At 41.7% G+C, this 57,671-nt stretch carries 51 protein-coding genes and 1 riboswitch (1 of these 52 running past the window's edge); of the genes, 9 read left to right on the top strand and 42 right to left on the bottom strand.

All coding sequences use genetic code 11. The annotated features are described in order from the left end of the window. From glgB to ADH49_RS02880, 3 genes are all read right to left on the bottom strand, one after another. On the bottom strand, positions 1–1,425 hold the 5' portion of the coding sequence (gene glgB / locus ADH49_RS02890) for a 1,4-alpha-glucan branching protein GlgB (protein ID WP_048689271.1). Its footprint begins 477 nt before the window's first position; 1,425 of the gene's 1,902 nt are visible here — the first part of the coding sequence; its start codon is at positions 1,423–1,425; its stop codon lies off the left edge, out of view. A 386-nt stretch (positions 1,426–1,811) separates the two neighbouring features. After that, on the bottom strand, positions 1,812–3,545 hold the full coding sequence (ptsP, locus tag ADH49_RS02885) for a phosphoenolpyruvate--protein phosphotransferase (protein WP_048689268.1): 1,734 nt from the start codon (positions 3,543–3,545) through the stop codon (positions 1,812–1,814). 2 nt (positions 3,546–3,547) lie between these two features. Beyond that, the gene (locus tag ADH49_RS02880) at positions 3,548–3,811 is read right to left on the bottom strand and encodes a phosphocarrier protein HPr (RefSeq protein WP_006596636.1); all 264 of its coding nucleotides are present in this window, start codon (positions 3,809–3,811) and stop codon (positions 3,548–3,550) included. Positions 3,812–4,241: 430 nt separating this feature from the next. Here ADH49_RS02880 and nrdH point away from each other — a divergent pair, with 430 nt between their 5' ends. The 3 genes from nrdH (at position 4,242) to nrdF (ending at position 7,835) form a co-directional block, all read left to right on the top strand. Then, positions 4,242–4,460, top strand: coding sequence for a glutaredoxin-like protein NrdH (gene nrdH / locus ADH49_RS02875; protein ID WP_006596951.1), 219 nt, complete (start codon positions 4,242–4,244; stop codon positions 4,458–4,460). A gap of 132 nt (positions 4,461–4,592) precedes the next feature. Continuing rightward, positions 4,593–6,752: a class 1b ribonucleoside-diphosphate reductase subunit alpha gene (nrdE, locus tag ADH49_RS02870; protein ID WP_048689264.1), complete on the top strand. Its 2,160-nt coding sequence runs from the start codon at positions 4,593–4,595 to the stop codon at positions 6,750–6,752. Between the two features lie 123 nt (positions 6,753–6,875). Then, positions 6,876–7,835, top strand: a complete 960-nt coding sequence (nrdF, locus tag ADH49_RS02865) for a class 1b ribonucleoside-diphosphate reductase subunit beta (protein ID WP_048689261.1) — start codon at positions 6,876–6,878, stop codon at positions 7,833–7,835. Positions 7,836–7,985: 150 nt separating this feature from the next. Here nrdF and ADH49_RS02860 read toward each other — a convergent pair whose 3' ends face one another. The 12 genes from ADH49_RS02860 to ADH49_RS02805 all read right to left on the bottom strand — a co-directional run bounded on the left by ADH49_RS02860 (position 7,986) and on the right by ADH49_RS02805 (position 22,492). Then, positions 7,986–8,642, bottom strand: coding sequence for a CPBP family intramembrane glutamic endopeptidase (locus ADH49_RS02860; protein ID WP_048689257.1), 657 nt, complete (start codon positions 8,640–8,642; stop codon positions 7,986–7,988). A 280-nt stretch (positions 8,643–8,922) separates the two neighbouring features. After that, on the bottom strand, positions 8,923–11,541 hold the full coding sequence (gene alaS / locus ADH49_RS02855) for an alanine--tRNA ligase (RefSeq protein WP_048689255.1): 2,619 nt from the start codon (positions 11,539–11,541) through the stop codon (positions 8,923–8,925). A gap of 15 nt (positions 11,542–11,556) precedes the next feature. After that, positions 11,557–12,042 carry an LURP-one-related/scramblase family protein gene (locus ADH49_RS02850; protein WP_048689253.1) on the bottom strand — a complete coding sequence of 162 codons (486 nt, stop codon included), beginning with the start codon at positions 12,040–12,042 and terminating at the stop codon, positions 11,557–11,559. Positions 12,043–12,333: 291 nt separating this feature from the next. Next, positions 12,334–13,275 carry a peptidylprolyl isomerase PrsA gene (gene prsA, locus ADH49_RS02845; RefSeq protein ID WP_048689251.1) on the bottom strand — a complete coding sequence of 314 codons (942 nt, stop codon included), beginning with the start codon at positions 13,273–13,275 and terminating at the stop codon, positions 12,334–12,336. 77 nt (positions 13,276–13,352) lie between these two features. Further along, entirely contained in the window at positions 13,353–14,066 is a 714-nt protein-coding gene (locus tag ADH49_RS02840) for an O-methyltransferase (RefSeq protein ID WP_048689248.1), read from the bottom strand. Position 14,067: 1 nt separating this feature from the next. After that, positions 14,068–15,870, bottom strand: a complete 1,803-nt coding sequence (gene pepF, locus ADH49_RS02835; protein ID WP_048689245.1) for an oligoendopeptidase F — start codon at positions 15,868–15,870, stop codon at positions 14,068–14,070. 70 nt (positions 15,871–15,940) lie between these two features. Beyond that, a complete protein-coding gene (locus ADH49_RS02830) occupies positions 15,941–16,891 on the bottom strand; it encodes a competence protein CoiA (protein ID WP_048689243.1) in 951 nt (316 codons plus the stop codon). A 154-nt stretch (positions 16,892–17,045) separates the two neighbouring features. Continuing rightward, positions 17,046–17,600 carry a hypothetical protein gene (locus tag ADH49_RS02825; RefSeq protein WP_048689240.1) on the bottom strand — a complete coding sequence of 185 codons (555 nt, stop codon included), beginning with the start codon at positions 17,598–17,600 and terminating at the stop codon, positions 17,046–17,048. A 139-nt stretch (positions 17,601–17,739) separates the two neighbouring features. After that, entirely contained in the window at positions 17,740–19,029 is a 1,290-nt protein-coding gene (locus ADH49_RS02820) for a D-alanyl-D-alanine carboxypeptidase family protein (RefSeq protein WP_048689236.1), read from the bottom strand. 83 nt (positions 19,030–19,112) lie between these two features. Further along, the gene (locus ADH49_RS02815; protein WP_048689234.1) at positions 19,113–20,276 is read right to left on the bottom strand and encodes an MFS transporter; all 1,164 of its coding nucleotides are present in this window, start codon (positions 20,274–20,276) and stop codon (positions 19,113–19,115) included. Positions 20,277–20,348: 72 nt separating this feature from the next. Beyond that, positions 20,349–21,683, bottom strand: coding sequence for a DUF1958 domain-containing protein (locus ADH49_RS02810; RefSeq protein ID WP_048689232.1), 1,335 nt, complete (start codon positions 21,681–21,683; stop codon positions 20,349–20,351). Positions 21,684–21,790: 107 nt separating this feature from the next. Further along, entirely contained in the window at positions 21,791–22,492 is a 702-nt protein-coding gene (locus tag ADH49_RS02805) for a glucosamine-6-phosphate deaminase (RefSeq protein WP_048689227.1), read from the bottom strand. 203 nt (positions 22,493–22,695) lie between these two features. Here ADH49_RS02805 and queA point away from each other — a divergent pair, with 203 nt between their 5' ends. Both queA and ADH49_RS02795 read left to right on the top strand, forming a co-directional pair. Continuing rightward, complete coding sequence (gene queA / locus ADH49_RS02800) at positions 22,696–23,724, top strand: tRNA preQ1(34) S-adenosylmethionine ribosyltransferase-isomerase QueA (RefSeq protein WP_048689224.1); 1,029 nt, start codon at positions 22,696–22,698, stop codon at positions 23,722–23,724. 11 nt (positions 23,725–23,735) lie between these two features. Then, positions 23,736–24,206, top strand: a complete 471-nt coding sequence (locus ADH49_RS02795) for an arginine repressor (protein ID WP_048689219.1) — start codon at positions 23,736–23,738, stop codon at positions 24,204–24,206. A gap of 47 nt (positions 24,207–24,253) precedes the next feature. Here ADH49_RS02795 and ADH49_RS02790 read toward each other — a convergent pair whose 3' ends face one another. From ADH49_RS02790 to ADH49_RS02725, 14 genes are all read right to left on the bottom strand, one after another. After that, on the bottom strand, positions 24,254–25,594 hold the full coding sequence (locus tag ADH49_RS02790) for a dipeptidase (RefSeq protein WP_048689214.1): 1,341 nt from the start codon (positions 25,592–25,594) through the stop codon (positions 24,254–24,256). Positions 25,595–25,613: 19 nt separating this feature from the next. After that, positions 25,614–27,128, bottom strand: coding sequence for a YfcC family protein (locus ADH49_RS02785; RefSeq protein ID WP_048689211.1), 1,515 nt, complete (start codon positions 27,126–27,128; stop codon positions 25,614–25,616). Positions 27,129–27,331: 203 nt separating this feature from the next. Then, a complete protein-coding gene (arcC, locus tag ADH49_RS02780; RefSeq protein ID WP_048689208.1) occupies positions 27,332–28,276 on the bottom strand; it encodes a carbamate kinase in 945 nt (314 codons plus the stop codon). An 85-nt stretch (positions 28,277–28,361) separates the two neighbouring features. After that, positions 28,362–29,378, bottom strand: a complete 1,017-nt coding sequence (gene argF / locus ADH49_RS02775) for an ornithine carbamoyltransferase (RefSeq protein WP_048689206.1) — start codon at positions 29,376–29,378, stop codon at positions 28,362–28,364. Positions 29,379–29,473: 95 nt separating this feature from the next. Beyond that, the gene (gene arcA, locus ADH49_RS02770) at positions 29,474–30,703 is read right to left on the bottom strand and encodes an arginine deiminase (RefSeq protein WP_006596658.1); all 1,230 of its coding nucleotides are present in this window, start codon (positions 30,701–30,703) and stop codon (positions 29,474–29,476) included. 265 nt (positions 30,704–30,968) lie between these two features. Then, entirely contained in the window at positions 30,969–31,655 is a 687-nt protein-coding gene (locus ADH49_RS02765) for a Crp/Fnr family transcriptional regulator (protein ID WP_048689203.1), read from the bottom strand. A gap of 143 nt (positions 31,656–31,798) precedes the next feature. Then, positions 31,799–32,851: a serine hydrolase gene (locus tag ADH49_RS02760; protein WP_048689201.1), complete on the bottom strand. Its 1,053-nt coding sequence runs from the start codon at positions 32,849–32,851 to the stop codon at positions 31,799–31,801. 141 nt (positions 32,852–32,992) lie between these two features. After that, positions 32,993–34,465, bottom strand: a complete 1,473-nt coding sequence (locus ADH49_RS02755; protein ID WP_048689198.1) for a helicase HerA-like domain-containing protein — start codon at positions 34,463–34,465, stop codon at positions 32,993–32,995. A 254-nt stretch (positions 34,466–34,719) separates the two neighbouring features. Then, the gene (gene sodA, locus ADH49_RS02750; protein WP_048689195.1) at positions 34,720–35,325 is read right to left on the bottom strand and encodes a superoxide dismutase SodA; all 606 of its coding nucleotides are present in this window, start codon (positions 35,323–35,325) and stop codon (positions 34,720–34,722) included. Between the two features lie 71 nt (positions 35,326–35,396). After that, positions 35,397–36,434, bottom strand: coding sequence for a DNA polymerase III subunit delta (gene holA, locus ADH49_RS02745; RefSeq protein WP_048689192.1), 1,038 nt, complete (start codon positions 36,432–36,434; stop codon positions 35,397–35,399). Next, entirely contained in the window at positions 36,412–37,077 is a 666-nt protein-coding gene (locus ADH49_RS02740; RefSeq protein ID WP_048689189.1) for a DUF805 domain-containing protein, read from the bottom strand. The genes holA and ADH49_RS02740 overlap by 23 nt, the downstream gene beginning before the upstream one ends. Before the next feature lie 62 nt (positions 37,078–37,139). Beyond that, a complete protein-coding gene (locus ADH49_RS02735; protein WP_048689185.1) occupies positions 37,140–39,380 on the bottom strand; it encodes a DNA internalization-related competence protein ComEC/Rec2 in 2,241 nt (746 codons plus the stop codon). Next, positions 39,364–40,041, bottom strand: coding sequence for a helix-hairpin-helix domain-containing protein (locus ADH49_RS02730; protein WP_048689181.1), 678 nt, complete (start codon positions 40,039–40,041; stop codon positions 39,364–39,366). The genes ADH49_RS02735 and ADH49_RS02730 overlap by 17 nt, the downstream gene beginning before the upstream one ends. Before the next feature lie 102 nt (positions 40,042–40,143). Then, positions 40,144–40,887, bottom strand: a complete 744-nt coding sequence (locus tag ADH49_RS02725) for a lysophospholipid acyltransferase family protein (RefSeq protein ID WP_048689177.1) — start codon at positions 40,885–40,887, stop codon at positions 40,144–40,146. Between the two features lie 137 nt (positions 40,888–41,024). On the opposite strand from ADH49_RS02725, the gene ADH49_RS02720 reads away from it, so the two are divergent. The 3 genes from ADH49_RS02720 to ADH49_RS02710 all read left to right on the top strand — a co-directional run bounded on the left by ADH49_RS02720 (position 41,025) and on the right by ADH49_RS02710 (position 44,470). Beyond that, on the top strand, positions 41,025–43,364 hold the full coding sequence (locus ADH49_RS02720; protein ID WP_048689174.1) for a cation-translocating P-type ATPase: 2,340 nt from the start codon (positions 41,025–41,027) through the stop codon (positions 43,362–43,364). Positions 43,365–43,461: 97 nt separating this feature from the next. Continuing rightward, positions 43,462–44,208 (top strand): tRNA1(Val) (adenine(37)-N6)-methyltransferase, encoded by a 747-nt coding sequence (locus ADH49_RS02715; RefSeq protein ID WP_048689404.1) that lies wholly within the window; start codon positions 43,462–43,464, stop codon positions 44,206–44,208. Further along, positions 44,198–44,470, top strand: coding sequence for a GIY-YIG nuclease family protein (locus ADH49_RS02710; RefSeq protein ID WP_048689170.1), 273 nt, complete (start codon positions 44,198–44,200; stop codon positions 44,468–44,470). Before ADH49_RS02715 ends, ADH49_RS02710 begins: the two co-directional genes overlap by 11 nt. Before the next feature lie 74 nt (positions 44,471–44,544). Here the strand turns inward: ADH49_RS02710 and ADH49_RS02705 are convergent, their stop codons facing one another. The 13 genes from ADH49_RS02705 to ADH49_RS02645 all read right to left on the bottom strand — a co-directional run bounded on the left by ADH49_RS02705 (position 44,545) and on the right by ADH49_RS02645 (position 56,694). Continuing rightward, positions 44,545–45,183, bottom strand: coding sequence for a GNAT family N-acetyltransferase (locus ADH49_RS02705; RefSeq protein ID WP_048689166.1), 639 nt, complete (start codon positions 45,181–45,183; stop codon positions 44,545–44,547). Between the two features lie 249 nt (positions 45,184–45,432). Continuing rightward, entirely contained in the window at positions 45,433–46,413 is a 981-nt protein-coding gene (lacD, locus tag ADH49_RS02700; protein ID WP_048689162.1) for a tagatose-bisphosphate aldolase, read from the bottom strand. A 1-nt stretch (position 46,414) separates the two neighbouring features. After that, entirely contained in the window at positions 46,415–47,344 is a 930-nt protein-coding gene (locus ADH49_RS02695) for a tagatose-6-phosphate kinase (protein WP_048689159.1), read from the bottom strand. Between the two features lie 11 nt (positions 47,345–47,355). Then, complete coding sequence (lacB, locus tag ADH49_RS02690; RefSeq protein ID WP_023022658.1) at positions 47,356–47,871, bottom strand: galactose-6-phosphate isomerase subunit LacB; 516 nt, start codon at positions 47,869–47,871, stop codon at positions 47,356–47,358. Positions 47,872–47,887: 16 nt separating this feature from the next. Continuing rightward, a complete protein-coding gene (gene lacA, locus ADH49_RS02685) occupies positions 47,888–48,313 on the bottom strand; it encodes a galactose-6-phosphate isomerase subunit LacA (RefSeq protein WP_023026584.1) in 426 nt (141 codons plus the stop codon). A gap of 69 nt (positions 48,314–48,382) precedes the next feature. Continuing rightward, entirely contained in the window at positions 48,383–49,267 is an 885-nt protein-coding gene (locus ADH49_RS02680; protein WP_048689151.1) for an aldose 1-epimerase family protein, read from the bottom strand. A 103-nt stretch (positions 49,268–49,370) separates the two neighbouring features. After that, on the bottom strand, positions 49,371–50,846 hold the full coding sequence (locus ADH49_RS02675) for a PTS galactitol transporter subunit IIC (protein ID WP_048689148.1): 1,476 nt from the start codon (positions 50,844–50,846) through the stop codon (positions 49,371–49,373). A gap of 96 nt (positions 50,847–50,942) precedes the next feature. Continuing rightward, complete coding sequence (locus ADH49_RS02670) at positions 50,943–51,248, bottom strand: PTS sugar transporter subunit IIB (protein ID WP_006148587.1); 306 nt, start codon at positions 51,246–51,248, stop codon at positions 50,943–50,945. A gap of 39 nt (positions 51,249–51,287) precedes the next feature. Further along, positions 51,288–51,764, bottom strand: a complete 477-nt coding sequence (locus ADH49_RS02665) for a PTS sugar transporter subunit IIA (RefSeq protein WP_048689142.1) — start codon at positions 51,762–51,764, stop codon at positions 51,288–51,290. 209 nt (positions 51,765–51,973) lie between these two features. After that, a complete protein-coding gene (locus ADH49_RS02660; RefSeq protein WP_048689140.1) occupies positions 51,974–52,720 on the bottom strand; it encodes a DeoR/GlpR family DNA-binding transcription regulator in 747 nt (248 codons plus the stop codon). A gap of 325 nt (positions 52,721–53,045) precedes the next feature. Then, positions 53,046–54,620: a DEAD/DEAH box helicase gene (locus ADH49_RS02655; protein WP_048689137.1), complete on the bottom strand. Its 1,575-nt coding sequence runs from the start codon at positions 54,618–54,620 to the stop codon at positions 53,046–53,048. 703 nt (positions 54,621–55,323) lie between these two features. Further along, positions 55,324–56,232, bottom strand: a complete 909-nt coding sequence (locus ADH49_RS02650) for a magnesium transporter CorA family protein (protein ID WP_048689133.1) — start codon at positions 56,230–56,232, stop codon at positions 55,324–55,326. 81 nt (positions 56,233–56,313) lie between these two features. Continuing rightward, the gene (locus tag ADH49_RS02645) at positions 56,314–56,694 is read right to left on the bottom strand and encodes a PH domain-containing protein (RefSeq protein WP_006596927.1); all 381 of its coding nucleotides are present in this window, start codon (positions 56,692–56,694) and stop codon (positions 56,314–56,316) included. Positions 56,695–56,795: 101 nt separating this feature from the next. Next, positions 56,796–56,919: riboswitch (TPP riboswitch) on the top strand. An 81-nt stretch (positions 56,920–57,000) separates the two neighbouring features. On the opposite strand from ADH49_RS02645, the gene thiT reads away from it, so the two are divergent. Beyond that, on the top strand, positions 57,001–57,576 hold the full coding sequence (gene thiT, locus ADH49_RS02640; RefSeq protein ID WP_048689130.1) for an energy-coupled thiamine transporter ThiT: 576 nt from the start codon (positions 57,001–57,003) through the stop codon (positions 57,574–57,576). The last annotated feature ends 95 nt before the right edge of the window (positions 57,577–57,671 follow it).

Here is a 57,671-nt window from a genome sequence, read left to right as displayed (position 1 = left end):
CCATTCTAAAAATTGGCCAAACTCTGAACCCATGAAGAGCAATTTCTTACCTGGGTGACAAATCTGATAGGTCAAAAGGTTTCGCAAGCCAGCAAACTGGTTGTAGCGATCTCCCCACATCTTATGCATGAGACTCTTCTTCCCGTGGACCACTTCATCGTGAGAAAATGGCAACAAGAAGTTTTCAGAGAAAGCATACATAAAGCTAAAGGTCACCAAGTTGAAATCAAATTTCCGATAAATAGGATCTTCCTCATAGAAGCGAAGGATATCATTCATCCAGCCCATATTCCACTTGTAGTCAAATCCTAAACCGCCATACTCTTCTGGACCAGTGATCTTGGTGCCAGATGAACTTTCCTCCGCTGCCATGATGACATCCGGATGTTCTGATTTAATCACAGCATTCATCCGCTTAAGGAAATGAATCCCCTCATAGTTGAGATTTCCACCATCAATATTTGGTGTCCATGGACCACTATCGTAGTCTAAGTAAAGCATGTTGCTGACCGCATCGACCCGGATTCCATCCAAATGGTAAAACTCAATCCAGAACTTCACACTAGAGATAAGGAAGGATTGGACCTGGTTTTTCCCTAGGTCAAAGTTCATTGCTCCCCAACCATAGTTGTGGGCACGATGATGGTCCTGGTATTCAAAGGTTGGTGTCCCATCATAATAAGCTAAGGCATCATCATTGATGGTAAAGTGACCCGGCACCCAGTCCACAATCACCCCGATGTTATTCAAGTGACAGGCCTCAACGAAATCCTGAAACTCTTCCGGTGTTCCGTAGGAATGCTCTAAGGCAAAGTAACCCATCAATTGGTAGCCCCAACTTAATCCAAGCGGGTGAGCCATCACTGGCATGAACTCCACATGGGTATAGTTCATTTTTACCAAGTAAGGAATCAAGTCTTCCTTCAACTGAGCAAACGAATAAGGGCTTCCATCTTCGTTGCGTTTCCAAGAACCGGCATGAACTTCATAGATATTTACTGGACGAGATCTAAAGCCAAGTTTTCTCCGTCTAGCCATCCAGAGTCCATCTTTCCATTTCCTCTCTGGAATATCTGTAATGACCGCTCCTGTTCCTGGACGTTTTTCCATGCGGACTGCTAAAGGATCCACCTTCATCAAGCGGTGGCCATTTTGTCTTGTAACATGGAACTTATAGATATCGCCAACTTGAGGTGCAGTTGTAAAAACTTCCCAAACACCAGCTTCGTTTCTTACCATAGGAATTTCATTTTCTTCCCATTGGGTGAAATCACCTACCAGGTGTACTGCCTGAGCATTTGGAGCCCATACACGGAAACTATACCCTTCCACACCATCTACTTGCTCTTTATGAGCCCCTAGATAATGTTGAAGATGAAAGTTCTCTCCGGTTCCAAATGTATACAATGCTTGTTTCGTATCCATTCACTCACCTCTCTCGCTTTTATGTAAGCGCTTCCTATTGATATTATTCTACTATAAATAGTTGAAATATTCAAGATTTTTTCTTGAATAATACGATGAAAAATTATGAAAAGAATTTGAAACTTTCATTGTTTCCCTGAAATTTCCTAAAGTAGATTCATAATTGTTCAGTTTTCAAACTATCTTTCCAATATTATACTATAAAAATAATTGTAATTAAACCTATTTCCGAAAATTTTTGGAAAATTTAAATTTTTTGTTTTGATATAGCAACACCTACTCCATTTTTGTTCAGCTACTTCATTTAAAGAAACAAATACAGGTTTAAAATAAAAAAGCTACCACCTCTTCCGAGGTGATAACTTTTATCAGATTTTTAAGATCAATTAGTCTACGTTCACGTATTCTTTAGAAAGTTCAAGCACTTCTTCCATAGTTGAACATTCAGTAAGAGCACGATTGGCGTATTCTTGCATCTTAGCTGTGTCAAGTTTCTTCATCAAGCTACGTGTACGAAGGACAGATGTAGCTGACATAGAAAACTCATCCAAGCCCATTCCGACAAGAAGAGGAACAGCTGTTTGGTCACCAGCCATCTCACCACACATTCCAGCCCATTTACCTTCAGCGTGAGCTGCTTTGATCACATTGTTGATCAAACGAAGGATTGATGGGTTATATGGTTGGTAAAGGTATGAAACTTGTTCGTTCATACGGTCAGCAGCCATGGTGTATTGGATCAAGTCGTTTGTACCAATTGAGAAGAAGTCAACTTCTTTGGCAAATTGATCAGCCAACATCGCTGCTGCTGGGATTTCGATCATGATCCCTACTTCGATGTCGTCAGCAACGGCAACACCTTCCGCAACCAATTTCGCTTTTTCTTCTTCCAGAATACCTTTAGCTGTACGGAACTCTGTCAACAAAGCAACCATTGGGAACATGATCCGCAATTTACCGTGAACAGATGCACGAAGCAAAGCACGCAATTGTGTACGGAACATTTGGTTACCTGTTTCAGAGATAGAGATACGCAACGCACGGTAACCCAAAAATGGGTTCATTTCTTTAGGAAGATCGAAGTAAGGAAGTTCTTTATCCCCACCGATATCCATTGTACGAACGACAACAGGTTTACCGTTCATTCCTTCAAGAACCGCTTTGTATGCTTCATATTGATCATCTTCAGTTGGGAAATCTTGAGAATCCATGTACAAGAATTCAGTACGATAGAGACCAACAGCTTCTGCACCATTTTCGTTCACACCTTCAACGTCTTTAGGTGTACCGATGTTAGCAGCCAACTCGAAGTGTTTGCCATCTGCAGTAACAGTTTTGGCATCTTTCAAAAGAGCCCATTCAGCTTTTTGTTTGGCATAAGCTTCACCAGCTGCTTTAAATTCTGCAATTTGTTCTTCACTTGGGTTGATGACTACTTCACCAGTGATTCCAGATACGGCCAACACATCACCATCTTTTACAAGATCTGTAATGTTGTTTGTACCAAGAACCGCTGCAATTTCAAGTGTACGCGCCATGATCGCTGAGTGACTTGTACGTCCACCAATGTTTGTAACAAAGGCTTTAACGAACTGTTTGTTCAATTGAGCAGTATCGGATGGAGTCAAGTCATGCGCAACCACGATTGCTTCTTCATTGATGGTTGCAGGGTTTGGCAATTTCTTACCAAGCAAGTTTGCAAGAACACGTTTGGTCACGTCGCGAATATCTGCTGCACGTTCTTGCATGTATGGGTTATCTTCCATTCCTTCAAAGATGGTGATAAACATGTCTGTGACTTCTTTTAAACCAGCCTCAGCATTCACCTTCTTCGTGCGAATTGTTTCCTTGATCTGACCAACCATTTCAGGGTCAGAAAGGACCATCATGTGAGCATCAAATACTTGTGCCGCTTCCTCACCAAGGCTCGCTACTGCATTCTCCCGAATAAGAGAAAGCTCGTTCTGTGAAGCTTCAAGAGCTGCATCCAAACGAGCTTCTTCTGCATTTGTATCTTCAACTGAGATTGTTTCAAATGACAAGTCGGGTTGAACAAGTAGATATGCCTTAGCAACGGCAACACCATCAGATGCTGCAATTCCTTTAAGCATTTCTGTCATGTTTATGCCAATCCTTCTTTTTCCATTGTTTCAGCGATTGCTGCAAGAGCATCATCAGCGTCAGCACCTTCAGCTGAGATTACAACGTCAGCTCCTTGACCAACACCAAGGCTCATAACACCCATGATTGATTTCAAGTTAACTGATTTACCTTTGTATTCAAGAGTAATATCTGAAGCAAATTTGCTAGCAGTTTGAACCAACAAAGTTGCTGGACGTGCGTGGATACCTGTTTCTGCCACGATGTGGAAATCTTTAGAAGCCATAGTTTGACTCTCCTTTTAAAATTAGTTTTTGAGTTATCTGTGATAACCCTTACAATTTGCTATTATATCATCTTCTTCATTATTTTTCAAGATTTTTATCACACACTTACTGAAAATACTTACAGGAAGCACTCATTTTTTCTCTTCTTTTAAACTACTTTTTTACTTTCTTCTATTAAATAAATAGAATTGCTTTCATGGACACAGTATATAGAATTTTAGGAAAATGGTTCGAATTCCTTTGACTTAAAAAACCTATATTTTATCACGTTTTCCTCAATTTTCACTAATTCTTACAATACTACATATTGTGGTATCCTTCGATATAGTTAATTTATGTGCACAATATTTAGTTAAAACTCTTGACAAGGAAAAACCTTTTGTTTATACTAGAAACAGATTTATGAATTTAGAGGAGTTAGATCACATTATGGTGACAATTTATTCAAAAAATAATTGCGTTCAATGTAAAATGACCAAACGTTTTTTAGATACCAATCACGTTGAATACCGTGAAATTAATCTAGATGAGCAACCTGAGTTTGTAGACCATGTGAAGAACCTTGGTTTCAACGCTGCACCAGTTATCCAAACGGCAGATGAAGTCTTTTCTGGCTTCCAACCAGCTAAGCTCAAGAAATTATCTTAAAACTATCAAACAGGATCTGATTGGTCTAGGGAATGGAATACTGTAGTTCTCTACTACAGTGTTCCCCTGGCCCTTTTACTTGTACAGGGGAGCTTGCCTCCCCTTTATTTTTGAATTAGAAAAAGGAATATTATGGGATTAAAATCACTTGAAGACGTAACCTACTTCCGTCTTAATAATGAAATCAACCGTCCAGTTAACGGTCAAATCATGCTTCATAAAGATAAAGAAGCCTTGGATGCTTTCTTCAAAGAAAATGTTGTGCCAAATACCATGGCCTTTGATTCAATAACGGATAAAATCAACTACCTTATTGAATACAACTATATCGAAACAGCCTTCATTCAGAAGTACCGTCCTGAATTTTTGGAAGAATTGGCCCAATTTATCAAAGATCAAAACTTCCAATTCAAGTCCTTCATGGCTGCCTATAAATTCTATAACCAGTATGCTCTGAAAACAAATGATGGAGAGTACTATCTCGAAAGCATGGAAGACCGCGTCTTCTTCAATGCTCTCTATTTTGCGGATGGAAATGAAGAAATTGCTAAAGACATCGCAAATGAAATCATCCACCAACGCTACCAACCAGCTACTCCTTCTTTCTTAAATGCCGGACGTGCCCGCCGTGGGGAATTGGTTTCTTGTTTCTTGATTCAGGTAACCGATGATATGAATGCGATCGGTCGTTCCATCAACTCTGCCCTTCAACTGTCTCGTATCGGTGGTGGGGTTGGAATCTCCCTCAGCAACCTTCGTGAAGCTGGAGCACCAATCAAGGGCTATGAAGGAGCCGCTTCTGGGGTAGTACCAGTCATGAAACTCTTCGAAGATAGCTTCTCTTACTCTAACCAATTGGGACAACGCCAAGGTGCTGGGGTGGTTTACCTTAACGTCTTCCACCCAGATATTATCGCCTTCCTTTCTACTAAGAAAGAAAATGCCGATGAAAAAGTTCGGGTTAAGACCCTTTCACTTGGTGTCGTCGTGCCAGACAAGTTCTACGAGTTGGCTCGTAAGAATGAAGAAATGTATCTCTTCAGCCCATACTCTGTAGAGCGTGAATACGGAGTGCCATTCAACTACATCGACATCACTGAAAAATACGATGAGTTGGTCGCTAATCCAAATATCCGCAAGACAAAAATTAAGGCCCGTGATTTGGAAACTGAAATTTCTAAATTGCAACAAGAATCTGGTTACCCATATGTTGTCAACATTGATATTGCTAACCGTGCAAACCCAGTTGATGGCAAGATCATCATGAGTAACTTGTGTTCAGAGATCCTCCAGGTTCAAGAGCCAAGCTTGATCAACGATGCTCAAGAATTCATTAAAATGGGGACTGACGTCTCATGTAACCTTGGTTCAACCAATGTGGTTAACATGATGACCTCACCTGACTTTGGTCGTTCCATCCGAGCTATGGTTCGTGCCTTGACCTTCGTCACAGATAGCTCTCACATTGTAGCTGTTCCAACAATTGACCACGGAAATAGCCAAGCGCATACCTTTGGTCTTGGAGCCATGGGACTTCACAGCTACCTTGCCCAACAATTGATCGAATACGGATCACCTGAGTCTGTTGAGTTTACGAGCATCTACTTCATGCTCATGAACTACTGGACCCTCGTAGAATCCAACAATATCGCGCGTGAACGTGGTGTTACCTTCCACAACTTTGAAAAATCAGACTATGCCAACGGTAGCTACTTTGATAAGTACACAACCGGAGAATTTGTACCAAAATCTGATCGCGTCAAAGAACTCTTTAAAGATATCTTCATTCCTAGTGCAGAAGACTGGGCTGAACTCCGTGATAAAGTAAAGGCAGATGGTCTTTACCACCAAAACCGCTTGGCTGTCGCACCAAATGGTTCTATCAGCTACATCAATGACGTATCTGCTTCTATCCACCCAATCACACAACGGATTGAAGAACGCCAAGAGAAGAAAATCGGGAAGATCTACTATCCTGCAGCAGGATTGTCGACGGAAACCATTCCTTACTACACTTCTGCCTACGACATGGATATGCGTAAAGTCATCGATGTCTATGCTGCGGCTACTGAGCATGTAGACCAAGGACTCTCACTGACTCTCTTCATGCGCAGTGACATTCCAAAAGGGCTTTACGAATGGAAAACTGAAAACAAACAAACCACTCGTGACTTGTCTATCCTTCGCAACTACGCCTTTAACAAGGGAATCAAGTCTATCTACTACGTCCGTACCTTTACCGATGATGGTGGAGAAGTTGGCGCGAACCAATGTGAAAGCTGTGTCATCTAAGACACTCTGATCCATTGCTACCAAAAAGTCGGTTCGCCGACTTTTTGTGCAGTATTCTAACAATTGTGTTAGAATAATAATGATTGTATGATCGAATGAATTAGAAAAAGAAAGAGATTTCAAATGGAAACTTACTACAAAGCCATTAACTGGAATGCCATCGAGGATGTCATCGATAAATCGACTTGGGAAAAGCTAACCGAACAATTCTGGTTGGATACACGTATCCCTTTGTCAAACGACTTGGATGACTGGAGAAAGTTGTCGAATAAAGAAAAAGACCTAGTTGGTAAAGTCTTTGGTGGATTGACACTCTTGGATACCATGCAATCCGAAACGGGTGTGCAAGCCCTTCGTGCGGATATTCGTACTCCTCATGAAGAAGCTGTCTTTAACAACATCCAATTCATGGAATCTGTTCATGCTAAGTCTTACTCTTCTATCTTTTCTACCTTGAATACCAAGTCAGAAATCGAAGAGATTTTTGAATGGACCAATACCAATCCCTTCCTTCAAAAGAAGGCAGAAATCATCAACGAGATCTACCTCAATGGGACTCCCCTTGAAAAGAAAGTAGCCAGCGTCTTCCTTGAAACCTTCCTCTTCTACTCTGGTTTCTTCACACCGCTCTACTATCTTGGAAACAACAAGTTGGCCAACGTGGCAGAAATCATCAAGTTGATCATTCGTGACGAATCTGTTCACGGAACCTATATCGGCTACAAGTTCCAACTTGGATTTAACGAATTACCAGAAGACGAGCAAGAAAAACTCAGAGAATGGATGTATGACCTGCTCTACACCCTCTATGAAAACGAAGAAGGCTATACAGAGAGCCTCTATGACGGTGTGGGTTGGACAGAGGAAGTCAAGACCTTCCTTCGCTACAATGCTAACAAAGCCCTCATGAATTTGGGACAAGATCCCCTTTTCCCTGACTCAGCGGATGATGTCAACCCAATCGTCATGAACGGGATCTCAACCGGTACATCCAACCACGACTTCTTCTCTCAAGTCGGAAATGGTTATCTTCTCGGTGAAGTAGAAGCCATGCAGGATGACGATTACAACTATGGCCTATAAGACAAAAACCTTTCCAGATGGAAAGGTTTTTTTGTTTTTTTATGCTAAAAATTAGCCTTGCTGCAGAAGAAACTATCTCAAATAAACAAATCAGTCCTTTCCAGATTTGGAAAGGGCTGATTTGGTAGGTATGTTAGTCCCCATTCTTCTTTATTGAAGCAAGAAGATAAGGAGAGAAGCGATCAGGTTATTTGCTATATGCAGGGCAATGGCATAACGAATATCTTCCTTAGTCAGATACGCTAAAGCGAAAATTGAACCCATTATAAAGTAAATTAGAAATTGCCCTAGACTAGACGGAAGATGGAGAAAAGAAAATAAACTAGAAGAAAGAGCAATATAGAGCAAGGTCTGTCCTAGGGTTTCTTGCTTTGAAAATAGATACTTGGCCATTAAGCCTCTAGTTATGAATTCTTCAATAATGGGAGCAATAAAAATAATATAGAAAAAAACGAAGGCAGGAAATAACTCCAAGAAAAACTCAATACTTCTTTGATTATTAGACGATTCACCCGAGACCAAGGCTTGAAGAGCAATAAAGGCAACTAATAATCCAATGGGTAACCATATCGTGGACGTCAGTTTGGTCTTTTTAACCTCAAGTTTCCAACCCTTTTGGTACCATTTCCACAAACCAAAAATATAGAGAGCAGATACCAAAGCGAATATCAAGAGAATGAGAGGCTCGGAACCTCCCTCAACGAGAACATTCAAGCAACTAGCAAGAATCCTCGAAAATAAAATAAAATGAGAGAAGACCACCAAGGCATACAAACCAACATTTTTCCAGATACTGTTCCCCTTCATACAACACTCCTTTTTCCTTTCGATTCCTATTCCAAGTCTATTTTTTAATTCAATTATCTACCTTTGATTATTTATTATGCTGTCAAACTTAGGATTTTTATGAGGGCCTCGGACTGCGCCTTCAAATCGACAATGGAGCAATATCTAAGACACTTTCTTTTTCCTATATATTTATTGTAATGTATTTATCAAAAATTACAAGTACTTCTTAAAAAGTTTTTACAAAGATTTAACAGTTTACCATACAAAAAGACCTACCCGAAGGTAGATCTCTTGTTGCTTACAATTTAATTGCTACGGCATCCAACAATTCTTGGATTTTCGCTTGGTTGCTTCCTCCTGCCATGGCCATGTCTGGTTTACCACCACCACGTCCATCGACGATTGGAGCCAATTCTTTAACCAAGTTACCTGCGTGGATATCTTTGTTCTTGCTGGCTACGAGAAGGTTGACCTTGTTACCAATTGCTGCGACAAGAACCAGGACATCAGAGTAGTCTTTTTGTTTCCAGTTATCTGCAAAGGTACGAAGGGCACCTGCATCTGAAACTGAAACTTGGCTGGCAATATAACGGTGTCCATTTGCTTCTTGAACATCCTTGAAGACATCGCCTGCTACCGCTGCTGCTGCTTTTTCCTTCAATTCAGCATTTTCTTTTTGCAATTGACGAAGTTGCTCTTGAAGTCCTTCAACCTTGTGAGGTACTTCCTTGAGTTGAGGGGCTTTCAAGGTTGCTGCGACTGCTTTTAGAGCATCTTCTTGTTCACGGTAAGCTTCGAAGGCTTCTTTACCAGTCACTGCCAAGATACGGCGAGTTCCTGATCCAATCCCTTCTTCTTTGACAATCTTGAAGAGACCGATTTCAGAAGTATTGCTTACATGGGTACCGCCACAGAGTTCCACTGAGTAGTCACCGATGGTGACAACACGGACTTCTTTACCGTATTTCTCACCAAAGAGGGCCATAGCTCCCATTTCTTTAGCTGTATCAATGTCAGTCTCAACTGTTTCCACTGCGATGGCTTCCCAAATCTTCTCATTGACTTGTTGCTCAATAGCCCGCAATTCTTCAGGAGTTACTGCCTGGAAGTGGGTGAAGTCAAAGCGAAGGAATTCTACTTCGTTAAGAGATCCTGCTTGAGTAGCATGGTGGCCAAGGATATTGTGAAGAGCTGCATGGAGCAAGTGAGTCGCTGTGTGGTTCTTCATGACACGGTGACGACGGTTCGTATCTATCGCCAAGGTATATTCTTGGTTCAAAGCAAGTGGAGCAAGAACTTCAACAGTATGAAGAGCTTGTCCGTTTGGTGCTTTTTGAACGTCTGTTACAGTTGCTACGACATTTCCTTTAGCATCCAAAATTTGACCATGGTCAGCTACTTGTCCACCCATTTCAGCGTAGAATGGAGTTTCTGCAAAGATAAGAGATGCAGTTCCTTCTGAAACATCTTCTACTTCTGCGTTATCTGCTACGATAGCCACCAATTTTGAAGGCAATTGACTTGCATTGTAGTTGAAGACACTCTCAACAGTAATGTTTTGAAGGGTTTCGTTTTGCATCCCCATGGAGCCGCCTTTAACAGCTGAAGCACGCGCACGTTCTTGCTGCTCTTTCATGGCTGCTTCAAAACCTTCACGGTCGACTGTCATACCAGCTTCTTCAGCGATTTCTTCTGTCAACTCCATTGGGAATCCATAAGTATCGTAGAGTTTGAAGACATCTTGACCTGCGATAACTGTTTGGCCTTTTTCTTTCAAGTCTGCGACAATACCTTGGGCAAAGTTCTGACCTGAGTGAAGAGTACGGGCAAATGACTCTTCTTCGCTCTTGACGATTTTTTCAATAAAGTCACGTTTTTCAAGCACTTCTGGGTAGTAGCTTTCCATGATTTTGCCAACAGTTGGAACCAGTTTGTAAAGGAAAGGCTCATTGATACCTAATTTTTGACCATGCATAGAAGCACGACGGAGAAGACGACGAAGGACATAACCACGACCTTCATTTCCAGGAAGGGCACCATCACCGATAGCAAATGAAAGCGAACGGATATGGTCTGCAATAACCTTGAAGCTCATATTATCGCCATCTTGGTCATAAACCTTACCAGATAATTTCTCAACTTCACGGATGATTGGCATGAAGAGGTCTGTTTCAAAGTTGGTCTTAGCCCCTTGGATCACCGCCACCAAACGCTCCAAACCAGCGCCCGTATCAATGTTCTTGTGCGGCAATTCCTTGTATTCACTACGAGGAACCGCTGGGTCCGCATTAAATTGTGACAAAACGATATTCCAGATTTCGATGTAGCGATCGTTTTCGATATCTTCCGCAAGAAGGCGAATTCCAATATTTTCTGGGTCAAAGGCTTCTCCACGGTCGAAGAAGATTTCTGTATCAGGTCCAGAAGGTCCCGCACCGATTTCCCAGAAGTTATCCTCAATAGGAATCAAGTGACTTGGATCCACGCCCACTTCAATCCAGCGATTGTATGAATCTATGTCATCTGGATAGTAAGTCATGTAAAGTTTGTCTTTAGGGAAGTCAAACCATTCAGGACTTGTCAAAAGTTCATAAGCCCAGGTAATGGCTTCATCACGGAAGTAATCCCCAATTGAGAAGTTCCCCAACATTTCAAACATAGTATGGTGACGCGCCGTCTTCCCTACGTTTTCGATATCGTTGGTACGGATGGCTTTTTGCGCATTGGTAATCCGTGGATTTTCAGGAATGATAGTCCCATCAAAGTATTTCTTAAGGGTTGCAACCCCTGAGTTAATCCACAATAGGGTTGGATCGTTTACTGGAACCAAGCTAACGGATGGTTCTACTGAGTGACCTTTGGTCGCCCAGAAATCAAGCCACATTTGGCGGACTTGTGCACTAGATAATTGTTTCATGATGTCTCCTTTTTACTAACTTGATTGACTTTCTAGCATTTCTACATAGTCAATTGCGACGCAGAGAGAAATAACTAGGTCTGCATAAGAGTCTTCATAGACGGTTACGGTATAAGTTGAGGTTAAATGGAAAAGTTCTTTCGTTATCTCGGCAATCACTTGATCGCGGTTATCTAGCAATTTAAAATTCAAATCCCAGACGTTTCCTTCGATGCGAAGACCAAGATTATCAAATTCATACTTATCCTTCCAAAAAGTCAACTTCTTACGGATATAAAAACTATCTCCGTTACTCAGTTGAATTTTAAAACGTGGTAGGAAAGTTAAGACTTCTTTACTAATCTCACTGACCTGTTCACCAGCAACATCATAGATAGTAAAGGTCTTAGGAATCTTAAAAAATGAACCTTCTACATGGTATTCTACCATTCCCAGATCATTTTTGATGTCAAAGCGTTCCCCTCCAAGTCGAAACTTTTGTTTGACCAGATACGATTTCATCAGTTTCCTCCTGCAAATCTATAGGAAGGCCTTTCTCTTATTAGAAAGGATCTCCGGTAGAAGATGCTGAAAAAAAGACAAGCTCACTAACGAAGGGCGAAAAACCGCGGTACCACCTTCATTCAATGAACTTGTCATTCTTCATTCGATTATGTAATTGTTCTATTGAGTAGCAAAATCATTCCTCTTCCATGGCTCGCACCCCCGCCACTTCTCTGCATCCGATTCTAAATGATTTATTCTCAACTATCTCATTATACAGATAAATACAATGGTCGTCAACTAATATCCTTATTTAGAAGATGAGCTGCCTTCTGTTGTTGCACCGATATTTTGCATGTATTGGTTGAAGGTTGCCTTGAAGGCATCATCTTTCACCTTGATATTGGCATTTGTCATTGCTTTAGCAATGATGCTACGGATAAAGTTGGCATCATTTTTACGATCTGCCGTTAGAATTTCTTTCAAGCGTTTTTCGTATTTCTTCCAATCTGATCCTTTTTCTTCCTTCTTGGTTACTTTCACAATATAGTAACTACCAGCGTTGTTTTGACTAGCAGGAACAATGACAACATCAGAAATACCATTTACATCAAGCTTAGATGCTGCTTCCTTAACACGGGTTGGAACAGTTGTTGTTCCAGAGTCAAATTTGATTTCTCCACCCTTATCTTTGGTGCTAGCATCTGTAGAGTTTTCTTTGGCGATTTGTGCAAAGTCTGCGCCTTCAGCTTTTACACTTGCAAGAACTTCATTTGCTTTTTCTTCTGAATCCAATTTAATCACATTTGCAGTGATTTCTGGTGTATAGCTTTCAAATGCTTTTTTGTAAGCTTCGTCTGTCAACTCTTTTGAAATAGCTTGGTCAACCGCATACTCTAACAAAAGATTGCTACGGATTTGTTGTTTGTTGGTTTCTTCTGTTAAACCTTGTTGAGTGAGGTAGCTCTTGAAGGCTTCACCCAATTGTTTTTTCTGCTCATCAACTTTTTTCTCAACATCTTTGTCTGAGACTTTTGAGCCGTATTCTTTTTCAAAGACTTTGTTAATCGTCATTTGGAAAAGGTATTGTTGTGCACCTTGGTTGTTTTTGATTTCATCATAGAAGTCACCAACAGTAATGGTATCTCCCTTCATTGTGACGATATCTTTGTCACTGCCACTTTTTGCACAAGCTGCTAGCGCTACAACTGATAAAAGGGTCACCGCTCCAGCTACAAATTTTTTCTTCATGTTTTTTTCTCCATTCTAAAATTCACTGCTACTATTTTACCACAAATTCAACAGGATAACTTAAATAAGTCTAAAAGCTACTCTTCTGTCGGCAAAGAAATCTCTTCCAGATTTTTACGAATCATGAGAATGCCATCACCGAGGGGAATCAGACTGGCTGTCAAACCAGGATGATCCAAAGTGGCATCAAAGAGACGTTGTAAGCCTCGATAAATGGTCCGTTGTCCTCTCCGTACATCCATAATATCACGCGCCACATCTCCTCCTTGGAAGATATCGTCCAAAATCACGACTCCCCCAACTTCCAATCGTTTGAGAACTTCTGGAAGAAAGACGATGTACTTGGACTTAGCCGAATCCATAAAAATCAAGTCAAAGCGTTGTTCAATATGCTCCAGCAGGTCCACCGCATCTCCCTCTAAGAGGGTGATTTGCTTGCGTTGATCAAAACGAGCAAAGTTTTCTTTAGCAAAACCAATCATTTCCTCGTTGCGATCAATGGTCATAATCTTTGCATCAGGCACTTGCTCCGCCATCAAGAGAGCTGAAAAGCCAATCGCTGTCCCAATTTCTAAAATCGACTTGGGCTGCATGGTCTGCAAAAAGAGACGAAAGAAAGCGACCGTTTCATGAGGGATAATGGGAATATTTTCCCGACGAGCAAATTCTTCTAGCTCCTTTAAAGCATCGGTTACCGGTGCTTGGCGCTCCCGCATGAAGGAGACTATTTCCTCCTTCACAACTGGTCTGCGCATATTGTGGTTAGCATTTTTACTGTAAGACTCAACCATCTTAGGCCAATCCTAATTTTTCAACGAGGGCCTCAAATTCATTGAGACGACGTTCAAAGACTTCAAAGGCGGCATGAAGGTAGTCTTCTTTTTCCATATCAACACCTGCCTTGCGGATCACATTGAGTGGGTAGTCCGAATTTCCGGCCTTCAAATACTCTAGGTATTTGTCCTTATCTTCCTGTGTTCCATGAACGATCTTCTCAGCCAAGGCAGAGGCTGCTGCAAAACCAGTCGAATATTGGAAAACATAGTAGTTATAGTAGAAATGAGGAATGCGAGCCCATTCGTATTGGATTTCTGGATTGTCTTCTTTTGAAAGACCATAATATTTCTCATTCAAGTCCGCATACAGCTCATTCAAGAATTCGCTGGTCAAGACTTGTCCTTCTTGGTCGGCCTTGTGAATCGCATGTTCAAACTCAGCAAACTGGGTTTGACGGAAGACTGTACCACGGAAGCCATCCAAGAAGTGGTTGAGAATAGCAAAACGGGTCTCATCATCTTCTACTTCTGACAACAGTTGCTCAGTCAAGATATTTTCATTGGTTGTAGATGCAATCTCCGCAAGGAAGATCGAATAGTCCCCATAGACATAAGGTTGGGTTTCACGGGTGTAGCTGGAGTGCATACTATGGCCAGTCTCATGCACCAAGGTGAAGAGATTGTCCAATGTATCTTGCCAGTTCAACAACATAAAGGCATTGGTATCATAAGAACCACCTGAATAGGCACCTGAGCGTTTTCCTTGGTTGACATGGACGTCGATCCAACGTTCAGTAAAGGCGCGCTTCACGCGAGATAGGTAGTCACCACCAAGCACCGCCAAAGCCTGCTCAGACTTAGCAAGTGCTTCTTCATAGGTGAACTTGTAATCAGTAGAAGACAGTGGCGTGTAGACATCATACATCTTCAAATCTTCAATTCCTAAGATTTTTGAGCGGAGTTTCACGTAGCGTTGCAACAAAGGCAAATGCTTGTTAACCGCTTCTACCAGACTATCGTAGACGCTCTCTGGGATAAAGTTAGCAGAAAGAGCTGCCTCACGCGCGCTAGAAAATTTGCGAACCTTAGCATTGTAATTGTGGACCTTGACGTTAGTCTGAAGGGTCTTAGCATAGGTATGTTGGTACTGTTCATAGACACCATACAAGGCTTGGTAAGCTTCCTTACGGACTTGGCGGTCCTTAGACTCTACCAAAGAAATATAGTTTCCATGGGTCAACTGAACTTCTTGGCCTTGGTCATCCTTCACCATCGGGAAGACGATATCTGCATTGTCCAAAATCTCAAAGGTTTCACCTGCCGCAGCAAAGATTTCACCTGCTCCTGCTAACAATTCTTCTTCTTTTTGAGAAAGGACATGCTCTTTGGTTTTGAGCAATTTGTCAAAGTAATGAGCATAAGCTTCTAAAGCAGGGACTTCTTTCAAGAAGTTGGCGTATTGCTCCTCAGTGATCTCCATAAATTCTGGTTCGTAGAAGGCAAAGGTCTCCCCTAAAAGGCTGTAAAGGGACATCGCTTTTGATTGGAATTCTTGGTATTTGGCTACGCGTGTGTCCTGGTCATTCTTCATATGAGCGTAGACATAAACCTTCTCCAAACGACGGTTCAAGTCCAAATAAACTTCTGTGGTTTCTAATAGGTTAGCTGGAGAAGACAATAAAGAACCTGCAAAATGAGCAGCATCTTTAATGGCTGCAGCTAAAGCAGTTGCTTCTTCTTCCCATGCTTGGTCTGTCGCAAAAATGGTCGACAAATCCCATTGGTATTTTTCATCAATTTCATTTCGTTGTTTTACCATTACAAAAATCCTCCAATGTTTCTATTTTATCACATATATTACCATTTGGGGGTATTTGATTGACAGAAATTTAAGCTTTCCAGTTCTGATAAAAACGAGGCGAATAAAGAGTCTGCGTCGCTTTCATTCCGGTTTGGAGATAATAGGTCATAAAGTTCTGATAATAGCCTTGCCAATCTCCCTTAATCTGGATAAAATTCCTAGACTTCAGTGGCCGACAAAGGGGATAAAAGGCTTCCAAGTCCAACTCCAGGAGATGCTTTCCTTTCAGATAGAGCTGTTCCTGAAGAGCCATCCACTTAGGATGCCGGTAATACAACTGCTGACGAAGATAGTCTTTAAACTGTCGGTCTAGAGGGACCCTCATTCGTTGCAAGGCTTGTTTGGCATAAGGCGTCCGCAAAACTTCTAACAGATTCCCTCCATAAAAAGGAAAATGTTGAGTCCGATAATGAAGACGCCCTCGTAAGTCTTGATGGATCAGATAGTGGAGACGAACTTCCTGCTTCTCTAGGTCCAACTCCCAGAGATGAAAGCCCCTATTTTGGCTAAAATAGACAAAACCTTCTTGCAGAGCCGACAGGCTTTTCTTGAGCCATAAGTTTTTCCCCAACAACCAATAAACCTGATACCCATGCTTGCGATAGCTATCGCTTCGTTCTTTTAAACGCTCCATAGACAAGGAACTGCATTGCACTTCTAAGGCAAGCTTTTGATCTGGAAGGAGAACATCCGCAATCTGTTGGATTGCCTGCAGAGGACTTTCCACTTCAGCTAGAGTGTTTTGCTTGGCCCATTGATAAAGCCCCAATTTTAACTCTAGATGTTCGGAACTCTCCGTTTCATGATGGAAGGGGCAAGCCTCTAGGTTGATGTGAGCAAAATGTGGACGCATCACGGGCCCTTTCTTTAAGCGGACTTCCTTTCCACACAGGAGACAGAAAAAGGGACCTTCCTTTTTCATCGGGACCTTCTCCAAACAATTCCAACGACGATTCTTAGTATCTGCTGCAAGAAACATATCATCACCTCCACTTATATAATTCGTAATGGAGGACAAATATACGGAGGGGTAAGAAAAAAAGGAGCCCAGCTCCTTGTTTAGATATGATCTTACTGAAATGAATAGCGAATGTTCATTCATCTTAGACAAGACATTACATAATGTCCCCCGCTCACTGATCTGACTCATTCGTTTTCTCGCCTGATGCCGGATCTTGAGTTTCCGATGATGGGGAGGTTCCATTTTCAGATGCTTCAGCTTGTTTTCGAGCCGTTTCGAATTTTTCGACAATGCTTGCACGAGTATCTTCCGGAACATCGGTGTCTTCAGACCCTATCGTATCCATGGATTCATTAAAACGGGCCTTGCTCGTTTCCATTTTCTCCTTCAAGTCTTTCAGATAAGTCTCATAGGTCTCTTTTGCAGAGCCCGTGAGTGATGCTCCTGCTTCCTCCGAATGAGCAACTGTTCGGTCCATCATCAAAGCATAGAAAGCTTTAAAATCCCCAACGGTTCTGGCATTTTCAAGTTCCTCATCTGTATACAAAACAAAAGGAGATTCTGAGGATCCTTTCAAACTGGTCACTTTCTTGCTCTGAGAGGCCCTAGAAGACTGGGCTGTTCCCTGAACTGACTTTTCACTGGACGAGGTCCCTTCTTGATTTGAGCAGGCTACTAGCCCAAGCACCCCCATTAAAGCAACCATTGTTAATAGTCTTTTTTTCATTCAATCTCTCCTTTTTATCATTCCATTACCATTCTAGCATCAAGCCCGGTTGCAGTCAATTCATACCTGTCCCCTGATTCTTTAAAAAAAGACCAGAGATCAGTCTATCTCCGGTCTATCGATTTATTTGGAAATCTTCTTATTTTCTCTTATATCTCACGTTAAAGAAAATTCTTAAGAAAATAAAAGGAAGGAAGCAACAGAGCCACATTGGATCCCAGCCTTTTTGACGCATGCTAGAGGACTTCTGATGAGGCGCTTCTACTGCGCTTACAGCCTGCGTTTGCTGAATGGACGGAGAAACAGTTTGCAAGCCATTGGCAATTTGTAGCTGGCCATTTTGAACACTGATCTCTGGATTCGTCCCTCTTTTCACTGTAGCATAGAAGGGTTTGTCTAAGTGATAGGTTTGCCCCTGAATCGTGTGAACCCCCGCCGGCAGCACCTCTTTGTACTCATAATCCTGATATAGTCTTTCAATCAGGGCATTTCCAATGACGTGACGCAGGCTCTCTGCAATTTCCACATCATAGTTGCCGACTCCCATAATGACTTGAACAAATCGCTGATTTCCGCGATTAACCGTCAAGGTGTAATTATAATCTGCTGTCGGACTAGAGCCGGTTTTTAGGCCATCCGCACCCTTTAGAGAATATCTTCCACCTTCCAAGGAATAATTATAATTTTCATGGGTTTCTTCATAATCTGTACCTTGGAAGAGGGTTATCTTGGCATTTTTAGTATAGTTGAGTATTTCAGGGAACTCGTTAACTATGTGATAGGCCAAAATAGACATGTCTCTTGCTGTTGTTTGGTTAATGGCATTTTGATCATAGCGGGTCGGATTATAGTAGCCATCTAGGACTGCAGTTGGGGCACCATTAGGATTGTTCCACTTGGTATTGGTCATTCCAATTTCCTGGGCCCGCTGGTTCATCAAATCCAAGAATTTATCTGGATCTCCTCCAGACACCTTATTGGCAATCATGATGGTCGCCGCACTGGATGAAGGAACAAAAATCATATTTAGGAGGGTCGATACCTTGTATTGAGCCCCCGCCACAATGGGACTATTGCTCAACTTCTGATTTTGAGAAATGATCACATCCGTATCCGTCGCGGTAATCATGGTATCATAATCCAGCTGCCCTTCTTTAATAGCTCTCAGAAGCACGTAGACGGACATCAATTTAGCCATACTGCCGGAGTCACGAGGAGCATCAATATTATCTCCATAAACAATCGCTCCTGTGTGAGCATCGACGACAATATCTGCCTTGGGACGGAAAAATTCATCCACCGAAGTCCCTGATTTTTCTGTGATCGACATGATATCTTCTTGTTGATAAAGATCATCCGCCTTTGCTATCATTGGGAAACACAGGCAAGCAAGGGAAAGTGTCGCAAATAAGGCACGTTTAAACTTCATTCTCTCTCATTTCTTTCATAAACATCATCGTTCTCCATTATAGCATAAGTCCTTCTATTCACAAACTCTATTTCCTAAACTTTTTACTCCTTCGTGTTCCCAAAGAGACCTGGAGATTTTCCTTTTGGCATCTTTAAAAAGAGACTTAGTAGAAGGACGAGGACCAGGACAGCCACCAAGAAGTAACTCATCATTGAAAATCCACCGTGATCTACAAAGAAAGCTGCTAGCGGTTGCAAGAGAATGGTACCAAGATAGCGCACTCCCTGCACGAGAGCCATGGCTAAGACTAGATCTTTCTTATCCACTTGTTGGGAGATAAAACGCAAGGAGACCATGATCAAGACCATCCCCGTCGTATGCTTGGCCAAGAGGGTAACCAGCACTTTTAAGAAGACCGGAGTCGGAAGAGCATAGATGAAATACTGGAGCAAGAGAATCCCCACAGGAAGCAAAATTAGGAGACGCAGGGGCCAATGATCCATAAAACGGTCCGAGAAAAAGATGAGGGGAGCTTCGACTACGACAGATATGGCCACAACCGTAGACGCTATCTGAACAGGGAGCCCACTATCCATTAAGAGAGCTGGAATATAGGTATGGCCAATATTTCCCACGCCCGACACAAGCCCCATCAGTAATAGGAAAAAGAGATAGGGTCCATTATGGAGCAGAGGCCGGATCGAGACAGCTTCTTTTTGTACCCGATTGGTCTTATCAATACGGATAGCCCCTAAAGTAAAGAAACTAAGAAGGATCGTGACCAATACACAATAGTATACAGACTGAGGGCTAAGATGAGCATAGAGCCAACCAGCTAGGTGGGCTCCAGCCGCATACCCTAGCGTCCCCCAAACGCGGATTTTTCCAAAAGCATAGGGACTCTGGGTAGCTAAAATTTCCATCATGGGAGCCGTCCCATTTAGACACAGTAATACCAAGCCATAAAAGATGGTCAACCAAAAGAAGTTAGGGGCCCAGATAAATCCACCCACTCCTGCCATGAGGACTCCTAAGCTCAAGGTCGTGATTTTAACAATACCAAATCGTTCATTGATATAACCAAATAAGGGCTGGGTAAGCATGGATAGGAAAAAGGCTGTCGACACCAAATTAGATACCTGACTGGCTGAATACTGCTGGCCTATCAGATAGACAGAGATTAAAGTCGTAAATAGGGCAGTCGACATGAAGTAAAAACTATATAAAAATAAATAAGCAGGATAGGAATTTCGAAATGCTTTCATAAGTTTCCTTTCAACATGAGAAATAAAAGGCAATGACAAAACCCAACTGGATTTCAGTTGAGTTTTGATCGATTATTTTTTGTAGCGATCCTGAGCCTTGCGCGCACGTTGGTTGCGATGGGCTCTTTCTACATACAGAATCATAGCAAGAATACCAATTGGAATCAAAATGACCAGACTTTCAATCGGAAAACGGAAGGATTTCTTTGTAGATGGAGCCGCAGTACTTTGGGTATCTGATTGATTCACTGCTCCTTCTTTTACTGGAAGTCCATCAGAAATCTTTTCTGATAGGGTCATCAAGCCTGAATCCGCCTCTACCTGTCCATCTTTGACAACGAGTTTTGGATTCTCTTCTCCCTTTTTGACCGTGGCATAGAAAGGTTGATCCAGTGTGTAGGTCTTTCCATCGATCGTCTGAACACCCTTGTCCAACAACTTCTTATAACGATAATCTGCAAAAGCCTTTTCGATCAAGGCATTGCCAAATGGATGTCGATAGTATTCACCATCCTGGTCGGACCAATCACCAACTCCCATGACTACGGAAATAATTCGTTGGTCCCCCCGTTTAGCGGTTGCGATATAGTTAAAGGCACCACGTGGACTCGAACCTGTCTTCAGACCATCTACTCCTTCAAGAGCATATCTTGCTCCTGGCAAGGAATAGTTATAGGTATCAAAAGTCTCCTCATAAGGCGTTCCTTGTTTCACGGTCACCTTAGCCTGATTGGTATAGCTAAGAATCTCTGGATATTTTTTCACGAAATGATAGACGAGAATCGCCAAATCTCTTGCGGTTGTCTGGTTGGCCGCATCATTTGGATAGTTATAACTGGTATACAAACCTTGGAAGGTTGAAATGGCCGCTCCACTCGGATTGTTCCAAATGGTATTGGTCATCCCCAACTCCTTGGACTTTTCGTTCATCCGCTGAATAAAGGCATCCGCATCGTGATTAGAAAGGAGATTGGCCAACATAATCGTAGCCACATTGGAGGATGGAACAGCCGTCATGGTAATCAATTCAGAGACTGTATAGTCCACTCCTGCAACGATGTTATTGTTGGAAATCTCATAGATTTTTGACATGGATTGATCCGCAGCCGTTGCAGTGACAACCGTATCTTTGGTAATCTTCCCCTCTTTCATGGTTTCGAAGAGCAGATACAGAGTCATAAGCTTACTCATACTTGCTGGATCCCGCACTTCATCAATATTGTCTCTCCACAAAACATCCCCGGTATTCGCATCGATGACGAGAGAGGACCTTGGTCGATTATAGGCCTGCACATGATCATTGGGATACATTTTTTGCGCCATATCCACCAGCTCATCCGCTACGATTGACAGAGGCCGAAACAGAGATAGGACGACGATTCCTAAAACGAGCAACTTCTTTTTCAAAATATATTTTCCTCAAATATAGAATTTTATCTTATTGTACCATACTTCACTCTATAAAAAAACCTATCTTTCAGGATATTTCAGATAGGTCTCTCTTTTTCAACTGGTTACAGTAAGCTCAAGGCTGCTTGGTCAGCAATAATCACGACATCTGGATGACCTTGAAGGGCACTCGCTGGTAAACTCTCTGTTTTTGGACCATTAACCATTCCTGCAATCGCTTCTGCTTTTGATTCTCCATAGGCAAAGAGAATGATAGACTTGGCAGCAAGAATGTTCGCAATCCCCATGGAGATGGCTTGCGTTGGCACATCTTCAATTTTTTCAAAGAAGCGAGAGTTGGCTTCAATCGTTGATTGATCCAAATGGACCAAATGCGTTTGGCTGTCAAATGGCGTGCCTGGTTCGTTAAAACCAATGTGGCCGTTGCGACCGATCCCTAGAATTTGCAGATCTACTGGATGTTGGGCCAAAATTTCATTGTAATGAGCTGTTTCTTCTTCTGCAGTATCTTCGTTTCCTTTTGGAAGATAGCTAACTTTAAACGGTTTCTCATTGAATAAATTTTCCTGCATAAAGTAACGATAGGATTGAGGATCTTCTCCCGTCAAGCCTACATACTCATCCAAGTTGACACTGACCATGTCTGAGAAATCCAAATCACTCTCCCGAATCAATTTATAAAACTCAAGTGGACTGCTTCCAGTCGCAAGCCCCAGAGTTTTGGCACCCTGCTCTAACTTTTCTTTTAGCAGGTCAAAAGCAACCTGTCCCCCTTCGATTTGATTGGCTACTTCAATAACTTTCATGATAAATCCTCCGCTTATTTCTTATATTCATTATATGGTATAGACCAATTTTTGTCAAGCGCTTTCTTGATGTTAGAAAAGGATTTTTTACCTTCACCCCTTTAAAATTCGGCTAGTGATTTCCTTTGTTTCACTCTTATTTCATGATATAATGGGGAAGGTTAAATGTAAGAAATAGAAGAATTTAGATACAAGGAGAGAACATGAATACGAATGACTTTGATTTCCACCTCCCCGAGGAGTTAATTGCGCAAACCCCACTAGAGAAGCGCGATGCCTCAAAACTACTAATCCTCAATCGACAAACAGGTCAGATGGAAGACCAGCATTTTGACGCCATTATCAATGAATTAGAACCAGGGGATGCTTTGGTTATGAACAATACCCGTGTCCTTCCAGCTCGTCTCCATGGGGTCAAACCGGATACAGGAGGGCATGTGGAGCTTCTCCTCTTAAAAAATATTGAGGGCGATCAATGGGAGGTTCTTGCCAAACCTGCCAAACGTCTTAAAGAGGGTGGGGTCGTCAGCTTTGGTGATGGACGTCTTCAAGCGACTCTGATCAAGAAGCTGGAACACGGAGGATGTATCGTAGAGTTTTCTTACCAAGGAATTTTCCTTGAAGTCTTGGAAAGTTTAGGAGAAATGCCCCTACCACCTTACATCCATGAAAAATTGGAAGATCAGGAACGTTACCAGACAGTCTATGCCAAAGAAAATGGGTCTGCCGCAGCTCCTACTGCTGGCCTCCATTTCACACCTGAGCTCTTACAAAAGATTGAAGACAAAGGGGTTCACTTGGTTTATCTAACCCTTCATGTCGGACTAGGTACCTTCCGTCCTGTATCCGTCGATGATCTCGACCAACATGAGATGCATTCCGAATTTTATCAACTCTCAGAAGAAGCCGCCCAAACTCTTCGACAAGTCAAAGCGAGTGGACACCGCATCGTTGCCGTTGGAACTACTTCTATCCGAACTTTAGAAACAATTGGGAACAAGTTTAATGGAGAGTTACAAGCCGACTCTGGTTGGACCAATATCTTTATCAAACCAGGCTATCAGTGGCAGGTTGTCGACGCCTTTTCAACCAACTTCCACTTACCAAAATCAACCTTAGTCATGCTCGTTTCTGCCTTCGCAGGTCGAGAACTCACTCTGGATGCTTATCAGCACGCTATCGACCAAGGCTACCGTTTCTTTAGCTTTGGAGATGCTATGTTTATCAAATAAGGAGAGCCCTTATGAATAAGATTGAAAGTCGCCACCGCCTGATCCGGTCTATTATTTCAGAAAAGAAAATTCGAACCCAACAAGAATTGCAGGACAGCCTGGAAGCCAACGGCATCATCGTGACCCAGTCCACCCTCTCGAGAGATGTCAAATCCTTGAATCTGGTAAAAATTAACGAAGGGGATAGCTCTTACTATGCCATCAATAGCATTGCCCCATCTCGTTGGGAAAACCGACTGCGTTTTTATATGGAAGATGCCCTTGTCATGCTTCGTCCCGTCCAAAACCAAGTAGTCGTCAAAACTCTACCTGGTCTGGCCCAGTCCTTCGGGGCCATCTTAGATGCCCTTGAATTGCCGCAAATTGTTGCAACCGTCTGCGGAGATGACGTCTGCCTTATCATTTGTGAAGACAATCAGGGGGCCTTGGACTGCTTTGAAAAATTGAAAGAATTCACCCCTCCCTTCTTCTTTAGCAAATAAAAGAAAGCTTAGATGGTCAGACCATCTAAGCTTTTTTCTAATCTATATTAAGCTTCCTTGGCTGCTAATCGTCGAATGGTCTCTGCATATATTTCCATTGCACGATATAAATCATCCAGTTTAGCTCGTTCATTCGCCTGGTGCTCTGTTTGGAGAGCGTCAGGGAAGAGGGCCCCATAAGCCACACAATTTTCCATGGTTCGCGCAAAGGTCGCTCCCCCTGAGGACATAGCTGGGGTCTGATCCCCCGTTTCTTCTTGGTAGACCGCCATCAGAGTACTCACCAATGGACTGTCTAATGGAACGTATAGTGGAGCTACATAATCAAACTCTTCATACTGAAGTTGATAGCTAGCTGCCACCTCACTTAAACGTTTTACCAAGGCCTCCTTATCCGCTAAGACTGGGATCCGAATATCAATCCCGATTTCAGATTGCTGTTCATCAATGGAGAGAGTTGCAATATTGAAGGAAAGAGCACCACTTGGTTCATCATTGATTTCACCAAAGAGAGCTGCTCCTGTCGCTTCTTCCCCAACGGCATCTGCGATAAAGAGAAGGGCTGGATGAGGCTGGATCAAGGAAAGACTTTCAGCTAAGCCTACAATGGCATTGACACCCTCAGCCGCATCCTTGGAGTGTTTAGACAGACCTAGAACGGTTACTGCTCCTGCTTCTTCTGTATACTTCACACCACTTTGCTCGATAACTGGTAAGAGTTCCTCTAAGCGTTGCCCCTTATAAGTTGCCTTATCTGGCACCACATTGAGGGCACGACCAGCTTGTAAGGGACGATCCTCCCAGCCTGGTCCATGGAGCTTCACTTGAAGCAAGCCTTTTTCAGCATAGGTTAATGGGAAGGACGAATCTGGAGCAAAGCCAAGATCTGCTTTTTCTTCTATCTGATTGTAGCGGTTCATACAGCGCCAGAGAGTTTCTTCGTCCGTACCAAATATAAAGCGGATCCGTTTGGTAAATACGACTCCTTGGTCGAGCAGGCTCTTAACTGCGTAAAGCGCCGCAAGCGATGGTCCCTTATCATCTTGTACTCCACGTCCAATCAACCATCCATCTTTCAGAGTCGCCTCAAAAGGTGGCGTTTGCCAATCTTCTAAATCACCGGCTGGAACAACATCCAAGTGACAAAGAACGGCCAGGAGTTCTTCCCCCTGACCGATCTCTGCATATCCATAGTATCCTTCAGGATCTAGATAAGTTTGAAAGCCCATTTCTTGAGCAATTTCTAACGTTTTCTCAAGGACATCTTGGATAGCTTGTCCAAACGGTGTTCCATTTTCACCTTCGTTTAAAACCGAAGGATAAGAAATCAGAGTCTTTAATGAAGCTAGAAAGTCATCTTTGACTTGATTTGTAATCTCAATTTTCATGGAATCACCTCTTTACTTCTTATAGGAATGGAACGAAAGTTCCGAGAAGAAGGAGGGCAATGGTGATTACAATAACGGCAACAACAAGTTTTGCCATGAATTTCCACCAAGTTGCAATGTTGATACGTCCAAGAGCAAGAGCTCCCATTACGATACCAGAAGTTGGTGCGATCAAGTTCAAGACACCAGATGCAGATTGGTAGGCAGTGATAATCAAGCTAGGACGTACATTGACGAATTCTCCCAATGGAGCCATGATACCCATTGTCGCACTGGCAAGACCAGAAGATGATGGGATCAAGAATGACATTGGCAAGTAGAAGATATAAGTCAAGACGATGAAGACTTGAGAAGATAGACCACTGAGTCCTTGTTTACCCCAGTTAAGGATCGTATCTGTGATCATACCGTTGTTCATGATAACTTGGATACCACGTGCAATCGCTACGATCAAGGCTACGCTGAGCAAGTCAGCTGCACCAGTCATAAATGAAGAAATGATTTGTTCTTCTTTCAATCCGTAGACAATACCAATCAAGATACCCATAAAGGCGAAGAGCATTGCTCCTTCAGGGAAGTACCAAGTACCTAGGGCTGCAGTTGAACCACCAACAATCTTACCAACTACTGGAAGACTAGTTAACCAAGTGTTAAAGTCACCAAAGAAGGAAATACCTAAGTCACCCCATGGAATGAAACTCAAGACCATCAAAATAAAGGTCAATACAAAGAGTACAAAGACTTGTTTTTGTTTCTTTGAAAGAGTTGAATTAACATTTTCTTCATCTTCACCAACATTGAAGAATTTCATATCTTCTTCACGAGTTGCATAAGTGAGGGATTTAGTTGGGTCTTTTTGGATCTTATCTGCATACTTGTATACAAACCAAGTGCTAAGACCAGTCAAGACAACCCAGAAGATCAAACGAAGGATGATCCCTTCCCCAAGACCAACACCTGCAGTTGAAGATGCGATACCTGTCGCGAATGGGTTCAAGGTAGACGCCAAACATCCAATCTGTGAACCGAGCAAGATAATGGCTACCCCAGTCAAGCTATCAAATCCAACGGCCATCATAACTGGCACAAGGAGAGGATAGAAGGCCATGGTTTCTTCACCCATACCATAAGTTGTACCACCAAGGGCAAACAAAGGCATAAGCACCAAAATCAACATTTTTTCGCGACCCTTGTATTTCTTCACGATAGAAGCAATACCAGTGTCTAGCATACCAGTTTCATTGACTACACCAAGGAAACCACCAACCATCAAGATGAAGAAGGCTACGTCAATCGCTGCACTAGTTCCTTTAATCAAAGATCCTTCTTCAGGAGTCGTTCCTAGCATAGCACGAATCGGTGCCATCAATACATCCCAGATACCTTGAGGGTTTTGAGGTTGTGATTTATACACACCATCGACAAAAGCCCCTGCTGGGATAATCCAAGTCATCACTGCCATAAACGCAATGATGATTAACAATACGGTATAAGATGAAGGCATCTTAAACCCTTTTTTCGCTTTTTCACTCATTTGTTTATCCTCCTAACGCAACAAAATTTGAGTGAGTCTTTCAAAAGGTTAAACTTTTAGAAAGCGCTTACCTATATGTTAATTTTATCATATTTAAGATTAAAAAACTAGTTTTTCCTAATCTTTTTTAGAAAAAAATAGGGGAGGAACTTTGTACAAACTCCTGTAAATATGGGTTCACTCCCCTCACTCATGTACATGAATTAGTCTTTAACGATAATTGTTCCACTTTCAGACTCAATCAAAGCGCCAAGGTTTTCAAGTGAAGTGATAACTGCTTTTCCTTCTGGACGACCGTTTACAAAGGCGATGGCAGCTTCTACTTTAGGAAGCATACTTCCTGGTGCAAATTGATCTTGTTTGATGTACTCTTCCAATTGAGCAACATTAACATGTTCCAATTTTTCTTGGTCTGGTTTGTTGTAGTTCACAAAAACATAGTCTACACCGGTCAAAACGATGAAGAGGTCTGCTTCTACTAACTCAGCCAAACGTTGTGATGCAAAGTCTTTGTCGATAACAGCTTCAACACCAGTCAAGCTACCATTTGCTTCTTTCACAACTGGGATACCGCCACCACCAGCAGCAACAACGACTTGTCCGTCGTTCAACAAGGTACGGATGGTATTGATTTCTTTGATATCCACTGGTTTTGGTGAAGCAACAACTTTACGCCAGCCACGACCAGCATCTTCCTTAAAGGTTGCTCCAGATTTTTCAGCTTCTGCTTTTGCTTCTTCTTCTGAGTAGAATGGACCGATTGGTTTGCTGAGGTTGACAAAGGCTGGGTCGTTCTTATCCACAACGACTTGTGTCACAACTGAAGCCACATCCTTTTCAATTCCTTCTTCAAGAAGAGCATTTTGAAGAGCGTTTTGAAGCCAGAAACCAATGCTTCCTTCAGTCATTGCAACCAATGAATCCAATGGGAAAGCTGGGTTCTTTTCAGAATCAGCTGCCAAGTGTTGGAGCAAAAGGTTTCCTACTTGAGGACCATTTCCGTGAGTGATGATCAAGTCATCCCCATTTTTGATTAATTTGACTAAGTGTTTTGCTGTTTCTACAAGTGCTTCTTGTTGAGCTTTTGCAGAAGGATCAGATGAAAGGATGGCGTTTCCTCCCAAAGCAACGACGATTTTTCTTGACATAGGTTTTCCCTTTCTATAAAAAATAGGGGCAGGACTAAAGCTAGCAGTCCAGCCCCTATAGCTGTTGGTATACGGTTATAAAGTCTTAAACTTTTGGAATGTACAAGTTACCAAGAGTAGCTGCCATCACCGCTTTGATGGTGTGCATACGGTTTTCAGCTTGGTCAAAGTGACGAGCATATTTGCTACGGAACACTTCGTCAGTAACTTCCATTTCTTCTACGCCGAATTTTTCAGCAACATCTTTACCATAAACAGTGTTTGTGTCGTGGAAAGCTGGCAAGCAGTGCAAGAAGATCAAGTCTTCGTTATCAGCTTTCTTAACCAATTCCATGTTTACTTGGTAAGGTTTCAAAAGGGCAACGCGTTCTGCAAATTTGTCTTCTTCACCCATAGATACCCAAACGTCAGTGTAAAGTACATCTGCACCTTTCACAGCTTCGTCAGCATCTTCAGTGATCAAGATATGAGCGCCACTTTCTTTTGCGAATCCTTCTGCCAATTCAACAATTTCTTGTTCTGGGAAGAGTTCTTTTGGTGAGAAGATGTGTACGTTCACACCAAGGATAGCACCTGTTACAAGAAGGCTGTTTGCAACGTTGTTACGTCCGTCACCACAGTACACAAGTGTCAAACCTTCAAGGCGTCCAAAGTTTTCTTGAACAGTCAAGTAGTCTGCAAGCATTTGAGTTGGGTGCCATTCGTCAGTCAAACCATTCCATACTGGAACACCTGAGAATTCAGCCAATTCTTCAACCATACGTTGGCTGAAACCACGGAATTCAATACCGTCAAACATACGTCCAAGAACTTTAGCAGTATCTTCTGTAGATTCTTTTTTACCGAGTTGGATGTCATTTGCACCAAGGTATTCTGGGTGAGCACCAAGGTCGATGGCTGCAGTAGTGAAGGCTGCACGAGTACGAGTTGAAGTTTTTTCAAACAAAAGCGCAATGTTTTTACCAGCTAGGTAGCGGTGTTCAATGTTGCGTTTTTTAAGATCTTTCAAGTGAGCTGAAAGTCCGATAAGGTATTCTAACTCTGCACGTGTAAAGTCTTTTTCTGCTAAAAAGCTACGTCCTTGGAATACTGAAGTTGTCATTAATTATCTCCTTTTATTATGCTTGATTGGATCCTGTCAACCAGTTTAGAGGGCTCAGTTTAGACACTGAGCCCGTCTAACCTGTAGAAGGATGATTAGATTTCTTCACGTTCGAATGGCATTGACATACAACGAGGTCCACCACGACCGCGAACCAATTCACTTCCGCGGATCTTGATCAAACGAAGTCCGTATTCTTCTAATTTCTTGTTGGTTACAGTGTTACGGTCGTATACAACTACCACACCAGGTGCGATTGTAAGAGTATTTGATCCGTCGTTCCATTGTTCACGCGCAGCAGCAACGATGTTGCCATCTCCACATGGAATCAAAGTAACTTTTTCAACACCAAGGTTTTCAGCAAGCAATTCAGCCAAATCACCTTTTTCTTCAACGATCTTCAATTGTTCGTTTTCATAAGTTACAGAGAAGACGCGAAGGTTACCTTGGATTTCTGGGTGGATTGTGAATTTATCGTAGTCCACCATTGTGAATACTGTATCCAAGTGCATGAATTTACGGTTGTTAGCAAATTCGAAGGCCAATACTTTCTTGAAGCCAACGTTCTTCTTGAAGATGTTTACCAACAATTTTTCGATTGATGCAGCATCTGTACGTTGTGAGATACCAACTGCCAATACATCTTTAGAAAGTACCAACTCATCTCCACCTTCGATACGAGTATCTTCTTCACGGTTGTAGACAAGTTCAACTTTTCCACCGTAAACTGGGTGGTATTTGAAGATGTATTTACCATACAAAGTTTCACGGTTACGTGTATCTGCGTACATGTGGTTCAATGATACTGCATTACCAATTGTAGCAAATGGGTCACGTGTGAAGTACAAGTTTGGCATTGGGTCGATTGCAAATGGGTAGTCAGATTCAACAAGGTCTGTCAATCCTTTTGCTTCTTCAGGAATTTCTGGAAGTTCAGCTTTTTGAACCCCTGCCATTGTTTTTTCAACCAATTCTTGGTTGTCTTCAATGCTGTGAAGCAATTCACGGATCGCAATTTTTGTTTGGCGTCCACGAATGTTTGCTTCTTCAAGGTATTCTTCGATAAACTGATCGCGAATTTCTGGAGAAGTCAATGACTCAGCAGCCAACTGTTCAAGATAAAGTACTTCGATTCCTTCGTTACGAAGTGCTTCAGCAAATGCATCGTGTTCTTTTTGAGCATCTTCCAAGAATGGAATATCATCAAAAAGAAGACGTTCAAGATAGTCAGGCATCAAGTTTTCCAACTCTTTACCTGGACGGTGCAAACAAACTTTTTTCAGTTTTCCAATTTCTGAGAAAACATGAATTGGGTGTGTAGACATCTATAGTCCTCCTTTTTTCTTGCGGTTTAGCTTAGCTAATCCCGTTTACATGTTTCATTTTATCACCAATTGGTACCGCTTTCACAACCAATCTTCCATTACGAATGCCAAGAATCTGACGTTTTTTTAAATATTACCATCATTTTATGAAATATGAACCGCTTTCTTTGGATATTTTATTATATATATTCTTTTTGCGGGTAAATATTTTTTATTTAAATTGAAGAACTTTTATCGTTTTTGACAGAAAATAAAAGAAGCCTTACTAAGCTTCTTCAAAACTATCTAAAAAGAATGGAAGATCAAGAAAAGTTAATTTCTTATGCTTGTACTCGATTCTCTCCTCTTCTAGGAGCTTCTTTAATACTTGATTGACCGTTTCTCTCGTCGTTGCAGCTAATCTGGCCAACTCTTTCATGCTCATCGGAAAAGGAATGGTTGGACCAAACTTTTGATAATCCATACAGAGTAGAGCTAAGGATTGGATCACACGATCACTGGCACTGGCTGCGACCACATTGCGAAGTCGCAACTCCTGGAATTCCAAAATTTTTGAAAGTTTTCTCGTTATAAAGAGAACTTGTTCCATACTGGACTGAACAATTTCCTCATAAAGCTGAACAGGAATACTGAAGTATTTAACGGTTGTCATGGAAGTGGCTGTATAGTGATAAGTTGAATCTGTAAACATACCACCGTATGGGAAGACGGCTCCTTCTTTAATGTAATCCATATACGAGAAGGTATCTGAAGAGTCAAACTCCTCAATACGAACATAGCCTTTTACCACTAAAAAAATTCGATCGCGCTTATCACCGGCAAAAAATAGGATCTGTCCCTTTGGGATTTCTCTATAATGGATTTCGACAGCTAATTTATCAAATTTTTCAACTGGAATCGCAGAGAAAGCTGAATGGGAGCGAATCAACTGATAATCTTCTTTTGTAATCATTTCTATTCTTTCTTTGGGTTCTTTAGTTATTATATCATATTTATTCACTGACCTCAAAGAATGTCACCAAGATTTTAACCATGAAACTTATTTTTGCTAAGAAAAAACCTTCCCAAAACGTTTTTGGGAAAGGTTCTAAATCGTTAGTTGACATTTACACGGTGCCATTCATTAATCACATAGCAGAGTTGACCAAGTAAATGAAGACCGTATCCACTGATCTCCGTACTTTCTGGAGTAGTTCCCCCTAGACCAGCTGTAAAAATCGAGATGAGGTAGGGTGTTTGTTCGTAAACGATGGCTTCGACATTGAGGGCTTCCGCTACATAACCAGGTTTTTGCTGAATGACTAAATCTGGTAAATACCGTTTGTAGTATTCATTCGGGAAGGACTCTCCGATCAATTCTAGCAAGGTCCCATACTTTTCTTTGTGATTCCAAAGATAGTCCAAGACTTGAATATAGTAATCAGATGTCGTTTTGTTTTCAGGACTAATGGTTTTTATTTCTGCCCGGGATTTTCCATATTTTTCATACTTCTCATAGACATTGTCCATACCACCAAAGCGGTCGGCCAAGGCATATGCCGGCGTATTTTCTGAATAGACAAGAGAATAACGCTGCATATCTGGAATCGTCATAGCGCCACCAAAGGCAGCTACATAATTATCGTGCTCTCCAAGGTACTCGTAGTAAGTATTGGTAATATCAAATTCATCCGTTAAGTTTAACTTCCCTGCATCGACTTCATCCATGACTAACATATTGAGGGGCAGTTTATAGGTACTTCCAGCTGTCATCGGCTGCAACTCATTCATTGAAAACTGTTGGCCTGTCGCAGGATTTTTATAGGTAAAGGTAATTTGGGAAGGATCAATACCATATTCAGCCATGTAGTCTTGTACTACTTCTACCAAGCCTTTATTGGCATAATCATAGACAAGACCTAAATTCTCCATGGTTTCACGGTCTTGATCCATGACAGCTTGTTTCTCCTCAGGAGTTTTGACACGAGGAGGTTGGAGTGCTTGCTTCTCTTGCTTGGAGTCCACTGCTTGAGCCGTCGTTCCATCTTGAGCAAGCGACGAGGCAGGAGCCTGATAAAGATGGAGGTAAGTTAACGCTCCAACTCCTCCTATACATAATAAAATCCCCAACACAATCATGATCGATCGAACATTAAATATTTTTTTCATATGAAGTTAATTATAAAAGATTCTCTTTAAAATAACAAGGTATTTCCAGTTCAGAAAACGATTTCTTATAGAAGAAATTTTTTAGCGATTTCTAGGTCAATCCTTCTTCATATCCTAAGAATCCATCCCCTTTTGACTGTCTTATTTCCGCTTAAAGGATCCCATGATTAGTTTTGCCACTTCACGCGCAATGGTACGGAACAAGGAACTGATAAAGGAATCTTTGGCCTTTTCTAAACTAGATTTCCGCGGACGGCCCGGACTCCGTTTTTGACTAGTCTTTTCCTCTGCTACTCTGGTCTTTTCTTCCTCTTCCCGCTCCTTTTCCTTCTCTTCTCTAGCAGATTTTTCAGTCAACTTTTCATAAGCTGATTCATTGTCTACTCGAACAGCATATTTTTGATGGAAAGGAGAGCTGGTAATCAAGGCCAACTGTTCACTCTCGTTTAACAAATCAAAGCTCGATTGTGGAGACAAAATATAAGAACGTTCCACCACACTTGGTTGCCCCTTTTCATTTAGGAAGGAGACGAGAGCTTCCCCTGTTCCCAACTCCGTCAAGACAGTTTCCGTATCAAATTCTGGGTTTGGTCGAAAGCTTTGAGCAGCAACTTTAATAGCTTTCATTTCTTTTGGCGTATAGGCACGCAAGGCATGTTGAACACGATTCCCAAGCTGGGCCAATACAGACTCAGGGAGATCTTGAGGATTCTGTGTAATAAAGTAGATCCCCACTCCTTTAGACCGGATAAGGCGAACGACTTGCTCAACTTTTTCAAGGAAGAGCTTGCTCGCATCATTAAACAAGAGGTGGGCTTCATCAAAGAAGAAGACAAATTTTGGTTTTTCTAGATCTCCAACTTCTGGTAAGGTCTCGAACAGACGAGACAACATCCAGATAAGGAAGGTTGAATAGAGCTTAGGGGAGTTGAAAAGACGAGTCGCTGATAGAATGTTGATGTAGCCTCGTCCACTGCTGTCCAATTGCATAAAATCTTGAAGATCCAAGGCAGGCTCTCCGAAGAATTGATCTGCCCCCTCTTGCTCTAGCACTAACAAGCTTCGTTGAATAGCTCCTACTGATTGTTTACTGATATTGCCGTATTGAGCGGAATAATCTGAGGCATGGTCATAGACTTCCTTCAAAAGACTCTGCAAATCCTTCAAATCAATTAAAGGCCAATTTTTTTCTTTGGCTAATTTAAAGACGATGGCCAAAATCCCTGTTTGCGTTTCGTTGAGGTCCAACAAGCGCGCTAGCAAAAGAGAGCCCATTCCTTCAATCGTAGCACGGACTGGATGACCTGCTTGACCAAAGACATCCCATAAGCGAACTGGAAAAGCTTGAGGTTCAAAAGGATCTGTAATACCAAGTAGTTTATAGCGCTCTTCCATCTTTGGCGTCCATTGTCCGGCTTTAGCAAGACCTGAAAGATCTCCCTTGATATCTGCTAGAAACACTGGAATCCCTTGCTGACTTAATTTTTCAGTAATGACTTTTAGGGTCACGGTTTTCCCTGTACCAGTAGCCCCTGCAATTAACCCGTGGCGGTTGAGCATTTTTAGATAAAGTGGTGTATCCACTGCTCCTTTTGTAATCGTAATACTTGTCATTTTTATTCTCCCTTTTGTTGAGGTACAGTTTTTTTCAGAAAAAGTGACACGGCTTCTTTCTTATGTAGGAAGCCTTTTTCCTCACTTTCACATACTCTTCTAGTGTATCATTTTCAGGTATAAACGCAAGAAATATCCCTCCCAAAACAGGAGAATCATTTTACTCTACTTTGAACAATTCGAAAAATAAAAAGCCTGGATCGAGGGGCTCCTTTAAGGGACCTCTTGATTCAAACTTTTTTTATTATGAAAGCTTATTTAGCTGCTGCGTAAAGCTCGTCTACTTTGTTCCAGTTAATCACTGAGAAGAAAGCTTTGATGTAGTCAGGACGAACGTTGCGGTATTTCACGTAGTAAGCATGTTCCCAAACATCCAAGCCCAAGATTGGTTTCTTCCCTTCTGAGATTGGTGTGTCTTGGTTTGCTGTTGAAGTCACTTCAAGCTTCCCTTCTTTGTTCACAACCAACCATGCCCATCCAGAACCGAAACGAGTGGTTGCTGCTGCAGTGAAAGCTGCTTGGAATTCTTCGAATGAACCGAAGGCTTCATCGATTGCTGCTGCAAGTTCTGCTGAAGGAGCTGTCTTTTCAGGAGTCATCAATTCCCAGAAAAGAGCGTGGTTCAAGTGTCCACCACCGTTATTGATAAGCGCTTGGCGGATATCAGCTGGGATCGATTCTACATCTGCCAACAAAGCTTCAAGGTCTTCACCAATTTCAGGGTGTTTTTCAAGAGCTGCATTTGCATTGTTTACGTAAGTTTGATGGTGTTTATCATGGTGCAAGTGCATTGTTTCAGCATCAATGTATGGTTCCAATGCATCGTATGCGTACGGAAGATCTGGTAAAATAATTGCCATGGAAAATACCTCTATTTCTTTATGTATATAAAAATGATAACGCAATCATCAAATTTATTCAACTATTCTGCTTACACAGATGGGTTAGCTAGCTTTAGTACAGCCAAATCAAATAGATAATCTTTCTCATAGGTTCCCGATTTCATTTGGAAGTCGGTATCAATCAAAAGACAAATCGCCTGCTCCAAATAAGCTAGAGAAATCCCTCTACTATCTCTTAGAGCAAATTTGACTTGATAGGGATTTACTTTTCGGCCGGTCAGCTCTGATAGGTCTGAAACGATTTGGGATTCTGTCCGTCCCTCTTGCTTCAACAGCTTGACCTGTGTATAGATGCGGAACTGACTCAATAAAATGGCCAAGAGCTTGATTTCATCCTCTCCTTGCAAACGAAGATCCTTGACCAAGCTACGGGCGGGATCAATTTGTTTCTTTAGGATCATCTGGATCAGATCAAACAGATTATCCTGGAGCGTTTTTGGAATAGCCTCTTCAATATCTGAGATGGTAATGCTTGAGGATCCCTTATAGTTTTTAAGAAACTCCAAGTTTTTCTGAATCTCACTAAAATCAAAGCCAGATTTGATCAAAAGTTGGTCGAAGGCTTGTGAATCAATCGCTAGCCCTAGAGACTTGATCTCTTCCGTGAAATGGGCACGCAACTCCTGTTCCTTTAATTCAGTTGCTTCCAGCAACTGGGCATCCCTTTTTAAGAGCTTGACAATTCTTCGTTTGCTATCCAGTTTTCCTTCCGCAATGACAATCAAGCGAGTCGTTTCTAAAGGTGCTGATAAGTATCCTTCAAAGGACTGCAATTCATCATCCGTCAGGTATCTTTTTTTTGCGGTCGTCACATCGACAAAATGATCCAAAATCACTATTTTTTCGTCCGCAAAAAATGGAAGGCTGACCAAGTCAAGCTCGACCTCTGAATATGCTGTTTCCTTCATGTCAAAATAGGAATAGTTCAAATCAGACGAATCATAGCCAACTTTCTTTAAAAGTTGCTCTTTCATCCACTCAAACTGACCGATGTCATCCCCTGATAAAACAAGGATAGGAGGAAGATTCTCGGCACTGATTTTTTTAATTGTTTGTAAAGCCTGCATGTTCTGAAGGTACCTCATTCCACTCTCTAAACTGATGCTGGGTCTGTTCCGATTCCATTTTCTTTTCAAGCGGAGCTTTCTCTAATGGAGTTGGTGGAGCCGAAACAATCTGGGGAATAGCTGAAAAACTGTTGGGATCCATCAAATGGGATGGCATACTTGGCGAAGAGACCTCGGGACTCGTCGAAGCAAATACTGGAGAAGCATTCTGGTCCGATTGTGCAAGTCTAGCACTTGGAAGGACCAGGAGACAAGCCAAACAGAGCAAACCCGCAAGAGCTAACACTAGAAAAATGGAAATAGGAGATAAAAGGTAGAGCAAGATAGGGCCTAGAAATAGGAAAATCAAAGCCCAATGAAGACCCGCATCTCTCAACCGGCGAACGACTACTGCTTGCTGGGGAACAAAAATAAGATAGAGATAAAGGAGAAAAAAGATGCTGAACCAAGCTGAAACGTCCATCCCGGTCAAGGGAATCACGTCTTCCTCTGATTTCGAATTTGAAAAGAGTAAGACCAATTGGTAAATCCAAAATGGACTTGTAAATAGTAAATGCCAGGCTTGGCTAATCCAAAATTCTTTTCTATCTGATCTTCTTGAAAAATCAGCATATTGCGTCCAAAACAACTGTAATGATTTCATACTGGTAACCTCATTTCCTTGACTTTATCATAGCAATTTTCAAGCTAGAAATCAAACAGCTCCTATCGAACGGTTTCAATCTTCCACTGATTCCACCCTCTAAAACGAATCGCTCCTTGCTGATCTGTACGAAAAACACTCATTTGTAACTCTTCGAAACGCTCCAAGGTTTCCTGATGAGGGTGCTGATAACGATTTTTTTCACCCGCAGATATCAGGGCAATTTTTGCTTGGATTTTCTCTAAGAAGGCAGGGTGAGAAGAACCCTTAGAACCATGGTGGCCTGCTTTGAGGACATCTACGCGCAGTTGAGGATAACGGGCTAACAAGGTCTTTTCCCCTCCTTCTTCTAAATCTCCTGTAAAAAGGAAGGACCACCCATAAAAGCGACCGTAGAGAACAATGGAATCGTTATTACTCCCATCTCCTACTTCTACCGGATAGAGGACTTCTGCACGCCCATCAAAAATTGACAGTTGATCACCAGCCTCCAATGTTTTTACCGGTAAGTTCAACCGTTTGAGCAGACGGACAAAAGAGTCCTTTTTTAAGCTTCCCTTGGAAATGTTGATTTCCTTTATCCTAACCTTAGTCGCAAGCACTTCCAAATCTCCCATGTGATCTGTGTCAGTATGCGTGAGAATCATATGATCAATCTGGTCAATCCCCCTGCTTTTGAGATAAGGGAGCAGGGTCCGTTCTGCATTGCTAGTAGCCCTTCGCTTCTTCCATTCCTCCTTTTGGCTAAAGTCCACTTTTCCTCCTGTATCAATTAGGATGGTTTTCCCACGCCAATCACGTAGCAAAATACTATCACCTTGACCAATATCAATGATGGTAATCTCATTTTCTAAAGGATGCTTCACAAGGGCGAATATAGAGCATATTAAGAGTAGAAAAAGATATCTCCACTTCTTAACCTTTCGCATCTCATAGAGACAAGCTAACAAGCACAATAGCAAGATGAAAAAATAGATGCTTGGCTGCCCGAAAACCAAAGATTGACTAGTGAAGCTCGCTAGATACTCCATACTTTTTTCCATCCAGACGAAGAAAGGATTCCAGAAGGTCAAGGGATAAAGAAAAGAGAGGAGAAAGACGACACTCAGTCCTGGCAACAACAGAAGGTCAAATAAGAGAGAAAAAATAAAGGTTAGAGGAAGGGACCAGGGTTGGTATTCTCCAAAGAAAAAAACGAGAACAGGAAGAACCCCTAGTGTTAACACTAGACTCTCCTTGATGACTTTTCGGATTCCCTCCTTCTCCTCTTCGGAAGAGGTTAGTGTCAATATAAAGGCGTAGGCGCAGGATAAGAGACCTCCAGCAGTCAACAAGGAGGACGGTAAAAGAAGGAGTAATAAGAGGAGAGTGACTCCCATATTTTCCATTCCTTTGAGCCCAGCCTGGGCCAGGAGTTTCTGTAAGAGGCTTCGAACAACCGAAACCGAAAAGCCTGTCATCCCAGCATAAAGAAGCGAAAACGGATAGAGGAGGTAGGCAACCTTTTCCTGCTCCAGTCCCAAGCGGAGAAAGAAGCGTCGAAAGGCATCTAGGAAGAAGGCAACCTGCATGCCCGACAAGGCAAACAAATGGATAATCCCCAAGTTCGAATACAGCTGGCTCATTTCTTCAAACTCTACATCTAAAAAACCAAAAAGCAAGCCCGTCATATAGTGGCTCATGGGCTGGGGAAAATGCTGGTGAACCCATACAAGCGCCTTTCGCCTCCAACTAGACAACAGACCTATGAAATCTCTAGGCTCAGCAGGTCTCTTTTCAAGAATGTGACTGATTTTCAAAAGGTGATAAATCCCTTGTGTTTTCAGATAAGCCTGATAATCAAAGCCCATAAAATTACGCTGTTTTGTCGGGGGTTCCAATTCCCCTTTGATCCGTAATTCTAGCCCCTGATCGAGGTGTTTAAAATAGGCTTGTTCTTCCTCTGACTGAAGCTGGTAGAAAACCTGAAAAGTACGGCTACCTGACTTGGCACGAAAGGATAAGGCATCTCCATTCACCTTGATGGTATCCGGTAAAAGCTGAATGACCCTTGGGACCCTATGATCCCTTGACTCTTGTTTTCCCTGTTCAATCCGGAAAGCAAAACAAAGGGCAAAGAGGGAAAGAAAACCTAGGAGGCACAGAAATTGTTTGCCATCGTAGCGTCTCCTAAACAAGATGAAGAAGGCCAGAAGGAAGATCGAAGCGAGCCAGTGTCCCGTGTACATCCAATAATAGAGAGCTAAAACCGGCAAGGTGAGATGAAAGGGATGAATGTTGAGACTTCTAATCCACTGTAACATGCTCTTTTAACTTTTCTAACGTCTTTTGGCCAATCCCAGAAACATTTTTCAGTTCATCAACAGACTGAAATTTTCCTTTTTCCTCTCGATAAGCAATGATATCTTGGGCTCGCTTTTGACCTATCCCAGAAATCGTCTGTAGTTCTGCTTCTGTTGCCGTATTGAGATTGACCTTTCCATCTTTTGACTGCTTTTCGCCACCGGTCGTCCCAGCAGATGCAGATGCAACAGGCGCTACCTCCTCTCCATTCTTAGCAACATAGACGATGGACTCATCCTCCAATTTTTGCGCTAAGTTGACGGATTGGCTGTTGGCTTCGTCTGTCATCCCTCCTGCTTTTTGGACCGCATCATAGACCCGGCTCCCCACTGGAAGTTCGTAGACCCCTGCTTGTCTGACAGCTCCCTTCACATCCACCATAATTTTCTCTTGAGAGGAGTCCGTCTTTTCCTCACTCCTCTGTTGAGAGCTAGAAGGGAGGCTAGTGTCTTCCTTAGGAGAAGCCTCCTGATCCACCATTTCTAACTGGGAAATGACAGTTTCCGGTGCTTGTGGAGGTTGCTTAGGCCAAAAGAGAAATACTCCTCCCATTACTAGCCCCACAGCAGCCAAACCTAAAAACAGTTTATATTCCTTGAGCTTCTCAATCCACGTCTCCATAAATACCCCTTTTATTTTTATTATTCGTAAAAAATCGAAGAAATAAAAAAAGAATGTCAAAAATCACATGATTTTTGACATTCTTTTTATCTAGAGTACTGCTTAGTCTTTTCGATGCTTGTCCGGATCCCATACAAAACTAGCGATATAACTAAACAAGAGGGTCAATAGAGCAACAACCAAAACAAATGGCAACAGTAAAAACTTCAACAAACGGATGAGGATAAAAGGTTTCCGGTCATTGCGCAGTGCCTGAGATTCCGCATCTAAGCGATCAAACTCAGCCTGGATTCGTCTTGCAACTTCTTCCACTCCCTCATCATTCATTTTTGCAATATCAGAGATATCAATAGGGTGCCCAAAGTTCATGTCAACCCGTTCACAGGTCGCTAGTCCTTTCAAAGTCATTGGACCCGTATAAGTAACAGGCATAATACGTGCCTTGGCCATCTTGGCAATCACGGCAACTCCACCCTTAACATCCTGAGAATGGCGGCTTCCACTTGGAAACATAATCAGGGAACGCTTGCTTTTTTTGAGCATACTTACTGGGTATTTAATCGCTGCTGCACCTGGATTTTCACGGTCAATTGGAAAAGCCCCGCACATACGAATCCACCATCCAAAAATCCGATTAGTAAAGAGTTCCTTCTTAGCCATAAAGATAAATTGCTTGGGTTTGGTCGCAAAGGCCATGTAGACAGGATCCCACCAAGTTCGATGAGGAGCTACGAGAATGTAATTTTCCTCTTGACTCGGAATCAGTTCCTTATGATGGTAATGAGCATTTCCATTCAGAACCCATAAAATAAAGGTCACTAAGCCACGTAAATAGGTATAAAACATGCTTTCTCCTTTGATAATTCTCTTGTTTATCCATTATACCTTATCCTTCTCTTCCCCGCAAATCTTTTCAAAAACTGGATGAGTCAACAAACCGACTGCACCTAGTCTTTTTCTTAAAAAAATGATATGATGTTTTTATGGAAATGAATGAATTAAAGGGATTAACCCATGAAGAGGTCCGCAAAAAAATACAGCGTGGCCAAACCAACGAATTTAAAGCGAATACCAGTACCAGTATCTGGCAAATCATCAAGCGCAATGTCTTCACCTTGTTTAATGCTTTGAACTTTGTGATCGCCCTCGCTTTGGTTGCGGTACAAGCCTGGAGCAACCTGGTCTTTTTTGCAGTCATCTGCTTTAATGCCTTATCCGGAATTGCCACAGAGCTCCGCGCTAAACGGATGATTGATAAATTGAATTTGATGAGTAAGGAGCTCGTAATTGTCATCCGAGCCGGGGAAGAAGAAACCATTGATCCAGAGAAAATCGTCCTTGGCGACCTGATTAAGCTATCAGCTGGAGACCAAATTCCGAGTGATGCCATCGTTCAAAAGGGAGTTGCTGAAGCCAATGAAGCCATGCTCACAGGAGAAAGTGACTTGGTTCTCAAGGAAGAGGGAGATGAACTTCTATCCGGAAGCTTCTTAGCGAGTGGTCAGGTCTACGCTCGTGTCAGTCGTGTGGGGGCCAATAACTATGCTAATAAATTAATGGTAGAGGCAAAAACTCTCAAACCCATTAATTCCCGCATTCTCTATAATCTCGCAAAAATCTCTAGTTTTACTGGAAAGATTATTATCCCATTTGGAATTGCTCTCTTCTGTGAAGCCTTTTTGATTAAACTGCTTCCAATGAAAGATTCTGTGATTACCTCTTCCACTGCTCTCTTAGGCATGTTGCCAAAAGGGATTGCCCTTCTGACAGTGACCTCTCTCTTGACAGCCGTGATCAAGTTAGGGATGCGCAAGGTCTTGGTCCAAGAGATGTACTCTGTGGAAACCTTGGCTCGTGTTGATACTCTTTGTTTGGATAAGACAGGAACCATCACCCAAGGAAAAATGACCGTCAAAGGCATTCACTCCCTGTCTGAACACTTTTCTGAAGAAACTATCGAAGTTATTCTCGCTGCCTATATGCAAAATTCTGAGGATAACAACCCAACTGCCCAAGCTATCCGCAAAGCATTTGGCGAATTAGAACACGCTTATACAGCCGAATCAATCATTCCATTTTCAAGTGATCGAAAATGGGGTGCCATGACTCTGACAAACTTGGGGACCGTTTATTTGGGGGCACCAGAAATGCTCCTCAAAGAAAATCCTCCAGCGGTATTGGAAGCCCAAGCCCATGGATCTCGGGTCTTGATCTTAGCTCGCAGTGTGGAAGCCATCGATATGCATGATTTGACCTTGCCAAGTGATGTAGAAGCGATCGCCGTCATTGAAATCCTCGATCCAATCCGCGAAGGGGCTGCCGAAACCTTGGATTATCTTCGCTCCCAAGATGTGGATCTAAAAATCATCTCTGGTGATAATCCTGTCACTGTTTCTTACATTGCTAAGGAAGCTGGTTTTGAAAGCTACGAAAGTTATATTGACTGTTCTAAGATTGAGGACGATGAGTTGGTGGACCTAGCTGAAAGTACAGCCATTTTTGGACGGGTTTCTCCTCATCAGAAGAAACTTTTGATTCAAACCCTCAAGGCCGCTGGTCGAACCACTGCCATGACAGGGGACGGGGTCAATGATATCCTAGCCTTACGAGAAGCTGACTGCTCCATCGTGATGGCCGAAGGCGATCCTGCAACCCGTCAAATTGCCAATCTCGTCTTGTTAAACTCTGACTTTAATGATGTTCCAGAAATTCTCTTTGAAGGTCGTCGGGTCGTCAATAACATTGGACGAATCGCTCCTATCTTCTTTATTAAGACGATCTACTCCTTCATTCTGGCGATTATCTGTATTGCAAGTGCCCTTTTATTTGACATCAACTACTTGTTGATCTTCCCATTTATTCCGATTCAGATTACGTTGATTGACCAGTTTGTCGAAGGGTTCCCTCCATTTGTCTTAACATTTGAACGAAACATTAAGCCAGTGGAAAAACACTTCCTCAAACGCTCCTTGCATCTGGCCTTACCAAATGCCTTGATGGTTGTCTTTAGCGTCTTATTTGTTCGTTTATGGGGAGCTCATCATGGCTGGTCTAGCCTGGACATGTCTACTCTTTCCTACTACTTGTTAGGATCTATTGGCTTCTTGTCCGTTATTCGGGCTTGCTTGCCACTCAATATCTGGCGAGGTCTCTTAATTATCTTCTCTGTCTGCGGCTTCTATCTCTCTGCCTTTTACTTGAAAGGCCTGATTGAAATCGGAACGTTGACAGCTGTAACCTTCCCAGTCTACCTTGCCTTGATGGCTCTCTTTACGGGAATCTTCATATTGGCGACTATTTATCAAAAATATGAATTTGATTAAACAACTCTTGGATAAGGATGGAACAAAAGTTCTGTCCTTATTTTTCTTATCCCTTTCTATGCTTTTCCCCACCCTCTTTTCATGCTATAATAGAGCCATGAACGATATCGAATTAAAAGACGGCGAACGCGTCAACCAACTATTTTCTAGTGATGTAAAAATCATTCAAAACAGAGAGGTTTTTAGCTATTCTATTGATAGTGTCCTTTTGTCACGTTTTCCTAAGTTGCCCAACCGTGGTCTGATTGTCGATCTTTGTGCCGGCAATGGCGCTGTCGGACTCTTTGCTAGCACGCGCACCAAAGCAACCATCGTTGGAGTGGAGATACAAGAAAGACTAGCAGACATGGCAGAGCGTTCCATCCAATTGAATGGCCTCTCCGACCGCATGTCCATGATTACCGATGATTTAAAAAATTTGCCCCACCATTTCCCTGGTAGTAAAATCGACCTTATTCTCTGTAACCCTCCCTACTTTAAAGTGGACGAGCATTCCAATTTAAATGAGAGCCCTCATTATTTGCTAGCCCGTCACGAGATCACCACCAATTTGGACCAAATTTGTCAAGTGGCCCAACGGACTCTCAAGTCCAATGGCCGACTCGTCATGGTGCATCGTCCGGATCGCTTCTTAGATATCATCGAAACCATGAAACGCTTCAATCTGGCTCCTAAACGGATTCAATTTGTCTATCCCAAGGTCCATAAAGATGCCAACATGCTCCTCATTGAGGCCATTAAAGATGGATCGCGGGATGGTCTAAAAATTCTGCCTCCACTGTTCATCCATGAAGAAGATGGAAGCTATACGCCGGAGATTCATGAGATTTATTATGGAAACTAAAGCTTATATGTATGTAGTCCAGTGTGCGGATGGGACCCTCTATACTGGCTACACCACCGATATCGAGCGCCGTATCAAAACCCACAATGCTGGCAAAGGCGCCAAATATACACGTCCCAGACTTCCTGTGACTTTGATCTACCAGGAGTCTTTCCCCGACAAAAGAGCTGCTATGTCAGCCGAAGCACTCTTTAAACGGAAGAGCCGAGAGGAAAAACTGACCTATATCAAGCATCAACAATCTAAACTAGATCCAGAATAGAAGTAACCTAAATGATCTAACAATCATCTGTTTGCACACTAAAAGGAGCCCCAATAGCTCCTTTTTTTAATCATCTAGGATTCATCATCAAGGGTCTTTAAAAAAGCCCAGTTTCCAACACTTTGGTTTCCATAGTCAAGCACCATAGAATCTAATAGGACGAATTCATTTTTTTCATAGAAGAAAACATTTTGCTGGGTACTGGTAATCAAACCTAGACGCTTACAACCTTTGGCCTTGACGTAAGGTTCTATCCCGTTTTGGAGAAAATGACTACCAACCCCTTGCCCCTGAACAGTCGGGCTCACAGCAAACATCATCAAATACCAGTCGAAGTTTCCAGATTTTTTCAAATGTTGCTCCGAACGCTCCACCAGGTCCAGATATTTCATCAACTTCCAAGGGCTAATGTAACGGAATAACTTGAAAATTCCATTTACTAAATAAGAGACCATCGAGAAATCTTTTTGTTGCAAGAGTCCTACAGCTATAATTTCTCCATCTCGTTCAGCAACTAAGCACGTTTCCCCTTTGATGTAGAGCTTGACTAACAAGGTATGCAATAGTTCAATAAAGGCCGGAAAGTATTCAGGCTTTTTTAAATCTTCTTTAATGACGGTTAAAAACGGATAATTCATAAAAGCATCAGCACAGACTTTTCCAATTAGCTTGTACTCATCTAGCCTTGCTTCTCTATATACGATCCTTTCCATACGCCAACTCCTTCATTCTAATAAAACTATTATACTCTAAAACACTCTTATTTTCGATTGTAATGTGAAATTATCACATAAACCCTTACAAATTAGAAGCCATTTGAATAGTGAATGAAAGCTTAATCAGATTTATGAACATTGGAAACCAATTTTTGATGAATGACGGAACTACTCCTGCATAGAAACAAAAAATAGTCCTTCTAGATTTTTCTAGAAAGACTATTTGATACGTTAGGAACTAAGGAATTAAATACGCTCTTTCCAAGAAGTTGCGACTTGGTCTAAGACTTGGTTGAGCTCTTCAATGTTGCGACGACCTTCTGTGCGGAGCCATTCACGAGCTGCTGCTTCGCCATTCTTGATGTAGGCTTCTACAGATCCAGCCCAAGTTGCGCGACCACAAAGGACCCCGTTGAAGTTCGCGCCTGCTTCATGCGCAAAGACGAGGGTTTCTTGGAAAAGTTTGGCAGAAACACCTGCACTCAAGTAGATGTATGGAAGGTTGGTTGCTTCTTCTTGTTCTTTAAAGAAGGCAGCAGCTTCTTCACGGCTATGAACGATTTCTCCATCTCCAAAGCCTTCTACGTATTTGACATTGACTGGCACTTCTACCTTCAAGACATCGATGTTGAAGCGTGGGTCTGAGAAGACTTTCATAGCTTCGATGACCTTACGAGGTTTTACTTTCGCATATTCTACAGAACCTGCATCCGCAATAGTTTCATCATAAGCCAAGATTTCAAGGAAGAATGGAATTTCTTCTGCAGCACATTCTGAACCGATGCGTTCGATGTAGGCTTGTTTTTCTTGGTTGAGTTCTTCTGCACTATCCACATCATAGTAGAGCAAGAATTTCACTGCATCTGCGCCCTGTTCTTTGATGCGTTTAGCTGACCAAAGGTTAAGGCAGTCTGGCAGACGTTTTGTGCTAGAAGTGTCGTAGCCAGTTTTTTCATAAGCCAACAAGAGACCTGCTTCTGCATCCAAGACCTTGGTTGCTGGAAGTCCATACTCAGGATCCAAGAGCATAGAAGATGCGAATGGTGTCAATTCTTCAGCCACCAAGACCTTCAATTCTTCCATTTGAGCCACGGTTGGTTCTGTGTCTTGGTACTGAGCCATGAGGCGTTTCAAGGCACCACGTTGGTCAAAGGCCAAGGCTGAGATCACACCCTCTTTGGTGCTCAATTTTTCTAAATAGTTACGTTTTTGTTCTGTTAATACCATCTTATACCTCTTTTACAATTATATTCTGATACAAATCATCGTAGTGGGCCATATTGACATGCCCTGTCATCTTTTCTTGGGCATTTAGCATCCCTAGGACCATAGCATGGGTCAAGAGGGCCGCGTCATCTTTTCCGCTACTGAGGGCAGCAGAAATCCCAGCCACAGTTGAATCTCCAGATCCCACTGGATTGACCACTTCAATTTTTGGAATATCCACTTTATAGAAGACATCACCATGTTTGGCAAAGGCACCATCTCCACCTAAGGAGACGATAATCCATTCGATTCCTTCAAACAGTGGGTCTTTCAAAACTTCTTTTAAGTCCTCAAAATCAGCTGAAACATCCCGTCCTAAGAGTTGAGATAATTCTTCGCGATTGGGTTTAATCACCGTTGGTTTGAATGGTGAGTGAAGGACCGCTTCTAAAGATTTGCCTGATGAATCAAGTACAACCTTGCGTCCTGCTTCTTTTGCAATCTCAATTAGGCTCGCATAATAATCCACTGGTAGACCTGTAGGAAGACTCCCCGAAATGGCAATCACATCCGCTGTCGGCATGAGGAGTTTGAAATGATGAAGGAATCCTAAAGCTTCCGTCCGGATAATTTCTGGACCCGCTTCTAAGATTTCTGTTTGATTTCCTTCATGCAAGATGGCGATACAGTTCCGCGTATCTCCAAGGATATCATAGAAGAAGGATTGGACATCTCGTGGAAGATGGGTCTTGATGAATTGACCATTGGTCCCACCAACAAAACCTGTTGCTCCAACTGTTTCACCGCTCTCAGCTAGGACACGGGTGACATTTAACCCTTTCCCACCAGCCGTCTTAGAAACTTCCGAAACACGATTCACAGTATCCAACTTTAATTCTTCCAAGGGATAAGAAATATCAATGGAAGGATTTAAGGTGACAGTTAAGATCATATGCTCACCTCTTAGTCGTGGTATTCACCACGATCCCATTTTTCAAGGAATTCTGTAAAGAAGTCTGCATCTTCTTGGTGATCATTATGGGTTTCCAAATGTTGAATCTTGGCAATCAATTTCTTGTTTTCTTCACTTGGTTTGTATTCTGCATGAATGAAAGCTTCAATGATATCACACATGAGCAATTCACCGGTTATTTTCCCACCAAAACCAATGACATTAGCATTGAGTTCTTCTTTTGCATAAAGAGCCGTTGTCATGTCGCGTACCAAGGCTGAACGAATTCCAGGAACCTTGTTAACAGCGTTGTTAATTCCAACACCAGTACCACAGATACATACTCCAAGATCAGCTTGACCACTAGCGACTGCTTCTCCGACTTTTTTCCCAAAAATTGGGTAGTGGGTACGCGCGTGGTCATAGGTTCCGAAGTCAAGAACTTCATAACCTTTTGATTTCAAAAATTCAGAAACAGCCATTTTTTCATTTGTGACAATATGGTCACATCCAATTGCAATTTTCATTCGTTTACTCCTCCCCTTAGCACATCTTGTTGAGCATATCGACACGGATTTGGTGGCGACCGCCGTCATACTTACCGTTTACAAAACCTTTGGCGATATTTTTGGCCAATTGGTCACCCACGATTTGAGCGCCCATGGTGATCATGCGAGAATTGTTGTGGCCACGAGTCATGTAGGCAGAACGCTCATCTGAAACTTCTGCCGCAACCATTCCTTTAATTTTAGTAGCGACCATGAATGGACCAGCACCATAGGCATCAATGACGATACCAAGATTGTCTTCTGCTTGTTTGACTTCCTTAGCGACAGCCAAGGTCACATCCACAAAGTCTTGCCCTTCTTCTGTCACATCCACTACTTGGAAACCTTCTGCTTCCAAATATTCTTTGACTACTTCTTTTAAGCGGATACCTGCTGCATCCGCACCAATAATAACTGACATATTATGCTCCTTCTTTTAATTCATTTTTCAATCAAATACAGAAACTTCTATATTCAACAACATTATTATCTATAAAATTTCGATTTCAAAACTTAGTTCAGCTGCTTGACCTGCTGGCAAAAGTCGAACTTGCTTTTTATATTCCAAATAATCACTCTCTTCAAGGGAAGTGGATAAACCAGACCAAGGTTCTAATGCGATAAATGGCCCTTTATTTGGCGTTGTCCAGATAATCAAGTTTGAAAAATCTGGAAAATGAAGACTTACCCCCTTCTCGTGCTTTTTAGAGCGAAGGGTCACCCTTCTTGATTGTAAGCAATCTAAGGTGATGGCATCCTTTTGGAAGAGATCGTAATCGAGATTTAGGATTTTCTCTTGCTGTAAGAAAGGTGTCCGATCAAAGACATTTAGCAAGCCTGTCTCTGGATAAGATTTAGGAATACTACAGGTCTCTTCTTGTTCGAATTCCAGGTAGTAATCTTCAAACCCTTCATCCGCCAGTAACGGACAATTAAATCCTGGATGGCCACCAACGAAAAAGGGCATGACTCCTTCCTCCCCAAGATGGTAAACCCGATAGGTTACTTGAATCTTCTTACCAAGTAATTGATAAGAAATTTCTAATCTGAAATGATAGGGATATTGCTGATACATTTCTTCCGTATCTTCTATCCCAAAAGTCACCCGATCTTCTGTTTGCTCTACCAGCTCAAAGTTTTTCTTGCGAACCAGCCCGTGGCGAGGGATCTTCCCAACACCTTGAGGGCGATACATGGTTGTATCATTTCGAACCGAACCACAGATAGGAAAGAGAACTGGGGCTTGGCCACTCCAATACTGAGCATCACCCTGCCAAAGATATTCGATACCTTCCTGATCCTTGATAGAGGTCAGCTCACCACCTAACTCCTTGAAACAAACTTCCAGATCATTATTTTTTAAAGCTATCCTCATATTTCACTCCTTAGCATGTTATTTTAGAGAAAAAACTAGGCTACCCCTCCATGTCTGGAAAATTGATACCCTAGTTTTATCAAGTTACATATTTAGGAGCGGATTATTTTGCATTTGCTGCGTATTCTTCGTTACGTTTGATCATTTGTTTTCTGTACCATGCAAAGATTCCAACGTAGAATGCTAAGAAGGCAACAACACCAATAATCAATTTAATATCACCAGTTGTTGCATTACCGATTGTCCAACCAAGCAATTTTTCAACAGGTCCTTCAAGAGTTGAGTGAGTGATCAATTGAGCTTTGTCAACTCCTTCTGGAAAGGCTTTTACACTTTTCGCCAATTCAGTAGCGAATGGTGCGATAAGAGTACCTGAAAGAAGGAAGAGTGGCAACAAGAGTGTTCCAAACACGATCATACGGATCAATTTACCACGTGTTACAACCAACAAAGCTGGAGTCACACCCATAGCGATGATCCCTGCAAGTGGCAAGATACCATTTCCGACTTTAGAAAGAAGCACTGCTTCGATCAACATGATTGGTGCAAGTACGTTTGCACAAGCCCAGATTTCTGCACGACCAGCGATAAATGGCCAGTCCAAACCGATATTGAATTTACGTCCTTGAAGACGTTTAGTAGCAACGTTTGTAATACCTTGTGACAATGGTTCTACCGCTGCGATGAACCAAGAACCGATCAATGAGAACAATTCCAAGCAGACACCGGCAGTCAAACCAAGGCTGATCCAACCTTTAATAACCAATTCCCAAGTTTTAGCATCAGCTACATCAGCAACTGGATGTGGAGTACCCATGATACCGATGACGATACCAAGAAGGAAACCGATGAAGAATTTAGATCCCCAGAAACCAATTTTCTTGTTCAATTTAGCTGCGTCAAAGTCGTATTTGTCAAGACCTGGGAAGAATTTGTCAAAGATTTTATCCAAAACCATGATGATTGGGTTCATCATGTAGTTCATGTGAGTTGAAGTCATAGGTGATGAACTTGGTGCATTCAACAAATCGTCAAATGTTGGTTTCATCAAGTCTGAGTTGATGATTTTCATAATCCCTACAAGAACAACTGCAAGAGTGGCAACTAAGAGGGAAACTCCTGCGCTAACTCCATTTTTATCCGCATACCATTTAATCAAAAGACCTGTGATAGACAAGTGCCAGATATCGAAGATATCGACATCAAGTGTATCTGTTTTCTTCAAAGCTAGCATAGCAACATTGACAACCAACATAACTAGCAAGAAGTAAAGTGTCCAGGCAGACCCCCAAGTGATGGTCGCAAGTGGTGCCCAACCAACGTCTGTGATATTCAATTGAATACCAGTGTTCTCAACGAATTTTGCAAGAGACGCTGAGAAAGCTCCATTCAACATACCGATGATTGCACCGATACCTGTAAGGGCGATGGCAAGTTTAATACCACCTTCAAGCGCTTTGGAGAATTTCACTCCAAACAAAAGTGCCAATAGAGTTAGGACGATCAACATGATGATCGGTGCACCCATATCTAGAATGGGTTTGAAAAACTTATTGGCAAAATCGATAATGCCATTCATAATAAATCCTCCCGATTTATATTTTTATATTTTACAAAATTAAGAATGTCAGCAATTCCAGGCATAGGAACCGCTTACAAAATACAGATAAACGAATTAGCTTAAACCGTGTTCTTTGATGGCTGCTTCGATATTGTCATATACCGGAGCGCTCATAGCTGGAATACGGAATAAGATTGGACCAGCTTCAACTACTGGAATACCAGGATCAAAGCCTAAATCTGTTGCAGCGATTGGTGTAAAGATATCATAACCTTTAATCAAATCTTCATTCACATCTTTTACCATTACCGCATCACATTGTACATCATATCCACGGTTTGAAAGCTCTTCTTCTAGAGCGCTTTTGATTTGGTGGCTTGAGTTAACCCCTGCACCACAGGCAGCTAAAATTTTAATCATTTGAATGACCTCCATTATAAATATTTTTAATTTTTACTATTAAGCAATCGCTTCTGTGATATAGCGATATAAGTCTTCTTCAGTTTCCAATTTCGACATGTTTTCAAGATTTCCATTTGTCGTAAAGAAATCCATCAAATGCGCCAAAATGTTTGTTTGGCTGGAACTAGAATTGTTAATGATGAAGAATAAAAGAGAAACTTCTACTTCTTTATCAGGTGCGATCATATTGTGGAAGGTTACCGGATTTTTCAATCGAACAACTACAATATTCTCTGTTAGGTTATGGATGATATCCGTATGAGGAATCGCTACATTCGGAAGATCCTTTCCTAGAAATTCCATATCCAAGCCAGTAGGGAACGATTTCTCTCTCTCTTTTAATGCAGCTCGATAAGAATCTGTCACAATCTGACGTTCTTCCAATAAAGTTGCAACCTGGTCAAACAATTCTTCTTGATTCGCAACATCTAGGCAAAAGACTAATTCCCGATTAAACAGTTGATTTAATCCCATCTTTTCACCCCTTCCACTTTTAAAATATCTTTTAATTACATGATAAGTATATCACTATATGAATGCGCTGTCAATTACAATATGTAATTTTTTGTTCTTTTTTGTTTATTTTTTATAGATTTATTTATAACCCCCTCCCCTATTTAAGGATATAAAAAAGACCAGAATCTGCTTGAATCCTGGTCTTTTAGCTCTTTCTTTAGGAATCTTTACAAAATTTTTGTATAAGAATTGTATTTTTCTCGCACCTTTTTAGAGATAGAATGATCGGTAATCACCGCATCTAAATCATCTAGACGGTAAAAAGCATAGAAAGAATAGCTATCAAACTTACTGTTATCTGCTACTACATACTTTTCAATGGCATTGTTAAGAATAATTTTATTGCCGTTTCCTTCTTCTTCGTTTGCAGTCATTGCTGTATGACCATCAATTCCATTTACCCCGATAAAGGCTTTCGAAACCTTAATTTCCTTTAAGAGTTTATTTGCAAACTGTCCTACAAAGGTCTGTGTCTTGACCCTATATCGACCTCCCACTAGGATAATGTCATAATTGGGTTGGTCTTTTAATTTTTCAAAAATAGGTAGGGAATTGGTTACAATACTGACATGTTTCCCTTCAAGATAATCGCCAATAAAATCTGTAGTGGTCCCTGCTCCAATAAATATTGTATCGCCTTCATCGATCAAAGCCGCACATTTTTGAGCAATTTCCTTTTTCTCTTCCACGTTCAACATGTTCTTTTCTGTATGAGAGACTTCTGTCAGACTATCCTTGATTTTTCGATGGGCCCCTCCATGAACACGAACCAATAGGTCTTGCTCCTCTAAGTCCATCAAATCCCGTCGAATTGTCATATCCGTTACACCCAAGAGATCACTTAGATCCTTAACAGAGACCACTTCATTTTTATCCAACTCTTGTAAGATTGCTACATGTCTACTCTCTTTCATATGACGTCCTACTTTCCTATTTCTGCTTTCATTATACTATAATGGTGAACATTTTCAATAAGAAACAAACATTTTGACGATTTTTTTCTATATTAATCACTTATTTTGTTGATCGTTTTTGTGAATTGATCATTTTTTTGTTCACTTTTTTAAAAAAAGTAAATTTTTTTTAGCAAATCTGTTGACAGAGCTCATAAAAAGTTGTATTCTTAATATGTTAACAGAATTGGTAACGCTACCACATAGTGATAGCAAACGTTTTGTTTACGAATTTCGGTCTCCTTATAAATATACAAGGGTAAACAACTGTTTACCCTTGTATGTTTTATTTATCTCCTTTGTTCCGAATCACAAAGCCTGTTTTCTTCTCGCTTGAAGTATTACGAGGTTTTTTATGATCCTTACGGTAACGCTTCTCTTTGTCAAAACGATCATTGGAACGACCACCCTTTCGGTAGTCATCACGACGACCATTGCCACGACGATCACGATCTCGACGGTCATCACCACGACGTCCACCGCGACCAGACTTGCCTTTTCCGCCAAATCCACCACCAGATGGTTTAAATGGTAATGGTTTTTCACGCGCAATTTCAACTTCTGGAAGACTATCTGGATCCTGAACCGTCAAGCTAAGGATGTACATGGCCAATTCTTCTGGGCTGAATTCTGCAGCCAATTTACGAGCATCCTTTGCAAATTTGTCGAAGTTACCTCGAATAGCTTCATCCGCAAAGTCACGTTCAATTTTCTTGAGTGCAACCTGTTTCTTAGCTTGGAAGGCTTCTTCTGCTGTCGCAGGTTTCAAGCCCTTCATGCGTTTCTTGGTCAAGTTTTCGATGATTTGGAGGTAACCCATCTCATTTGGTGCTACGAAAGTAATCGATTGACCTGACTTCCCAGCACGACCTGTACGGCCAATACGGTGAACATAGCTCTCAGGGTCTTGTGGGATATCATAGTTGTAGACATGGGTTACACCTGAGATATCCAATCCACGAGCCGCTACGTCTGTTGCTACGAGGACATCCAGATTGCCATTTTTGAAATCACGGAGGACACGAAGACGTTTGTTTTGGTCAAGATCTCCATGAATCCCTTCTGCACGGAAGCCACGGATCTTCAGACCACGAGTCAATTCATCTACACGACGTTTGGTACGACCAAATACGATCGCAAGCTCTGGTTGCTCCACGTCCATGAGACGAGTCATGGTGTCAAATTTTTCTTGTTCCTTAACTCGGATATAGTACTGATCTACTAGTTCAGTTGTCAACTCTTTGGCAGCAATCTTCACATGCTCAGGGTCTTTCATAAATTGAACCCCGATGCGTTTGATAGCTTCAGGCATGGTTGCTGAAAAGAGTAAGGTTTGACGATTTTCTGGGACACGAGAGATGATGGCTTCAATATCCTCAAGGAAGCCCATGTTGAGCATCTCATCTGCTTCGTCCAGGATGAGGGTTTCAATGTCTTGTAATTTCAAGGCCTTGCGTTTGATCAAGTCTAGGAGACGACCAGGAGTTCCAACTACGATATGAGCACCTGATTTAAGCGCCTTGATTTGTTTTTCAATACTTGAGCCACCGTATACTGAACGGACTTTTACACCCTTGCTTCGACCAAAGCGGAAGAGTTCTTCCTGACTTTGCACAGCTAGTTCACGGGTTGGTGCAATGACCAAAGCTTGAATGGTCGCTTCTTCTGTACGAATTTTTTCAAGGGTTGGCAAGCCAAAAGCTGCAGTTTTCCCTGTACCAGTCTGAGCTTGACCGATTACATCTTTACCTTCAAGAGCCAAAGGAATGGTTTGCTCTTGGATAGGACTTGCTTCTACAAATCCTGCTTTTTCAATTTCTGCTAACAAATCAGCAGAAAGATTAAATTCATTAAATTTCACGTTATTCTTCTTTCTAAAGATGGTGCGAAGCCATCCTATAGGGCTTAGTTTATACTTTTCTTGTCATGACGTACTTTCATAACTTTTATGAAAGATCGTGTTGCTTCTTTTCCACGAAAGAAAAGTACTGCTTTCTTTGCAACTTATCTAGTATACCATAGACCTGGGTTAAAAGATAGTAAAACGAAACAAGTTAAAAGGTTTTTATTGTGTTACCCCTTTCAAATAAGTTTTTTTCACCTTTGATTCATTAGTATGCCTCCTTTTTCATTTCTTTTTTAATTTGCAATAATATAAAAGACTGTGAAGTCTCTTTTTTACTTTGAACCATCTTAGAAAATCAGCGTCACAATAGGCTTTCTAAAATTTTTTCTCACAAAAAATCCACTTTTATTTTTGGATTGTTTTCTTGATTTTTAAAATAAAAGTATGTATAATAAATTTAGTATTTAGGATATTTCAGTATAATTAAAATGCTTCATTCATTTAACTGATTCAACGATTCAATCCAATTATAAATTGTTTATAATCCACTCAGTACTTTTAAATCTACTCCTACTATTTCCAAGAAGATTATGTACAGTCGATCACTTGTATCAAAACTGCCTCTTCTTCTTAGGGGAGGCAGAGTTAAAAATGAAGGATTTTCTGAAATAGCCAAAATACTAAAGAGGTAAGGAATTTCTTCCCTACCTCTCTTTTTTTATCGTTTATGGGCAATCCAGCGCAAAATACGAGACAAGATGATCCAGAGTACAAAGCTTGCAATGGAGATATACAGCCATGCATTAGGATCGTTAGTAAACGGCAATGGAACATTCATTCCAAAGAAACCAGTGACAACTGCTAAGACCGCTAACAGAGCTTCTAAGATGGTCAAGGTGGTCAAATTATCATTCAGATTGTTATTCAGAATATTATTGTAAGAGCTAGACAATTGCTGCAAGACCTGAGAGTTCAACTCCGTCATATATACCAACTGTCTGGCCTCAATCATGGCATCATCAAATTGTTCTTTTTCAACATCATCAAATTGGCGGTAGATTAGGTGAGCCTTGATATGTTCCAGAAGCATGCGATTTTGCTTGGCAGCGGATGCTAGATAGACCATACCTGTTTCCACGTCAGAAAGAGCATAAAGGTTCTTACTAGTTGTCGTTTTTCGTAAGAGACGAGTAATCTCATCCTTGTGCTTATCTAGACGCTCAATAATCGGATAATAAGCATTACTAATCATCTCAAGCCCCGCAAACAAGAGTTTAAAGGTGGATAAACTTTCATGAGCATCAACATAGCGTTCCATTTGTGCAATAATATAGGCGTTGTCTCGGTTACTAATAGTAACAAGACGTGGCCCTTGGACAATGAAAGTCATCGGAATGGTTTCGTAATATTCCTTTTCCTTTTCCATATCCAATACATTATAGATAAAAGTCACAGTTCCATTTTCACGGTTGTAATCCATGTGGGCACGTTCATTTTTATCCAGTGCATATTCAATGGTTTCTTGATCAATACCATACTTTTGGTACAACTGGGAGGTTTCCGCAATCAAGTCAGAATCAATATTAATCCAACTCCGGCCATCTCCTAACTTTTTTTCAACGAACATTTCGTTTCCTCTTTACCTTATCTACCAGTACTCCTACCGATCACCCGAAATCGCTAGATGAGTCCTGTCCTCATTCACTGATCAACGCAATACAGCTGCTGCCAAGGCCTGCTGGATCTCGATGACACTATTATCACTCTTAAATTGGAGTGTTTCTGATGGCTCTACAGCTGATGAAACCCAAATTTTTAATTCTGCGTCCAAATCAAAATGACCAGATGTTTCTACTGAAAAACGCGAAATAGAACGATAAGGAAGGGATTTATAAGATGTTTTCTTCCCTGTCATTCCTTGCTTGTCCACCAAAATCAGACGGTACTCCGTAAAGACAATCAAGTCACGAATCAAACTAAAAGCCAGAGTTACTTGCTCACCTGGAACCAGGATATCCCCTAAATCTTTTTCAACCTTATCGACGTCTTTTTGAGAAGCATTGCCCATCAAACCTGCAAAAATACCCATGATTTTTTCCTCCACAACTTGTGCATTTTCTATCTTTATAACTATACCATATTTTTTGCGAGTTAAAAAGTTGCAGGAAGTTTTTTTAGATAGTATAATGTAAGAGTCACAAGAGGAGCAATTGCTGAGATTGGCTAGCTTGGATACCAGAGGTGTTCGTTACTGCCTAAACTCTTACCACCTGATCAGGTTAGGACCTGCGTAGGGATGTGTCTCAAAACAGAATGAAATAGAGAACTTCTATGACGTCGTTTTGGTGTGGCAACAAATGAGCCAATCAAAACGATTGGTATAGGAGGTTTTTTTATGTCGAAAACTACGGTTCGACCAATGATTGAGGTCGCTCTCTTAGCGACCATTGCTTATATTTTGGATCTGGTTACCCAACCCATGTCCTTAGGTCCTTGGATTTCTCTATCCTTTAAAATGGTTCCTATCTTTCTCCTTAGTTTCCGCTGGGGCGTCAAGGCTGGTGCCATGGGGGGATTCATCTGGGGACTCTTGCAAGTCGTAACAGGGGAAGCAGCTGGTGGTTGGTTGACTCCAATCCAAGGTTTCTTAGAGTATTTTGTAGCCTTTAGTTTGATTGGACTGAGTGGAATTGTCAAACCTGCCCTTGACAAGGCTATCCAAGAAAAGAAACGACTTCAGACACTCACTTATATTACTGTCGGAGTCATCTTGGGTGGATTGGCACGCTACCTCATTCACTACATTGCAGGGGTCATCTTCTGGGGAAGCTACGCACCGGCAGGCCAAAGTGCCTACCTCTACTCTCTGATTGTGAATAGCTCCTCCTTCTTAGGCGAGACCATTGCTAGCCTCATTGTCTTCTTTATTCTACAAGAATTTTTGGGAAGACTCCTTATTACAGAACAATAAGAAGTATTCTTATAAACTTTCCTTATGTGAGAACGGACGTCAGCGAACTTCTACGAAGTTCCATGACTTAGTTTTGAACCTAAGGTTTCAAAACT

The organism is Streptococcus sp. 400_SSPC (assembly GCF_001072745.1).
In the GTDB taxonomy this organism is placed as follows: domain Bacteria; phylum Bacillota; class Bacilli; order Lactobacillales; family Streptococcaceae; genus Streptococcus; species Streptococcus xiaochunlingii.
This window is presented reverse-complemented; position numbering and strand designations above follow the sequence as displayed.

Coding starts and splice junctions, on each gene's coding strand:
- ADH49_RS02755 (WP_048689198.1), bottom strand. CDS start 34,465: ATGACAAGTATTACGATTACAAAAGGAGCAGTGGATACACCACTTTAT.
- ADH49_RS02675 (WP_048689148.1), bottom strand. CDS start 50,846: ATGAATGGCATTATCGATTTTGCCAATAAGTTTTTCAAACCCATTCTA.
- sodA (WP_048689195.1), bottom strand. CDS start 35,325: ATGGCAATTATTTTACCAGATCTTCCGTACGCATACGATGCATTGGAA.
- alaS (WP_048689255.1), bottom strand. CDS start 11,541: ATGAAACAATTATCTAGTGCACAAGTCCGCCAAATGTGGCTTGATTTC.
- lacD (WP_048689162.1), bottom strand. CDS start 46,413: ATGGTATTAACAGAACAAAAACGTAACTATTTAGAAAAATTGAGCACC.
- ADH49_RS02720 (WP_048689174.1), top strand. CDS start 41,025: ATGGAAATGAATGAATTAAAGGGATTAACCCATGAAGAGGTCCGCAAA.
- ADH49_RS02695 (WP_048689159.1), bottom strand. CDS start 47,344: ATGATCTTAACTGTCACCTTAAATCCTTCCATTGATATTTCTTATCCC.
- ADH49_RS02820 (WP_048689236.1), bottom strand. CDS start 19,029: ATGAAGTTTAAACGTGCCTTATTTGCGACACTTTCCCTTGCTTGCCTG.
- ADH49_RS02645 (WP_006596927.1), bottom strand. CDS start 56,694: ATGGGTATTTTTGCAGGTTTGATGGGCAATGCTTCTCAAAAAGACGTC.
- nrdH (WP_006596951.1), top strand. CDS start 4,242: ATGGTGACAATTTATTCAAAAAATAATTGCGTTCAATGTAAAATGACC.
- ADH49_RS02680 (WP_048689151.1), bottom strand. CDS start 49,267: ATGAGGATAGCTTTAAAAAATAATGATCTGGAAGTTTGTTTCAAGGAG.
- ADH49_RS02815 (WP_048689234.1), bottom strand. CDS start 20,276: ATGAAAGCATTTCGAAATTCCTATCCTGCTTATTTATTTTTATATAGT.
- pepF (WP_048689245.1), bottom strand. CDS start 15,870: ATGGTAAAACAACGAAATGAAATTGATGAAAAATACCAATGGGATTTG.
- thiT (WP_048689130.1), top strand. CDS start 57,001: ATGTCGAAAACTACGGTTCGACCAATGATTGAGGTCGCTCTCTTAGCG.
- ADH49_RS02710 (WP_048689170.1), top strand. CDS start 44,198: ATGGAAACTAAAGCTTATATGTATGTAGTCCAGTGTGCGGATGGGACC.
- ADH49_RS02660 (WP_048689140.1), bottom strand. CDS start 52,720: ATGAAAGAGAGTAGACATGTAGCAATCTTACAAGAGTTGGATAAAAAT.
- ADH49_RS02740 (WP_048689189.1), bottom strand. CDS start 37,077: ATGAAATCATTACAGTTGTTTTGGACGCAATATGCTGATTTTTCAAGA.
- ADH49_RS02880 (WP_006596636.1), bottom strand. CDS start 3,811: ATGGCTTCTAAAGATTTCCACATCGTGGCAGAAACAGGTATCCACGCA.
- holA (WP_048689192.1), bottom strand. CDS start 36,434: ATGCAGGCTTTACAAACAATTAAAAAAATCAGTGCCGAGAATCTTCCT.
- ptsP (WP_048689268.1), bottom strand. CDS start 3,545: ATGACAGAAATGCTTAAAGGAATTGCAGCATCTGATGGTGTTGCCGTT.
- argF (WP_048689206.1), bottom strand. CDS start 29,378: ATGACAACTTCAGTATTCCAAGGACGTAGCTTTTTAGCAGAAAAAGAC.
- ADH49_RS02860 (WP_048689257.1), bottom strand. CDS start 8,642: ATGAAGGGGAACAGTATCTGGAAAAATGTTGGTTTGTATGCCTTGGTG.
- ADH49_RS02735 (WP_048689185.1), bottom strand. CDS start 39,380: ATGTTACAGTGGATTAGAAGTCTCAACATTCATCCCTTTCATCTCACC.
- ADH49_RS02840 (WP_048689248.1), bottom strand. CDS start 14,066: ATGGTTGAGTCTTACAGTAAAAATGCTAACCACAATATGCGCAGACCA.
- ADH49_RS02725 (WP_048689177.1), bottom strand. CDS start 40,887: ATGTTTTATACCTATTTACGTGGCTTAGTGACCTTTATTTTATGGGTT.
- ADH49_RS02670 (WP_006148587.1), bottom strand. CDS start 51,248: ATGATTAAAATTTTAGCTGCCTGTGGTGCAGGGGTTAACTCAAGCCAC.
- ADH49_RS02785 (WP_048689211.1), bottom strand. CDS start 27,128: ATGAGTGAAAAAGCGAAAAAAGGGTTTAAGATGCCTTCATCTTATACC.
- ADH49_RS02830 (WP_048689243.1), bottom strand. CDS start 16,891: ATGTTTCTTGCAGCAGATACTAAGAATCGTCGTTGGAATTGTTTGGAG.
- ADH49_RS02650 (WP_048689133.1), bottom strand. CDS start 56,232: ATGTTCGTTGAAAAAAAGTTAGGAGATGGCCGGAGTTGGATTAATATT.
- lacA (WP_023026584.1), bottom strand. CDS start 48,313: ATGTCAGTTATTATTGGTGCGGATGCAGCAGGTATCCGCTTAAAAGAA.
- nrdF (WP_048689261.1), top strand. CDS start 6,876: ATGGAAACTTACTACAAAGCCATTAACTGGAATGCCATCGAGGATGTC.
- arcA (WP_006596658.1), bottom strand. CDS start 30,703: ATGTCTACACACCCAATTCATGTTTTCTCAGAAATTGGAAAACTGAAA.
- ADH49_RS02805 (WP_048689227.1), bottom strand. CDS start 22,492: ATGAAAGTTATTGAAGTAGCCAATCAAATCGAAGGGGGACAGGTTGCT.
- ADH49_RS02850 (WP_048689253.1), bottom strand. CDS start 12,042: ATGAAATCGTATCTGGTCAAACAAAAGTTTCGACTTGGAGGGGAACGC.
- prsA (WP_048689251.1), bottom strand. CDS start 13,275: ATGAAGAAAAAATTTGTAGCTGGAGCGGTGACCCTTTTATCAGTTGTA.
- ADH49_RS02795 (WP_048689219.1), top strand. CDS start 23,736: ATGAATAAGATTGAAAGTCGCCACCGCCTGATCCGGTCTATTATTTCA.
- ADH49_RS02790 (WP_048689214.1), bottom strand. CDS start 25,594: ATGAAAATTGAGATTACAAATCAAGTCAAAGATGACTTTCTAGCTTCA.
- queA (WP_048689224.1), top strand. CDS start 22,696: ATGAATACGAATGACTTTGATTTCCACCTCCCCGAGGAGTTAATTGCG.
- ADH49_RS02825 (WP_048689240.1), bottom strand. CDS start 17,600: ATGAAAAAAAGACTATTAACAATGGTTGCTTTAATGGGGGTGCTTGGG.
- nrdE (WP_048689264.1), top strand. CDS start 4,593: ATGGGATTAAAATCACTTGAAGACGTAACCTACTTCCGTCTTAATAAT.
- ADH49_RS02730 (WP_048689181.1), bottom strand. CDS start 40,041: ATGGAGACGTGGATTGAGAAGCTCAAGGAATATAAACTGTTTTTAGGT.
- ADH49_RS02665 (WP_048689142.1), bottom strand. CDS start 51,764: ATGGGATTAAATCAACTGTTTAATCGGGAATTAGTCTTTTGCCTAGAT.
- ADH49_RS02705 (WP_048689166.1), bottom strand. CDS start 45,183: ATGGAAAGGATCGTATATAGAGAAGCAAGGCTAGATGAGTACAAGCTA.
- ADH49_RS02765 (WP_048689203.1), bottom strand. CDS start 31,655: ATGATTACAAAAGAAGATTATCAGTTGATTCGCTCCCATTCAGCTTTC.
- arcC (WP_048689208.1), bottom strand. CDS start 28,276: ATGTCAAGAAAAATCGTCGTTGCTTTGGGAGGAAACGCCATCCTTTCA.
- ADH49_RS02715 (WP_048689404.1), top strand. CDS start 43,462: ATGAACGATATCGAATTAAAAGACGGCGAACGCGTCAACCAACTATTT.
- ADH49_RS02760 (WP_048689201.1), bottom strand. CDS start 32,851: ATGAAAAAAATATTTAATGTTCGATCGATCATGATTGTGTTGGGGATT.
- lacB (WP_023022658.1), bottom strand. CDS start 47,871: ATGAAAATTGCAATTGGATGTGACCATATTGTCACAAATGAAAAAATG.